The organism is Pararhodobacter sp. (assembly GCF_034676075.1).
Lineage (GTDB): Bacteria > Pseudomonadota > Alphaproteobacteria > Rhodobacterales > Rhodobacteraceae > Pararhodobacter.
In genome coordinates this window covers 1-45,564 of record NZ_JAUCCQ010000019.1, presented here as the reverse complement: position 1 = coordinate 45,564, position 45,564 = coordinate 1, and the positions used below count along the sequence as shown (strand labels likewise).

Annotated in this window: 43 protein-coding genes; 21 read left to right on the top strand and 22 right to left on the bottom strand. The window is 67.9% G+C overall.

Annotated features, from left to right (window positions below; all coding sequences use genetic code 11):
• Positions 1-581 precede the first annotated feature (581 nt).
• From parE to VDQ18_RS08565, 10 genes are all read right to left on the bottom strand, one after another.
• The gene (gene parE / locus VDQ18_RS08610) at positions 582-2,534 is read right to left on the bottom strand and encodes a DNA topoisomerase IV subunit B (protein ID WP_323020540.1); all 1,953 of its coding nucleotides are present in this window, start codon (positions 2,532-2,534) and stop codon (positions 582-584) included.
• Positions 2,535-2,788: 254 nt separating this feature from the next.
• The gene (locus VDQ18_RS08605; protein ID WP_323020539.1) at positions 2,789-3,448 is read right to left on the bottom strand and encodes a glutathione S-transferase family protein; all 660 of its coding nucleotides are present in this window, start codon (positions 3,446-3,448) and stop codon (positions 2,789-2,791) included.
• A 140-nt stretch (positions 3,449-3,588) separates the two neighbouring features.
• Positions 3,589-3,903, bottom strand: a complete 315-nt coding sequence (locus VDQ18_RS08600) for a hypothetical protein (RefSeq protein WP_323020538.1) — start codon at positions 3,901-3,903, stop codon at positions 3,589-3,591.
• Between the two features lie 135 nt (positions 3,904-4,038).
• Entirely contained in the window at positions 4,039-4,470 is a 432-nt protein-coding gene (locus VDQ18_RS08595) for a Na+/H+ antiporter subunit G (protein ID WP_323020537.1), read from the bottom strand.
• A 12-nt stretch (positions 4,471-4,482) separates the two neighbouring features.
• Positions 4,483-4,752, bottom strand: coding sequence for a K+/H+ antiporter subunit F (locus VDQ18_RS08590; RefSeq protein WP_323020536.1), 270 nt, complete (start codon positions 4,750-4,752; stop codon positions 4,483-4,485).
• Complete coding sequence (locus VDQ18_RS08585) at positions 4,749-5,240, bottom strand: Na+/H+ antiporter subunit E (RefSeq protein ID WP_323020535.1); 492 nt, start codon at positions 5,238-5,240, stop codon at positions 4,749-4,751. The genes VDQ18_RS08590 and VDQ18_RS08585 overlap by 4 nt, the downstream gene beginning before the upstream one ends.
• Position 5,241: 1 nt before the next feature.
• A complete protein-coding gene (locus VDQ18_RS08580) occupies positions 5,242-6,876 on the bottom strand; it encodes a monovalent cation/H+ antiporter subunit D (RefSeq protein ID WP_323020534.1) in 1,635 nt (544 codons plus the stop codon).
• A gap of 10 nt (positions 6,877-6,886) precedes the next feature.
• Complete coding sequence (locus VDQ18_RS08575) at positions 6,887-7,234, bottom strand: Na+/H+ antiporter subunit C (RefSeq protein ID WP_107750790.1); 348 nt, start codon at positions 7,232-7,234, stop codon at positions 6,887-6,889.
• A 1-nt stretch (position 7,235) separates the two neighbouring features.
• Positions 7,236-10,082 carry a monovalent cation/H+ antiporter subunit A gene (locus VDQ18_RS08570; protein WP_323020533.1) on the bottom strand — a complete coding sequence of 949 codons (2,847 nt, stop codon included), beginning with the start codon at positions 10,080-10,082 and terminating at the stop codon, positions 7,236-7,238.
• A gap of 206 nt (positions 10,083-10,288) precedes the next feature.
• Entirely contained in the window at positions 10,289-10,495 is a 207-nt protein-coding gene (locus tag VDQ18_RS08565; protein ID WP_323020532.1) for a cold-shock protein, read from the bottom strand.
• Between the two features lie 311 nt (positions 10,496-10,806).
• Here VDQ18_RS08565 and VDQ18_RS08560 point away from each other — a divergent pair, with 311 nt between their 5' ends.
• The 5 genes from VDQ18_RS08560 to VDQ18_RS08540 are packed head-to-tail and all read left to right on the top strand — an operon-like array spanning position 10,807 to position 15,797.
• Positions 10,807-11,466: a transglycosylase SLT domain-containing protein gene (locus tag VDQ18_RS08560; protein WP_323020531.1), complete on the top strand. Its 660-nt coding sequence runs from the start codon at positions 10,807-10,809 to the stop codon at positions 11,464-11,466.
• Positions 11,463-13,541: a flagellar biosynthesis protein FlhA gene (gene flhA / locus VDQ18_RS08555; protein WP_323020530.1), complete on the top strand. Its 2,079-nt coding sequence runs from the start codon at positions 11,463-11,465 to the stop codon at positions 13,539-13,541. Before VDQ18_RS08560 ends, flhA begins: the two co-directional genes overlap by 4 nt.
• Positions 13,538-14,323, top strand: coding sequence for a flagellar biosynthetic protein FliR (locus VDQ18_RS08550; RefSeq protein WP_416235096.1), 786 nt, complete (start codon positions 13,538-13,540; stop codon positions 14,321-14,323). Before flhA ends, VDQ18_RS08550 begins: the two co-directional genes overlap by 4 nt.
• Positions 14,320-15,414, top strand: coding sequence for a flagellar type III secretion system protein FlhB (locus VDQ18_RS08545; RefSeq protein WP_323020529.1), 1,095 nt, complete (start codon positions 14,320-14,322; stop codon positions 15,412-15,414). Before VDQ18_RS08550 ends, VDQ18_RS08545 begins: the two co-directional genes overlap by 4 nt.
• Positions 15,414-15,797 (top strand): hypothetical protein, encoded by a 384-nt coding sequence (locus tag VDQ18_RS08540; RefSeq protein WP_323020528.1) that lies wholly within the window; start codon positions 15,414-15,416, stop codon positions 15,795-15,797. Before VDQ18_RS08545 ends, VDQ18_RS08540 begins: the two co-directional genes overlap by 1 nt.
• 79 nt (positions 15,798-15,876) lie before the next feature.
• On the opposite strand, the gene VDQ18_RS08535 is transcribed toward VDQ18_RS08540, so the two are convergent.
• On the bottom strand, positions 15,877-17,253 hold the full coding sequence (locus tag VDQ18_RS08535; protein ID WP_323020527.1) for an FAD-binding oxidoreductase: 1,377 nt from the start codon (positions 17,251-17,253) through the stop codon (positions 15,877-15,879).
• Positions 17,250-18,905, bottom strand: coding sequence for a thiamine pyrophosphate-requiring protein (locus tag VDQ18_RS08530; RefSeq protein ID WP_323020526.1), 1,656 nt, complete (start codon positions 18,903-18,905; stop codon positions 17,250-17,252). Before VDQ18_RS08530 ends, VDQ18_RS08535 begins: the two co-directional genes overlap by 4 nt.
• A gap of 428 nt (positions 18,906-19,333) precedes the next feature.
• Here VDQ18_RS08530 and VDQ18_RS08525 point away from each other — a divergent pair, with 428 nt between their 5' ends.
• The 4 genes from VDQ18_RS08525 (at position 19,334) to VDQ18_RS08510 (ending at position 22,694) form a co-directional block, all read left to right on the top strand.
• The gene (locus VDQ18_RS08525; protein ID WP_323020525.1) at positions 19,334-20,362 is read left to right on the top strand and encodes a TRAP transporter substrate-binding protein; all 1,029 of its coding nucleotides are present in this window, start codon (positions 19,334-19,336) and stop codon (positions 20,360-20,362) included.
• 73 nt (positions 20,363-20,435) lie between these two features.
• Positions 20,436-20,948, top strand: a complete 513-nt coding sequence (locus VDQ18_RS08520; protein WP_323020524.1) for a TRAP transporter small permease — start codon at positions 20,436-20,438, stop codon at positions 20,946-20,948.
• Between the two features lies 1 nt (position 20,949).
• Positions 20,950-22,242 carry a TRAP transporter large permease gene (locus VDQ18_RS08515; protein WP_323020523.1) on the top strand — a complete coding sequence of 431 codons (1,293 nt, stop codon included), beginning with the start codon at positions 20,950-20,952 and terminating at the stop codon, positions 22,240-22,242.
• Positions 22,242-22,694 (top strand): DUF3237 domain-containing protein, encoded by a 453-nt coding sequence (locus VDQ18_RS08510; protein WP_323020522.1) that lies wholly within the window; start codon positions 22,242-22,244, stop codon positions 22,692-22,694. Before VDQ18_RS08515 ends, VDQ18_RS08510 begins: the two co-directional genes overlap by 1 nt.
• 84 nt (positions 22,695-22,778) lie before the next feature.
• On the opposite strand, the gene mdlC is transcribed toward VDQ18_RS08510, so the two are convergent.
• Positions 22,779-25,907, bottom strand: coding sequence for a benzoylformate decarboxylase (gene mdlC / locus VDQ18_RS08505; protein ID WP_323020521.1), 3,129 nt, complete (start codon positions 25,905-25,907; stop codon positions 22,779-22,781).
• A 104-nt stretch (positions 25,908-26,011) separates the two neighbouring features.
• Between mdlC and VDQ18_RS08500 the strand changes: the two genes are divergently transcribed.
• Positions 26,012-26,908: a LysR family transcriptional regulator gene (locus tag VDQ18_RS08500; protein WP_323020520.1), complete on the top strand. Its 897-nt coding sequence runs from the start codon at positions 26,012-26,014 to the stop codon at positions 26,906-26,908.
• 3 nt (positions 26,909-26,911) lie between these two features.
• Here the strand turns inward: VDQ18_RS08500 and VDQ18_RS08495 are convergent, their stop codons facing one another.
• The gene (locus VDQ18_RS08495) at positions 26,912-27,661 is read right to left on the bottom strand and encodes an RlmE family RNA methyltransferase (RefSeq protein WP_323020519.1); all 750 of its coding nucleotides are present in this window, start codon (positions 27,659-27,661) and stop codon (positions 26,912-26,914) included.
• A 25-nt stretch (positions 27,662-27,686) separates the two neighbouring features.
• Positions 27,687-28,844, bottom strand: coding sequence for a Ppx/GppA phosphatase family protein (locus VDQ18_RS08490; protein ID WP_323020518.1), 1,158 nt, complete (start codon positions 28,842-28,844; stop codon positions 27,687-27,689).
• 247 nt (positions 28,845-29,091) lie between these two features.
• Between VDQ18_RS08490 and VDQ18_RS08485 the strand changes: the two genes are divergently transcribed.
• The 8 genes from VDQ18_RS08485 to VDQ18_RS08450 all read left to right on the top strand — a co-directional run bounded on the left by VDQ18_RS08485 (position 29,092) and on the right by VDQ18_RS08450 (position 34,562).
• A complete protein-coding gene (locus VDQ18_RS08485) occupies positions 29,092-29,793 on the top strand; it encodes an outer membrane protein (RefSeq protein WP_323020517.1) in 702 nt (233 codons plus the stop codon).
• A gap of 222 nt (positions 29,794-30,015) precedes the next feature.
• Positions 30,016-30,663, top strand: coding sequence for an outer membrane protein (locus VDQ18_RS08480; protein WP_323020516.1), 648 nt, complete (start codon positions 30,016-30,018; stop codon positions 30,661-30,663).
• A 224-nt stretch (positions 30,664-30,887) separates the two neighbouring features.
• Positions 30,888-31,220: a virulence factor gene (locus tag VDQ18_RS08475; RefSeq protein WP_323020515.1), complete on the top strand. Its 333-nt coding sequence runs from the start codon at positions 30,888-30,890 to the stop codon at positions 31,218-31,220.
• A 10-nt stretch (positions 31,221-31,230) separates the two neighbouring features.
• Positions 31,231-32,136, top strand: a complete 906-nt coding sequence (locus VDQ18_RS08470) for a methylenetetrahydrofolate reductase (protein WP_323020514.1) — start codon at positions 31,231-31,233, stop codon at positions 32,134-32,136.
• A 92-nt stretch (positions 32,137-32,228) separates the two neighbouring features.
• Positions 32,229-32,651 (top strand): hypothetical protein, encoded by a 423-nt coding sequence (locus tag VDQ18_RS08465; protein WP_323020513.1) that lies wholly within the window; start codon positions 32,229-32,231, stop codon positions 32,649-32,651.
• A gap of 25 nt (positions 32,652-32,676) precedes the next feature.
• Positions 32,677-33,351, top strand: coding sequence for an HAD family phosphatase (locus VDQ18_RS08460; protein WP_323020512.1), 675 nt, complete (start codon positions 32,677-32,679; stop codon positions 33,349-33,351).
• Positions 33,348-34,328 carry a methyltetrahydrofolate cobalamin methyltransferase gene (locus VDQ18_RS08455; RefSeq protein WP_323020511.1) on the top strand — a complete coding sequence of 327 codons (981 nt, stop codon included), beginning with the start codon at positions 33,348-33,350 and terminating at the stop codon, positions 34,326-34,328. Before VDQ18_RS08460 ends, VDQ18_RS08455 begins: the two co-directional genes overlap by 4 nt.
• 90 nt (positions 34,329-34,418) lie before the next feature.
• The gene (locus tag VDQ18_RS08450) at positions 34,419-34,562 is read left to right on the top strand and encodes a hypothetical protein (protein ID WP_323020510.1); all 144 of its coding nucleotides are present in this window, start codon (positions 34,419-34,421) and stop codon (positions 34,560-34,562) included.
• 7 nt (positions 34,563-34,569) lie between these two features.
• Here VDQ18_RS08450 and VDQ18_RS08445 read toward each other — a convergent pair whose 3' ends face one another.
• The 3 genes from VDQ18_RS08445 to VDQ18_RS08435 all read right to left on the bottom strand — a co-directional run bounded on the left by VDQ18_RS08445 (position 34,570) and on the right by VDQ18_RS08435 (position 35,723).
• The gene (locus VDQ18_RS08445) at positions 34,570-34,737 is read right to left on the bottom strand and encodes a hypothetical protein (RefSeq protein WP_323020509.1); all 168 of its coding nucleotides are present in this window, start codon (positions 34,735-34,737) and stop codon (positions 34,570-34,572) included.
• Positions 34,738-34,743: 6 nt separating this feature from the next.
• Complete coding sequence (locus VDQ18_RS08440) at positions 34,744-35,022, bottom strand: hypothetical protein (RefSeq protein WP_323020508.1); 279 nt, start codon at positions 35,020-35,022, stop codon at positions 34,744-34,746.
• An 86-nt stretch (positions 35,023-35,108) separates the two neighbouring features.
• The gene (locus tag VDQ18_RS08435; protein WP_323020507.1) at positions 35,109-35,723 is read right to left on the bottom strand and encodes a LysE family translocator; all 615 of its coding nucleotides are present in this window, start codon (positions 35,721-35,723) and stop codon (positions 35,109-35,111) included.
• Positions 35,724-35,795: 72 nt separating this feature from the next.
• On the opposite strand from VDQ18_RS08435, the gene VDQ18_RS08430 reads away from it, so the two are divergent.
• Together VDQ18_RS08430 and VDQ18_RS08425 are read left to right on the top strand one after the other, a co-directional pair.
• Positions 35,796-36,407, top strand: a complete 612-nt coding sequence (locus VDQ18_RS08430; protein WP_323020506.1) for a Pr6Pr family membrane protein — start codon at positions 35,796-35,798, stop codon at positions 36,405-36,407.
• A 65-nt stretch (positions 36,408-36,472) separates the two neighbouring features.
• Entirely contained in the window at positions 36,473-36,883 is a 411-nt protein-coding gene (locus VDQ18_RS08425; RefSeq protein WP_107750815.1) for a universal stress protein, read from the top strand.
• A 3-nt stretch (positions 36,884-36,886) separates the two neighbouring features.
• On the opposite strand, the gene VDQ18_RS08420 is transcribed toward VDQ18_RS08425, so the two are convergent.
• From VDQ18_RS08420 to VDQ18_RS08405, 4 genes are all read right to left on the bottom strand, one after another.
• Positions 36,887-38,434, bottom strand: coding sequence for a trimethylamine methyltransferase family protein (locus VDQ18_RS08420; protein WP_323020505.1), 1,548 nt, complete (start codon positions 38,432-38,434; stop codon positions 36,887-36,889).
• Between the two features lie 131 nt (positions 38,435-38,565).
• Complete coding sequence (locus VDQ18_RS08415) at positions 38,566-40,986, bottom strand: FAD-dependent oxidoreductase (RefSeq protein ID WP_323020504.1); 2,421 nt, start codon at positions 40,984-40,986, stop codon at positions 38,566-38,568.
• 9 nt (positions 40,987-40,995) lie between these two features.
• Entirely contained in the window at positions 40,996-41,934 is a 939-nt protein-coding gene (locus tag VDQ18_RS08410) for a homocysteine S-methyltransferase family protein (protein WP_323020503.1), read from the bottom strand.
• Between the two features lie 41 nt (positions 41,935-41,975).
• A complete protein-coding gene (locus VDQ18_RS08405) occupies positions 41,976-44,396 on the bottom strand; it encodes an FAD-dependent oxidoreductase (RefSeq protein WP_323020502.1) in 2,421 nt (806 codons plus the stop codon).
• A 174-nt stretch (positions 44,397-44,570) separates the two neighbouring features.
• Between VDQ18_RS08405 and VDQ18_RS08400 the strand changes: the two genes are divergently transcribed.
• Positions 44,571-45,479, top strand: a complete 909-nt coding sequence (locus tag VDQ18_RS08400) for a metal ABC transporter solute-binding protein, Zn/Mn family (protein ID WP_323020501.1) — start codon at positions 44,571-44,573, stop codon at positions 45,477-45,479.
• The last annotated feature ends 85 nt before the right edge of the window (positions 45,480-45,564 follow it).

The window sequence follows — 45,564 nt, the reverse complement described above, 5'->3', positions numbered from 1 at the left end:
CACATCGAAACAGGATCAGGCTGCCGGAAGACGCCCCATGACGCAACCTTTTATGACCCGGGGGCTTGGCGCCGCAAAGTCTGCGGCCGTTTCGGCGGTGAGTTAGAAAGCTTTCGGATGACATCAAGGCGTGGCCTTGCATCAACGTCAGTGTTGCAGACAGAAGCTGAGAATGAGGGCTCGTGTGCTCTCCGGGACCGCCTCACCCGGGGCCATCGACCCCATCCGCGAGCGCCCGCCGGGTGGGGATCTACCCCATCTTAGCCGGACCTTGGCACGGCGCTGTCCGGATCATTCGGGCGGTGTATGAGGCGGGGTCTCCTTTTCGGGGGGAGTAGACCCCGCCGAAGCGCCAGCCCGAGGGGACCGACCAGCGCTTGCCCGGCGCCTTCGGCTTGGTTCCGGGCGGGGGGCGCAGGGTGCGCATTCATTGCGCACCAAGAACCGTTGCGGTCGGTGCGCAATGAATGCGCACCCTACGGCTTGCTACGACAACCGGGATGCGAGCATCGAAATGCTACACGCTTTGCAAGTTAAGCCGTTGTCGCCGCGCTGAAATCGCCTCTCATGGCGAAGTGATCTCACACATCCACATCCTCAACAAACCGCGCATTCTCGCTGATATACTGGAACCGCAGCTCCGGCTTTTTCCCCATCAGCCGCTCGACCAGATCGCCCGTCTCGCCCGGGATGTCCTCGTCGATCGACACCCGGATCAGCTTGCGCGAGGACACGTCCATCGTCGTTTCCTTCAGATCCTTGGCGTCCATCTCGCCCAGGCCCTTGAAGCGCGACACGTCGATCTTTCCCTTGCCGCCCAGACCCTTGGCCAGCCACAGTTCCTTCTCGGCCTCGTCGAGGCAATAGACCCGCTTCGCCCCCTGCGTCAGACGGAAGAGCGGCGGACAGGCGAGATAGAGGTGCCCGTGGTCGATCATCGGCCGCATCTGGGTGAAGAAGAAGGTCATCAGCAGGGACGCGATATGCGCGCCGTCGACATCGGCGTCGGTCATGATGATGACCTTGTCGTACCGCAGGTCGTCGACGCGGAACTTCGACCCCATCTGTACGCCCAGAGCCTGGCAGAGGTCGTTGATCTCCTGGTTCTGGCCCAGCTTGCCCGAGGCCGCGCCCAGCACGTTCAGGATCTTGCCGCGCAGGGGCAGCAGGGCCTGGGTGCGCCGGTCGCGGGCCATCTTGGCCGAGCCGCCGGCCGAGTCACCCTCGACGATGAACAGCTCCGTCCCCTCGCGGTTGGTGGCCGAACAATCGACGAGCTTGCCGGGCAGGCGCAGCTTCTTGGTGGCGGTCTTGCGCTGGGTCTCTTTCTCCTGGCGGCGGCGCAGGCGTTCCTCGGCCCTGAGCACCAGGAAATCGAGGATCGCGCCCGCGGCCTTGGGGTCGCCCGCCAGCCAGTTGTCGAAATGGTCGCGCACTGCGCCCTCGACCAGCCGCGCGGCTTCGGTCGTGGCCAGCCGGTCCTTGGTCTGGCCGACGAATTCCGGCTCGCGGATGAAGCACGAGACCAGCGCGCAGCCCCCCGTCAGCATGTCGTCGCGGGTGATCTGCTCGGCCTTGCGGTTCTTGGTCAGCTCGCCATAGGCGCGGATGCCCTTGAGGATCGCCGCCCAGAAGCCTGCCTCATGCGTGCCGCCCTCGGGCGTGGGCACCGTGTTGCAATAGCTCTGCACGAAACCGTCGCGCATCGGCGTCCAGTTGATCGCCCATTCGACCGAGCCGGGGACGCCGAACTTCTCCTGGAAATGGACCTTTCCGGCGAAGGGCTTGTCGGCATAGGTGGAATCCTTGCCCAGCTGTTCGTTCAGGTAATCGGCCAGGCCGCCGGGGAAGTGGAACACGGCCTCCTGCGGGGTGTCGCCGTCGGGGATCGCCGATTTCCAGCGGATCTCGACCCCCGAGAAGAGATAGGCCTTCGAGCGCACCATCTTGAAGACCCGCGCCGGGCGGAAGCGGTGGCTGCCGAAGATCTGTTCGTCGGCGTGGAAGGTGGTCGTCGTGCCGCGCCGGTTGGGGGCGGCGCCGAGTTCCACGACCGGGCCCAGCGGGATGCCGCGCGAGAAGCGTTGCTCGACCAGTTTGCGGTCGCGGGCGACCTGCACGACCATGCTGTCGCTCAGCGCGTTCACCACCGAGGCGCCGACCCCGTGCAGACCGCCCGAGGTCTCATAGGCCTTGCCCGAGAACTTGCCACCCGCGTGCAGGGTGCACAGGATCACCTCCAGCGCCGATTTGCCGGGGAATTTCGGGTGCGGATCGAAGGGCATGCCGCGGCCGTTGTCGCGGATCGTGACCGAGTAATCGGCGTGGATCTCGACCTCGATGCGGTTGGCATGGCCCGCGACGGCCTCGTCCATCGAGTTGTCGAGGATCTCGGCGACGAGATGGTGCAGCGCCCGTTCGTCGGTGCCGCCGATATACATGCCGGGGCGTTTGCGGACGGGTTCCAGCCCTTCGAGCACCTCGATGGAGGAGGCGTCATAGGTTTCGGGCTGGCCGGCGAGGAAATCGGTCATGCTGCTCTGCGACTCTGGGTTCGTGATTGGCCCCTAATAGACCACCGGGGCGGGTCAGGCGCAAGGATTGGGGGGTGACCGAGGCTCGGATCGCCAGATAGCGTGGCGGGAATACACGGCAGGGCGGCCGGGGGACCGGCGGGCAGCGGATGTTCAGGACCGCGTGGGGGTCCCGTGGGACGCAGGAAGGGATCGGGGCGGTGGGCTGAAACCCCACCCTACAGGGGCCGTGGAAGGGGGCAGGCCCCCTCCCCTCACGCCGGTTCGGCGTTGCGTTCGGCCATCATCTGCTGGAAGGCCGGGCGGGCATGGCAGCGGGCGATCCAGTCGCGGATCCGGGGATAGGCGGCCAGCGCCGGGGCGTGGGGCTGCACGTAGCGCACGCATTCGGCCATCAGGATGTCGGCGACGGTGAAGCGTCCGCCCATCAGCCAGTCCGTCCCTTGAAGATGCGCCTCGATCCGGCCCAGGGGACGCGCCAGCGCGGCGGTCTTCTCGGCGAGCTTGGCCTGACCCTCGGGCGTCTCCTGCCCCTTGGCGGCATAGGTATAGAGGATGTCGAGCGCCGGGCCCTCGATCCCGGTGATGGCAGCAAAGCCCCATTGCATCGCCTCGCCCTCCTCCGCCAGCGTCGCGGGGGCCAGCGGGCCGCCGAACTTGCGCGCCAGATAGAGCGGGATCGCCATGGATTCCGTCAGCACCAGATCGCCGTCCACCATGACCGGGATCTGGCTGGCCGGGTTGAGCGCCAGGAACTCGGGCGAGGCGGTGTGGAACGGCGCATCGGCCGCTCCCGGATCGGCCAGGCGATAGGCCTGGATCACCGGCACATGGCGGAACTCGACCCCCATCTCGCGTAGCAGCCAGAAGGGCCGCGTGGCCCGCGATCTGAGAACGCCGTAAAGGGTGATCATGTCCTGCTCCCTGCCCCCGTTGTGCCGCCACTCTAGCGGGCCGGATCGGGCAGGCAAGGGGCCGTGGCACGGGGCGGATTGAGGCGGCCCCGGCACGGAAACACCGGGCCAGTGAGCCGGACGCGTCCCGCCCTGCCCGCTTACCCCTGCACCGCCCCGAACACCTCATCCCCCCGGCGCCAAAGGGACACCAGATCGGCGATGCTGGCGCCGCCCTCGCCCCCCTTCAGGACCAGCACATCGGTGCCGATCAGCGCCGCCACCCGCCAGGCGTCGAGCGCGGCGACGCGCGCGGCGGGAGCGGCGCCCAGCATTTCCTCGATGGTGGCGGCGGCCAGGCTAAAGGGCAAGGCCAGCGCCAGCGCCGGAAGGTCGGGACGGTCCACGGCAAGACGCGCGGCAAGCTCGATGGCCACCGCGCGCGCCTCTGCCGCCTCGACCAGGAGCCGCGTCATCACGGTCTCGGTCAAGCCGTCGATTGCTTCCGCCTCCCACACCGCCGGGGATCCCAGATCAGACAGCCCCCAAGCATGGGGCTGCCCCCCGTCATAGCGCAACGCGACCGGCACGGATACGCCCGCGGGCCGGACTCAAGCGGTTTTGTCCGGGGCGCCCGGCTCGACCGGCTGCATGTCCCGCACGCCGCGCGCCGGGCCGTCGGCGGTGAAGCTGGCCCAGCCCGAGGCATCGCGCGGCTCGGGCAGGGTCTCGGGCTTCTCGCGCATGTGGATATGCACCTTGGCGATGAAGAGGGCGGTGATGGGCGAGGTGATCACCAGGAAAAGGGTGATGAGCAGCTCGTGCATCGACACCCGGCCCTCGGCCGCGAAGATGTAGATCATCGAGGCGATCAGCACGCCCCCCACCCCCAGCGTCGTGGCCTTGGTCGGCGCGTGCAGCCGGGTCATCGGGTCGGGCAGTTTCAGCAACCCGTAGGAGCCGACGAGGCCGAAAAGCCCCCCCACGACCAGGAAGACGGTAACGGCGATCTCGGCCCAGAGCGGCAGGTCAGCGATTGGCATGGATCGGGGTCCTCACTCGATGATGTCGCCGCGCAGCAGGAAGCGGCAATAGCTGACGGTGGAGACGAAGCCCACGAGGGCGAAGAGCATCGCCACCTCGAAGAAGATCGGCGAACCGAGCGCGAAGCCCAGCAGGATCAGAAGCGCGATGGCGTTGATGGTCATCGTGTCCAGCGCCAGGATCCGGTCCGAGATGCGCGGCCCCCTGACCACGCGCCACAGGTTCAGAAGCAGGCCCAGCGTGAAGCTGCCGATGCAGAAGATCAGGGCATAGGTGATCATTCGAAGATCTCCTTCAGGCGGCGTTCATAGCGCGATTTGATGTCGTCGCGGATCGCGTCGGGGTCGGGCGCGTGCAGCGCATGGACCAGAATGGCCCGCCCATCGGCCGAGAGGTCGCAGGACACGGTCCCCGGCGTCAGGGTGATGGTGCTGGCCAGTGCCGTGATCGCCTCGGGCGAGCGGACGTCGAGCGGCACGCAGATCCAGGCCGGGCGGATGTCGCGCGCCGGTTTGAACAGCACGATCAGCGCCACGTCGATATTGGCCTTCACGATGTCATAGAGCACGACGAAGGCATATTCGATGGCCCTGAGCGGGCTGCGCAGCCGCGGCATGTCGGGCCAATAGGCCCGGGTCAGCATCGGGATCACCAGACCCAGGATCACCGCGAAGACGATGGAATTGAGCTTCAGCGAATTGACCAGCAGAAGCCAGGTCGCCACCAGCGTCAGCGACAGAAGCGGATGGGGCAGAAAGCGCGACAGCATATCAGTGTCCCTCCGAAGTGGCGGGGGCGTCGCTGTGTGCGGGGGCCCCGTGATCGGCGCCGTGCAGGTCGTCGGCGCGTTCTTCCTCGGCCGCGAGGCGCGCGGCGCGTTCCTCGGGCGTGCCGAGCACGGCGTAGATATAGCCCTGCGGCGCGTAGAGCTGCGCTGCGGTGGCCTGGGTATAGCCAGTGACCGGCCCCGCGGCGACCGTGAGCGCCGCGATCAGCGCCAAGAGCGTGCCCAGCGCCGCCATCCCCCAGCCCGAGAGGCTGCCGGGGGCGATCTGGAACTCGTCGCCGGCGGCGGGCGTCATCTTGTCATGCGGCCGCCAGAAGAGGACCGAACCGGCCCGGGCAAAGCCCACCACGGCGATGAGCGAGGTGACCAGGATGAAGGCCCAGCCCCAGACCCACCAATCGGCCGCGCGGATCGCCTCCAGCACCATCAGCTTGCCGAGGAAGCCCGACAGCGGCGGCATCCCCGCCATGGCGATGGCCGCGGCGAAGAAGAAGGCGGCGACGAGGCCCGAGCGGACCAGCGGCGCCTGCGGCACCAGCGCCGAATTGCCCCGCCGCGCGCGGACCTGATCGACGACCAGGAACAGCGCCGCCGTCGCCAGCGTCGAATGGATCAGGTAATAGAGCGCCGCGCCGGTGGCCAGTTCACTGAAGGTGCCGATGGCCAGGAACAGCGTCCCCATCGAGCCGATGGCAGCGAAGGACACCGTGCGGGCCAGCGTACCGCCGCCCAGAACACCGATCATGCCGATGGCCAGCGTGACCAGCGCCGCGGGCACCACGACATCGGCCACGAGCCCCCCCATCGGCGCCAGTGTCACCGGGAAGATCAGGGTGAAGACGCGGATCACGGAATAGGCGCCGACCTTGGTCATCACCGCGAACAGCGCGGCAACCGGCGCAGGCGCCAGCGCATAGGTGTTGGGCAGCCAGAAATGCATCGGCAGCAGCGCGCCCTTCAGCACGAAGACCAAGAGCAGCAGCACCGCGGTGACGCGCAGCAGCGCCCCGTCGCCCGCGGGCAGTTCCGCCGCGCGCTCGGCCAGATCCGCCATGTTGAGCGTGCCGAAGACCGCATAAAGCGTGCCCAGCGCGAAGAGGAACAGCGTCGAGCCGGCCAGGTTGTAGATGACGTATTGCACGCCGCCCCGCAGCCGCATCCGCCCGCCGCCGTGGGTCATCAGACCGTAGGAGGCGATGAGCAGGATCTCGAAGAACACGAAGAGGTTGAAGATATCCCCGGTCAGCATGGCGCCGAACAGGCCCATCAGCTGGAACTGGTAGAGCGCGTGGAAATTGCGCCCCCGCTGGTCCCAGTTGGTGGCGATGGCATAGGCCAGCACGACAAGGCCCAGCACGGCGGTCAGCGTGACCATCAGCGCGCTCAGCCGGTCCAGCACCAGCACGATGCCGAAGGGCGCGGGCCAGGAGCCCAGCTCGTAGCTTTCGATATTGCCGCCCGCGGCCGAAACCAGCAGCGCGCCGGTCAGCCCGACCAGGAGCACGGCCGAGACCAGCGAGGCCACGCGTTGCAGCGTCACGTCATGGCGCATGGCCAGGGTGATGAAGGGGCCCATCAGAGCGGGCAGGATGATCGGGGCGATGATCCAGTGTTGCATGATCAGGGCCTCAGTTGTCGGCGTCGGGCTGCTCGCCCGGCCGCTCGATGTCGATCTGGTCGGTGCCCGCGTTGAGGTAGGACCCCAGCGCCAGAATGACCGTCAGCGCCGTCATCCCGAACGAGATGACGATGGCGGTCAGCACCAGAGCCTGCGGCAGCGGGTCGGTCATGGTGGGCGCCGCGCCGAGGATCGGCGGCGCGCCCGCCACGAGGCGACCCGAGGCGAAGATGAAGACGTTCACCGCATAGGTGAGCATCGACAGGCCGAGGACGACCGGGAAGGTCCGAAGGCGCAGCATCAGATAGACCCCGGATGCGGTCATCGCGCCGATGGCGATGGCGACAAGCGCTTCCATGTCAGGTCTCCTCCGGATTGATGGGCTGGCGCTCGGCCTGCGGGTCCACGTCCATGGGCGTCAGGTTGATCCCCTCGCCCGCCCGCACGCCGATCCGGCTGAGGCTGGCCAGCGCCAGCATCACCGCGCCGACCACGGTCAGGAACACGCCCAGATCGAACGAGGCGGCGCTGGCCAGGTGGATGCGGTCCAGCGGCCAGATCTGCACGTATTCGCTGGTCGAGGTGAGGAAGTTCCACCCCAGGATGACGCTGGCGATGCCGGTGAAGACGGCGATCAGCACGCCCGCCGAGATCAGCCCGTGATAGGCCACCTTCTGCCGCGCCTGGCTCCAGGCAAAGCCCGAGGCCATGTATTGCATGAGGAGCGCGATGGCGACGACCAGACCGGCGATGAAGCCCCCGCCCGGCTCGTTATGGCCGCGCAGGAAGATATAGACACCGACCGTCAGGGCGATGGGCAGCGCCAGACGCGTGGCCACGACCATCATCAGCGGGTGGCGGTCGCGGGCCTGCGCCATCTCGGGCACCCAGTTCTGCAACCGGCGCGAGGCGGGGCCGTGCAGCATCACCTCGACCAGCGCGTAGATCACGAGGCCAGCGATGCCCAGAACGGCGATCTCGCCCATGGTATCGAAACCGCGGAAGTCGACGAGGATCACATTGACCACGTTGTTGCCGCCGCCGCCGGTATAGGAATTGGCGACGTGGTAATCGGAGATCGTCGGCAGCGACATGTCGCGGGTCAGGATGGCGAAGGCCAGCGCCCCCACCCCGCCACCGGCGGCGAGCGCGATCACCCCGTCCCGGAAGCGACGCGCCGGACGGGATTCGGCCGGGGTCTCCTTCGGCAGGTAGTTCAGCGCCAGCAGCAGCAGGATGACCGTCACCACCTCGACCGTGAGCTGGGTCAGGGCCAGATCGGGGGCCGAGAATTGCACGAAGGTCATCGACACCACGAGCCCGCAGATCGAGATGACGATCAGCGACAGGAAGCGCATCCGGTGCAGCAGGGTCACCCCGGCGACCGCGACCATCAGGATGGCGAAGAACACCAGCTCTACCGGGCCGATCGGCAGCATGGCGCGCGCGCCGGGGGTGAATTCGCCGCCCCAGAAGGCCCAGCCCGCATAGGCGACGATCACCGCCGTCAGGATGCCGAGATAGCGCGAGATGGCCCCGTCATGCAGCGCATCGGTCAGGCTGATGGCGCCCTTGGCCGCGTTGTTGACGATGGCGTCGAAGATCGCCTTCGCCTCGGGCCGCGGCGCGCGATCCCAGAGCGGCGCGAGCCCGCGCTGGAACGACAGCAGCACGATGCCCACCGCCACGGCGATGCCCGACATGATCAGCGCGGGCGTGACCCCGTGCCAGAGCGCCAGATGGACATGGACCTCGGTCCCGGTCACGGCGCTGGCCACGGTATCGACGAAATGACCCACCGTCTGGTCGGGGAAGAGGCCGATCGCCAGCACCAGCACGCAGAGGAAGGCGGGCGAGATCCACATGCCGAAGCCCGGGTCATGCGGGTGGTGGGGGTAATCGTCCCTCACCGGCCCCATGAAGGTGTGGAAGATGAAGCGGAAGGAATAGGCGACCGAGAAGATGGCGCCAATCGTGGCGACGACGCCGAACCAGGTGCCCGCGTCATGCGTGGCCTCCAGCATCATCTCTTTCGACAGGAAGCCGTTGAAGAACGGGATTCCGGCCATCGACAGCGCGGCGATCGTGCCGATGGTGAAGGTGACGGGCATCAGTTTGCGCAACCCGCCCAAGAGGCGGATGTTGCGGGTATGCGCCTCGTGATCGACAATCCCCGCGGTCATGAAGAGCGCGGCCTTGAAGGTGGCGTGGTTGATGATGTGGAAGACGGCGGCGGCGGCGGCATACTCGGTGCCGAGGCCCAGCAGCATGGTGATCAGGCCCAGATGCGACACGGTCGAGAAGGCCAGCAGCGCCTTCAGATCGTCCTTGAAGAGCGCGATCACAGCGCCCAGCACCATGGTGATCAGCCCTGCCCCGCCGACGATCCAGAACCATTCCGGCGTGCCCGACAGCACCGGCCAGAGCCGCGCCATCAGGAAGAGCCCCGCCTTCACCATGGTCGCCGAATGCAGATAGGCCGAGACCGGGGTCGGCGCGGCCATGGCGTGCGGCAGCCAGAAGTGGAACGGGAATTGCGCCGATTTGGTGAAGGCGCCCAGCAAGATCAGCAAGAGCGCCGGCAGGTAATACTCTGAGGACTGGATCAGATCCTTCTGCTCGAGGATCACGCTCAGGTCGTAGCTGCCCGCGATCTGGCCCAGGATCAGCATGCCGCCGATCATCGCCAGGCCCCCCATGCCGGTCACCGCCAGCGCCATGCGAGCGCCCTGACGGCCCTCGGGCAGGTGCTTCCAATAGCCGATCAGCAGGAAGGAGGAGAGCGAGGTCAGCTCCCAGAAAATGAGCAAAAGCAAGATGTTATCCGACAGGACAATCCCCACCATCGCGCCCTGGAACAAGAGCAGATAGGTGTAGAAATTGCCCATCGGGTCATTCTTCGACAGGTAGAACCGCGCGTAGAGGATGATCAGCAGGCCGATGCCCAGGATCATCGTCGCGAACAGGAACCCCAGCCCGTCGAGCATGAAATTCACGTTAAGGCCGAGTTGCGGCAGCCATTCATAGCCTTCAGTCACCACCCCTCCGGCGCCGATGACGGCGGGGGCGTGCAGCATGAGGCCGATGAAGGCGAGGCCGGTGGTGGCGAAGGTCACGCTGGCGCAGGTGTTGCGACCCGAGCGGATCAGGAGGCCGGGCAGAAGCGCGCCAAGGAAGGGCAGCGCCGCGATCAGGGCAAGGGACATGTCGGTTCCTTTGTCCGAGGGCGGCCCGCCCGGGATCGGACGGAAGGGCCGGTGTGCGAAACGGGCCTCACGGCCCGCGGCCCTAAAATTGAAAATGACGCCGTGAAGTCAAGCGAAACCGGACGCGGAAATGCCGGATTCGACCGCCGCAACGAAAACGGGCGACCCCTGGGTCGCCCGTCAGAATTTCACTGTGGCAAATCGCCTCAGGCCAGAACGAGATTCGAGGCCGATTCACGGCCGTCGCGGCTGGTCTGCAGGTCGAAGGTAACCTTCTGGCCGTCCTTCAGGCTCTGCAGGCCCGAACGCTCGACGGCGCTGATGTGAACGAAAACGTCCTTGGAACCGCCATCGGGCTGGATGAAGCCATAGCCCTTGGTGGCGTTGAACCATTTCACGGTGCCGGTAGCCATCGTGAACACTCCTGTCGTGGCGCTGCCCACACTATGCGGCAGCCTGGCTCAGTCAAATCGGGATCGAGCGCAGAGTGCCTTTGCGGGCCGAACAGGTCGATAGAGATAACGTCGCGTTGTTTTTCATGCCTGATTCCATGCCATCGCGCAAGACGCTTGAAGGGCCGGAAATCGCGCTTTTGTTGAGGTTTCGACGCATGGGGGCGCTACCGGCGCGGGCCTCGGGGCGCAGGTAGCGTCAACGGTTCATCAACCTTGTGCGCGCTAGGCTCGGCTCTCCTTTCCGGTGGAACCGGCTGCCCGCGATGAAGATGTCCCGCCCCCTCCTGCCCCTGGCCTTTCTGGGTCTCGCGCTGCTCGCCGCGCCCGCTTCGGCACGGCCGGAACTCTGCGAATCCGCCGCTGTCACGGCCGCGCGGGAAACCGGCGTGCCGCTTGATGTGCTGCTGGCCATCGCCCTGACCGAGACGGGGCGCAGCCAGCAGGGCAGCACCCGCCCCTGGCCCTGGACCGCCAATGCCGAAGGCCGCGGCCATTGGTTCGCCACGCGGGAGGAGGCCGCGCGCTTTGCCCGCGCGCTGCTGGCCCGGGGGCAGGATCTGTTCGACCTCGGCTGTTTCCAGATTAACTGGCATTGGCACGGGCAGCAGTTCCGCCAGCCCGAGGATCTGCTCGACCCCCTGACCGCCGCCCGCTATGCCGCGCGCCTCCTGGCCTCCCTGCACGAGGAATTCGGCTCGTGGGAGGGGGCGGCGGGCGCCTATCACTCGCGCAACCCCACCCATGCCGAGCGTTATCGCGCCCGCTTCCGCAGCCTGCGCGCCGGGCTCGACCCCACACCGCCGCTGATCGCCGCCCCACGGGCCGAGCGGGTCAATACCTTCCCGCTTCTGGCCGGAACCCCCGCCGGTGCCTCGCTGGTGCCGCTCGGCCTGCCCTCCTCCCGCCCGCTGTTCGAGGCCCTGCCGTGAAACTGACTGCCGCCCGCATCTTCCAGCCGACCGTCCTGCTGGCCATGGCCCTGATGGCGGTCATCGTCATGATGATCCTGCCGATGCCGTCCTGGATGCTGGACATCGGCCTGGCCGGTTCCTTCGCGCTGGCGATCCTGATGTTCACCATCACGCTTTTCATCGAGCGGCCGCTCGATTTCTCGATCTTCCCCACCGTGCTGCTGGCGTCGCTGATGCTGCGGCTCTCGCTCAACGTCTCGTCCACCCGGCTGATCATCGGCGAGGGGCATACCGGGCCGCAGGCGGCGGGCTCGGTCATCCAGGGCTTCGCCAGCTTCATCATGGGCGGCAGCGTGTTTCTGGGCGTCGTGGTCTTCTGCGTCCTGCTGATCGTCAATTTCATCGTCATCACCAAGGGCGCGGGCCGCATGGCCGAAGTGGGCGCGCGCTTCGCCCTCGACGGCATGCCCGGCAAGCAGATGGCCATCGACGCCGACATGTCCGCAGGCGCGATCAGCCACGCCGAAGCCAAGGCCCGGCGCGAGCGCGAACAGGCGGAAACCACCTTCTTCGGCTCGCTCGACGGCGCGTCGAAATTCGTCAAGGGCGACGCGGTGGCGGGGCTGCTGATCACGCTTCTGAACATCGTCGTCGGCCTGCTGATGGGGACGCTGGTCCACGGCCTCTCCCTGGGCGAGGCGTTCGAGACCTATGCGATCCTCACGGTGGGTGACGGCCTGGTCAGCCAGATCCCCGCCGTCATCATCTCCATCGCCGCGGCGCTGCTGCTGGCGCGTGGCGGGGCCAATGGCGCGACCGACAGCGCGCTGATGGCACAGCTTGGCCGCTATCCGGCGGCGCTGGCCACGGTCGCGGCGCTGATGCTGGTCTTCGCGCTGGTGCCGGGCCTGCCCTTCCTGCCCTTCGTCGCCGGGGCCTGCCTGCTGGCCGCCGCCGCCTGGCTCGCGCTGAGGGCCGCGAAGGCCCGCGACAAGGCCGCCGCGCCGCAGCCCGAGGCGGTGCGGCCCACCTCGCTGGGCGATGTCCTCGACCTTGATGAGGTGCATGTGACCTTCGCCCCCGATCTGGTGCCGATGGTGCTGGACCCCGCCACAGGGCTCGATGCGCGGATCATGAACATGCGCAACCACGTCGCCCGCAACTGGGGCCTGATCCTGCCCGAGATCCGGCTGACCGACGATCCGGCGCTGAACCCCGGCGAATACGCGATCCTCATCCAGGGCGTCGAACAGGGCCGCGACCGGCTGCGCCCCGACCGGCGCCTGGCGCTGCTGCCCGACGGTGCCAGCGCCGGCGCCCCCTCGGGCATCGACGTGAAGGAGCCGGTCTATGCCGCCCCCGCCCGCTGGATCGCCCCCGAGGACGAGGAGGAGGCAGCGCTGGGCGGGTTGACCGTCGTCGGCCCGGCCGAGGTTCTGGCCACCCATCTGCTGGAGGTGCTGAAGGTCAATTTTGCCCGCCTGCTGACGCTGCGCGGCCTGCGCCGGATGCTGGACGAGATGACCAACCTCTCGGACAGCCGCCGGGCCGAGGCCAACCGCCGCCTGATCGACGAACTGATCCCCGACAAGGTGCCGGTCGACACGCTGCTCGCCGTGCTGCGACTTCTGCTGGACGAAAGGGTCTCGATCCGCAACCTGCCGATGATCCTGGAAGCCATCGCCGAACTGCGCGTGCAGCATTTCACGCCCGAGGCGATCTGCGAACACGTGCGCCAGCGGATGGGCTTCCAGCTGGTCGCCGGGCTGAAGCGCCAGGACGGGACGCTGCCCTTGGTGCAGCTGGCCCCCGAATGGGAAGACGTCTTCACCCGCTACCAGATCGAGGGCGAGAGGGGCGGCACCGACATCGCCCTGCCGCCCGCCGATTTCGGCAAGCTGGCCAATGCCTTGGCCCAGACCTTTTTGTCGCTGTCCGAACACGGGACGCAAGCCGCATTGGTCTCGCCCGCCCGGCGACGGCGGTTTCTCAGGACGGTGATGGCGGCGCGCGACGTGTCCGCGCCGGTCCTGTCCTTCGAGGAGATCGGCATGGAGGCCCGCCCCGCCCTCGTCGGCCAGATCGCCGCATGACGCCCGAGATGATCGCCGCGCTGACCGCGCTGGCCGCCCAGGTGCAGGCCTGGATGGCGGGCGGCGGGCTGGTCTTCGCCCGGATCGGCCCGGTCTTCGCGCTGGTCCCGGTGCTGGGCGAGCGCAGCGTGCCCGCCCGCATCCGGCTGGTGGCGGCGCTGGCCATGACGCTGGTCGTGGCCCCGGCGGTCGCCCCCCGGATCCCCCTGCCCGACCCCAACCCCATCGGGCTGGTGCTGTTCGTCGGCGGCGAAACCCTGATCGGGCTGATCCTGGGCCTCAGCCTCAGGCTGATGATCCTGGCGCTGATGATGGCCGGGACCAAGGCGGCGCAGGCGACCTCGCTGGCGCAGGCCTTCGGCGGCGCGGGCGTCGATCCGCAACCGGCGATGGCGCAGCTGCTGGTCATGGGGGGGCTCTGCGTCGCGGCGATGAGCGGCATCCCGGAGCGTCTGGCGCAACTCCTGGTCCTGTCCTACGACCTGTTCCCGGCCGGGATCTGGCCCTCGCCCGAGGGTGTCGCGCAATGGGGGGTGGCGCGCGTCGCCCATGCCTTCGCGCTCAGCTTCTCGCTGGCCGCGCCCTTCGTCATCGGCGCCGGGCTCTATAATCTGGCGCTCGGCGCGATCAACCGGGCCATGCCGCAACTGATGGTGGCCTTCGTCGGCGCCCCGGCCCTGACGCTGGGCGGGCTCGTGCTGCTGATGCTCTCGGCGCCAGTGATGCTGGCGATCTGGGCGCCCGCCTTCCTGTCAATCCTCGACAACCCGGTCGCGCCATGAGCGCGCAGGGCCAGGACGACGGCGCCGACCGCCCGCACGAGGCGACACCGCGCAAGCTGGACGAGGCGCGCAAGAAGGGCGACCTGCCGCGCAGTGCCGATGTCACGGCGGCGGCGGCGACGGCGGGGTTTCTGGTGCTGGCCCTCCTCCCCGGCGGCTGGGTGCCGCCCCGGCTGGGCGAATTGGGCCGGACGCTGCTCGACCGGGCCGAGGATCTGGGGCCCGAGATGCTGGGCGGCGGCACGGCGATGACCGGGGCGCTGTTGCAGGGCGTGGTGCTCGCCATAGCCCCGGCGCTGGCCATCCCCGGCCTGCTGGCGCTGACGGTGCTGATCGCGCTGCGCGGCATCGTCTTCGCGCCCGAGAAACTGTCACCCAAACTCTCGCGCCTCTCGCCCATCTCGAACGCCAGGAACAAGTTCGGCCTCTCGGGTCTGGTCGAATTCGGCAAGTCGGCGCTGAAACTCACGCTCTATGCCGGGCTGCTCTGGGTCTATCTGCTGTCGCGCCTGCCCGAACTCATGGACACGATCGGCCAGAGCCCCGGCCAGGCGACGCTGGCGCTGTTACATCTGACGGTCGAATTCATGGCCATCGTCGTGCTGATCATGCTGGTGCTGGGGGGGCTCGACTACCTCTGGCAGGTCTTCGACCACCGGCGGCGCCAGCGGATGAGCCATCAGGAATTGCGCGAGGATCACAAGCAATCCGAGGGCGATCCGCATATGAAGAGCGCCCGGCGCCAGCGCGCCCAGGCCTATGCCACCAGCCAGATGATGGCCGATGTGCCGAAAGCGGCGGTGGTGATCGTGAACCCCACCCATTACGCCGTGGCGCTGAAATGGGCGCCGGGGGCCGAGGGGGCGCCGGTCTGCGTGGCCAAGGGCGTGGACGAGGTGGCGGCGCGGATCCGCGAGGCGGCCGCGGAAGCGGGCGTGCCGATCCATTCGGACCCGCCGACGGCGCGGGCCCTCTATGCCTCGGTCAAGCTGGGCGCCGAGATCGCACCCGAGCATTACGCCGCCGTCGCCGCCGCCATCCGCTTCGCCGAGGCGATGCGGCTGCGCGCCCGCCAGCAGGGGCGGCGCTGATGGACCGCAAGCGGGCCGAGGCTCTGGCGCGGCTCGCGGCCCTCGCGGCGCTGAAGCGCGAGGCGGAGCTGGCGAAACTGGCCGCCGTGGCGCAATCCCGCGCCCGGTTGCAGGGCGCGCTGCAGGCGCTGAAGGCGGTCGAGGCGCCGCTCGATCCGGGCGAAGCGGTCAGCGACCCGGCGCTGGTCGGCGCCCGGCTCGCCCATCGCCGCTGGTCCGAGGCGCAGAGCCGGCGGCTGAACCAGCAGCTGGCCATGGTGACCGTCGACTGGATGCGGCAGAAACCGGCCGCGGCCAAGGCCTTCGGCCGGGCGGCGGTGCTGGAGGGACTGGCCGGCAAGGCCGAGGCAGCGCGGAAGGCGGAAACGGCAAAGCGGGAGTGAGCGGGGCCGGGGGGCCAGCCCCCCGGCCCCCCGCTCAAGGGGACCCTCGGGCCCCCTTGAGAAACCCCTGCGCCCCGCCCTAGCCTGCCTGGCCGAGCTTGCCGGGGTTCAGGATGCCCTTGGGATCCATCGCCCGCTTCAAGGTCTTCATCAGCTCGACCGCCGCGTCGCCATGTTCGGCCCGCAGGTATTTCAGCTTGGCCAGCCCGATCCCATGCTCGCCGCTCGCCGTCCCGCCGACCTGCAAGGCCCGCTCGACCAGCCTTTCGGCGAGCCGCGCGGCTTCGGCCATTTCCTCGGGACTGTCGCGCATCACCAGATAGCCCGCGTGGTAATTGCCGTCACCGACATGGCCGATGATCTGCCCTTCCAGGAAACTCGCCTCGATATCGGCGCGCGCCGCCTCGATCTGGCCCGCCAGTTCCGAGATCGGCACGCAGATGTCGCCGGTGTAAAGCTCGCACCCCGGGCGCCGCGCCTTGGTCGCCCAATAGAGGTCGTGGCGCGCCTGCCAGAGGCGGGTGCGTTCCTCGGCATCCGCGGTCCAGACGAAATCCGACCCGCCATGGCCCTCCGCCAGGCTTTCGACGATCTGCGCCTGTTCGGCCGCCCAGGCCTCGGTCCCGTGGAACTCGAACAGGAGCGTCGGCGCGACCCTGAGCGTGAGGCCGGAATAGGCGTTGACGTTCGACACCGCCACCTCGTCCAGGAACTCGACCCGGGCCATCGGCAGGCCGTATTGCACCGCCTCGATCACGCAGGCCACGGCGCTTTGCGCGTCGGGAAAGGCGCAGATGGCCGACGACACCGCCTCGGGGATCGGATGCAGCCGCACCGTCAATTCGGTGATGACGCCCAGCGTCCCCTCGGCGCCGACGAAGAGATGCGTGAGGTCGTAGCCGGTCGAGGATTTCCGCGCCCGGCTGCCGGTCTTGACCACCTGCCCGTCCGCCGTCACCACCCTGAGCGCCAGCACATTGTCGCGCATCGTGCCATAGCGATACGCCATGGTCCCCGAGCCCCGGGTCGAGGCCATGCCGCCCAGCGAGGCATCGGCCCCGGGATCGACCGAGAACATGAGGCCGGTGGCCCTGAGTTCGGTGTTGAGCTGCTTGCGGGTGACGCCCGCCTGCACCACGGCGAGACCGTCCTCGGGCCGGATCTCCAGCACCTTGTTCATGTCGCGCATGTCGATGGTGACGCCGCCGCGGGTCGGGATCGTATGCCCCTCCATCGACGAGCCCGCGCCGAAGGGCACCACCGCCACGTCATGCTCGGCGCAGAGGCGGACGATTGCCTGCACCTCGGCCTCGGTCCGCGGGAAGGCCACGGCATCCGGCAGCGCCGCCGGATGCCAGGAACTGTCATGGCTGTGGTGGTCGCGCACCGCGTTCGAGGTGGCGAGGCGGTCCCCCAGAAGGGACCGCAGGCCGGTGATCACATCGTCCAGGCTCACGGGTAGAGGTTCCCCGAGCCGCGCGGATATTTGGAGGATTCGATCTCCTGACAGGTGATGAACTCCAGAAGCGCCGGTTGCCCCGCCTCGGTCGCGGCGATGCCGCGCTTGATGGCGGGGATGATCTCAGACACTTCAGTGATCCGCTCGCCATAGCCGCCCATCGCCTTGGCGAAGGCCGCGTAATCGCCGCCGATGTCAGTCGAGCGGTATTTCTCGGTCGAAACGGGCATGATCGGCAATTCCATGGCCATGGAATGGTTGTTCAAGAGGATCGACAGGATCGGGATGCGTTCGCGCACCGCGGTTTCGAAATCCATGCCGGTAAAGCCGATCGCCGCATCGCCCCAGACGTTGATGCACAGCTTGTCCGGGCAGGCGAGCTTGGCGCCCATCGCCAGCCCCAGGCCATAGCCCAGCTGCGTGGACTTGCCCCAGCCGATGTAGCTGAGCGGCGTGGTCGAGACCCAGAAGGGCGAGAGCTGATCGCGGGGCGAGCCCGCATCATGGGTGATGATGGTGTTCGCCACATCGACCGTCTGCTGCAGGTCCCAGAGCACGCGGTAGGGCCGGAACGGCGCCTCGTCCGAGCGCAGCTTGACCATCCATTTCTTCATCCATTGCGCGCGGATGCGCTGGATCTCGTCGGCCACGGATTGCGGATCGGGCTTCGGCAGCCGTCGCCCCTCGATCTCGGCCAGAACCGCGTCCAGCGTCAGGGCGGCGTCGCCGATCAGCGCCACCTCGGCCTCAAGGTCCTTGTTGACGTGATCGGGGTCCAGCGTGGCGTGGATCACCCGCTTGCCCAGCGGCATCTCCACCCCGAAGGCGGTTTCGGTGAAGGAGCAGCCGATGCCGAAGATGACGTCGGCGTTGTCGAGGAAATGCCGCACCGTCAGCGGCAGCGCCGCGCCGCCCGAGCCCAGCGCCAGCTTGTGATCCTCGGGGAAGGCGCTTTTGCCTTCCAGCGAGGTGCAGACCGGGATCGACAGCCGCTCGGCCAGCGCCTTCAGCTGCGGCCAGGCCTTGGCGTAATGCACCCCCTGCCCGGCGTAAATCACCGGCCGCTTGGCCCCGGCCAGCAGCGAGACCGCCTCGACCACCGCCGCCGGATCGGGGCCGAATTTGGAGCGCAGGACGGGCTTGTAGTTGAGGGGCTCGGGCACCTCGTCACCCCAGATGTCATTGGGGATCTCGACCAGGACCGGGCCGCCGCGGCCGTTCTTCAGACGCGAGAAGGCGCGGCGCATGATGTTCGGGATCTCGCGCGCGTCGTTGATCGGCTCGGCCGATTTGGTGATGTCGCGCATCGAGATGGTGGAATTGTAATTGGGCGAGACATGCGCAAGCCGCCGGTGATAGCCGCCGGGCATCACCAAAAGCGGCACCGATTCCGCATAGGCCTGGGCGATGGCGCCATAGGTATTCTCGGCGCCGGGCCCCGATTGCATGACGAAGACGCCGATCTTCTCGCCGCTGGTCATGCGGCTGATGGCGTCGGCCATGTGGGCGCCGGTGCGCTCCTGCCGGACGATGATCGGCCGGATATTGGCGATGGCGGCATATTCCAGCACATGGTTGACCGGGTAACCGATCACCATCTCGACGCCTTCGCGCCGCAGGATCTCGGCGATTGCATCCCCGACTTTCATGGCCACCCCTCCCTGGATGTATACATTGATTGCGAGACTGCCCGACCCTTCCGGGCAGTGCAACGGGCGAGTGCGACCCTGCGGGGCCTTCGCGGCGGAAATCGGGCGCAAAGGCGGCATGTTCGGCACCCTGACATGAAAAGCACCCCGGCCGCCGGGAAAAACCGGGACGGAAGCGGCCTTGATATCCCGTCAAAAAAGCGGGCGACGCCGGGCGATTCGGCCGGAAGGGGCGCGGATCAATGCGGCGCCGGACACGCGCGCGGAATGCCGCGCCGCAGCAGAAGCCGGGGCGGCACCGCCATCCAATGTCGTTTGATAATCCAGAAATTGCTTGTCCGAATCCCCTTGGCATGTACACATATTTGCAGAAGCCCTGCCCCTGCGGATTCCGCGGCGGCAGTCAGGACTTCACAGGGAGGAGAAGAATGACCGTCAGAACCTTGGCAGCCGCCACGGCCGTTGCCCTGTGCCTTGGGCACACCGCCGGCGCGCAGGAATACAACCTCAGCCTCGCCCATTGGGTGCCCGCCACGCACCCGCTGCAAGTCCTGGGGATGGAGCCCTGGATGCAGTCGATCACCGAGGAATCGGGGGGCCGCATCACCTTTACCGTCTATCCCGCCCAGCAGCTGGGCGCCGCGGCCGACCATTACGACATGGCCCGCGACGGGATCGCCGATATCGCCTTCATCAACCCGGGCTATCAGCCGGGCCGCTTCCCGATCCTGGCCGCCGCGGAACTGCCGTTCCTCTTTGCCAATGCCACCGGCGCGGTGCGCGGGCTGACCGAATGGTATCAGCAGGGCGGCTACGACGACATGGAAATGAGCGACGTCTATTTCTGCATGGCGCTGACCCATGACCCGGGCACGATGCACGGCAAGGAGCCGATCCTGGTGCCCGAGGATGTGCGCGGACGCACCGTGCGCCCCGCGAACGCCACCGAAGCGCGCTTCGTCAACCTTCTGGGCGGGGCCTCGGTGCAGGTGCCGGCGCCCGCGATGCGCGAGGTGCTGTCGAACGGCACCGCCGACATCACCCAGTCGCCCTGGCAGTCGCTCTATATCTTCGGCGCCGACACGCTGGTCACGCATCACCTCGACATGCCCTTCTATGCCTCGATCAACGGTTTCGTCATGAACCGGGCGATGATCGACGGCATGCCCGAGGATCTGCGCACCATCATGATGAACCACTGCTCGCCCGAGGCGGCCGAGGAGATGTCGACCGGCTGGGCCGGGGCCGAGGCCGCTGGCCGCGCCTCGATCGCCGCCGATCCCGCGCATACGATGCACACGCCCGACGCCGAGCAAGTGGCGCTGTGGCAGGCCGCAGCCGAACCGCTGACCGCGGAATGGCTGGCGCTGATGGCCTCGCAGGGCCGCGACGGCGAGGCGATGCTGCAGGGGCTGCGCGATGCGCTGGCCCGCTATGACGGGCTCTATGGCCAGTAACCGGCCCTGATCCCCTTTCGGCACCGGGCGGCTGGACCGCCCGGGCCTTCCTTCTGACAGACGGACCCTCGCCTTGGTCAAGATCCTGGAACGTTTCTGCCAGATCGTGGAAATGCTGGCCGGGCTGCTGCTCGGCCTGTGCACGATCCTCATCGTCGTCTCGGCCATCGGCCGCTATGCGCTGACCACCCCCGTCCCCGACAGTTTCGACGTCTCGCGCCTGCTGATCGGCGCCTGCATCATGTGGGGCTTCGCCTCGGTCGGCTATCGCGGCGGCCATATCACCGTCGACCTCTTCGTCGAGATGATGCCCGAACGCGCCCGCCGCTGGGTCGAGTTCCTGGCCTGGGCGGTGCTTCTGCTCTTCGTCGTGCTGCTGGCCTGGAAGATGTTCGGCCGCGTCGACAGTGCCATGCGCTCGAACGAGTCGACCTTCGATCTGCGGCTGCCGGTCTGGCCCCTGATGGCGCTGATCTGGGCCGGGACCGCGATCAGCATCCTCACCGTCACCGTGCGCCTGTTCCTGCTGGCCAGCGGCAAGGCGAACCCCGAATTCGAGCGCGAAGCCGCGCAGAAGCTGGACTGACATGACGACCCCTGACCTTATCGCCCTGCTCGGCTTCCTGGCGCTTTTCGGCATGATGGCGCTCAGGGTGCCGATCGGCATCGCCATGGGCCTGGTCGGCGTCTTCGGTTTCGCCGCGATCCGCGGCATCAACCCGGCGCTGAACCTGCTCGCCACCTCGCCCATCCGGGTGATCACCGACTTCAACCTGACGCTGGTCAGCTTTTTCATCCTGATGGGGATTTTCGCCACGAATTCAGGCATCAGCAAGGAGTTGTTCAAGGCGGGCAACGCCTGGCTCGGCCCCTTCAAGGGAGGCCTTGGCCTGTCGACCATCGCAGCCTGCGGCGGCTTCGCGGCGATCTGCGGATCCTCTGTCGCCACCGCCGCGACCATGACCAAGATCGCCCTGCCCGAAATGCGCCGCTATGGCTACCGCGAGGATGCGGCGACCGGCGTCATCGCCGCGGGCGGCACGCTGGGCATCCTGATCCCGCCCTCGGTGGTGATGGTCGTCTATGCCTACATCACCGAAACCGACGTCGGCAAACTCTTCATCGCCGGGATCGTGCCGGGGCTGCTGGCCATCGCCATGTATATGGCCGCGCTCCTGATCGGGCACCGGAAGTCTCTGCCCCCGGGCACGCCCTTCAGCCTGCGCGAGGCAATGCGCTCGCTGGCCGGGATCTGGGCGGTGGTGCTGCTCTTCGTCATGGTGATCGGCTCGATCTACTGGGGCGTCGCCACGCCGACCGAGGCCTCGGCCATCGGCGCCACGCTGACCATGGTGGTGGGCATCGTCCGCGGGCGGCTCAACTTCCGCCAGATCGTCGACAGCCTGACCGAGGCGCTCCGGACCTCGGTCTCGGTCTATACCGTGCTGATCGGGGCGATGCTGTTCGGCTATTTCCTCGCCATCACGCAATCGCCGCAGAAGCTGACCGCCTGGCTGGTGGCGCTGGACTTCGGGCCGATGGGGACGCTGGCGCTGATCCTTCTGGTCTTCATCATCGCGGGCTGCATCCTCGATTCCATGGCGATGATCATCCTCATGGTGCCGATCGTCTATCCGGTGATCGTGCATCTGGGCTTTGACCCGATCTGGTTCGGCATCATCATCGTGATGACGGCGGAACTGGGGCTGATCACGCCGCCTGTGGGGATAAACGTCTATGTGATCAACATGATAGCCAAGGAAGTGAAGCTGCCGGTGATCTTCCGCGGCGTGCTGCCCTTCATTGCCGCCGATGTGCTGCGGCTGGGCATTCTGGTGGCTTTCCCGGCCATCGTGCTCTGGCTGCCGAGGACGATGTGATGCAGACCCCCGCGCTCCGCCCCGTGTGCGAGATCCGCTGCGACCTGGCCCCGCCTCTGGAAAAGGGCGCGGCCGACGGGCTGACCTGGCGGATCATTCCGATCATCGGCGGCACCGTGACCGGGCGGATCGAGGGACGGGTGCTGAACCTCGGCGCCGATTGGCAGACGATCTACCCGGGCCATGCCGAGTTGGACACCCGCTATGCCATCGAGACCCATGACGGCGCCCTGATCGACATCCGCAACTTCGGCTACCGCCATGGCCCGGCCGAGGTTCTGGCCCGGGTAGCGAAGGGCGAGGCCGTTGACCCGGCGGAATACTACATGCGCACCCAGCCCCGGATGCACACCGGCGATCCGCGCTATGCCTGGGTCAACCGCACCATCTTTGTCGGCACCGGCGCCCGCTTTGCCAATTCGGTCGAGATCGGGATCTGGGAGGTCGCCTGACCCCGTGCCCCCTCTCCTGCCCCTGAAACAGAAACGGCCCGGGCGAACCCCGGGCCGTTTCGTCCTCCGCTCCCAACCCGCGGATTACCCCATGTGGATGGACTTGGTTTCGAGGTAGTTCTCCAACCCCTCGATCCCGCCCTCGCGCCCCTGCCCCGATTGCTTGAAGCCGCCGAAGGGCATGGTGATATCGACGATCATCGAATTGACCGACATGTTGCCCGCCCGCATCCGCCGGGCGAAAGCATAGGCCTTTTCCGGGTCCTGCGAGAAGACGGCGCCCGCCAGCCCATAGACCGAGTCATTGGCCTTGCGCGCCGCGTCATCCTCGTCCCGGTAGCCGATGACCGAGACGACCGGGCCGAAGATTTCCTCCTGAAAGATCTTCATGCCGGGGGTCACGTCGGTAAAGACCGTGGGCTCGATGAAGAAGCCCTTGTCCAGCCCCGCGGGACGCTTGCCGCCGCAGAGCACCCGCGCCCCGCCCTCGATCCCGGCCTTGATGTAGCCCTCGACCCGCTCGCGCTGGCGGGCCATGGTCAGGGGGCCCATCTGGGTCGCGGGATCCGAGGGATCGCCCAGCTTGATCGACTGGACGGCCGGGACGAACAGGTCCAGGAATTCCTGTTTCCGCGTCTCGGGCACCAGGATCCGCGTCAGCGAGAAGCAGACCTGCCCGGTGATCGGCATGGAATAGATCAAGAGCGGCATCAGCGCCTTCTGGAAATCGGCATCCGGCAGCAGCACGGCGGCCGATTTGCCGCCCAGCTCCAGCGACACCCGCGCCAGGCGCTCGGAACAGACCGCGGCGATATGCTTGCCCGCGGCGGTCGAGCCGGTGAAGGCCACTTTGTCGATGTCCGGGCGACGGATCAGGTAATCGCCGACGTCGCGCCCGGCAGGCACCAGGTTGAAGACACCCGCAGGCAGGCCGGCCTTCTCGATGCATTCGGCCATGATATAGGCTTCCAGCGGCGTCTCGGGCGAGGGTTTGGCGACGAAGGTGCAGCCCGCCGCGAGGCCCGCAGCGATCTTGTAGGTCAGCAGCACCATCGGCGCGTTCCAGGGCGAGATGGCGGCGGTGACGCCGACCGGCTCCTTCACCACGCGGGTGGTGCCGCCATCGGCGCGCTTGCGGGCGTCGATGAACGGATAGCTCTCGATCATGTCGGCGTAGAAATCGAAGAGCTGCGCGTTCTGCGGCGCCAGCTTCTTGGCCAGCATCACCGGCACGCCGACCTGCGCCACCCAGGCCTGAACGATATCGTCCATCCGGTCTTCGATGTTGCGGGCGATCTTGCGCAGGTAGCGCGCGCGCTCGGTGGGCGAAAGGCGCGGCCAGGGGCCTTCGTCGAAGGCATGGCGGGCGGCGGCGACGGCGCGGTCGATGTCGGCGGTCCCGGCCTCGGGGTAGCGCAGGATCACCTCCTCGGTCATCGGCGAGACGACTTCGAGGCTGGCGCGCGACAGGGGCTCGACCCATTCGCCGTTGATGAAGAATTTCTCGGGCGCCTTCAGGCGCCCCCCCTGGGTGGCGCTGACCGCCGGGGCGGTGTTGGTCATCACGTTCATGGGCTCTTCCTCCCGTTGAGCTGTCTCGGTCTCGGGCTGCGGCCCGATCATCACTTCCAGAAGACGCGGACCTTTCCGCGCCAGCATCTCGCGGATCGCGCCGGGCAGCGCGGCCGGATCGGCGCAGCGCTCGGCGGGCACGCCCTGTGCCCGGGCGATCTGCACGAAATCGAGGTGGTTGATCGCCACCCCGGCCACGTTCCGCGCCTGCGTCTTCTCGGCGATGCCCTTCAGCGCGGCATAGCCACCGTTGTTGAGGATCAGGATGCAGAGGTCGGCGTCATGTTCCGCCGCCGACCAGAGCGCCTGAATGGAATAGAGGCTGGAGCCGTCGCCCATGATGGCGATGACCGGCCGGTCCTGCCCGGTCAGCGCGGCACCGACCGCCGCCGGCAGGCCAAAGCCCAGCCCGCCCGAGGCGGTGGCGAAGAAGCCGCCGGGCCGGTCGATGGGGAAGTAATCGTGCAGCGCGTCGCGGGCGCTGGGGGCTTCCTCGACCACGATGCTGTCAGGGTCTCTCAGGTCGCTCAGCACCTGCATGAACCATTCGTTGGTGATCGTGGCGGGTTGCGGCACGCCCGGGATGTCGCGCATCGGCCGGGACGGCAGGTCGCGGGCGGTGCAGCGGCCGGTCAGGAACTCCGCCGCCGTGCCGCAATCGGCGACCAGCGACAGGCCGATGGCCGCGCCCGCCGCCTGCGCCGGGTCGTCGGTGATCTGGTAAAGGCCGGTGCCGGGGCGCAGATGCTCGGGCATCCCCGGGAAATGATAGGTGAAGACCGGCGCGCCGAGGACCAGCACCGCATCGGCCGGCGCCAGACGGTCCGAGATGGCGGGCTGCACGGCGGGCAGGAAACCCGCAAACAGCGGATGGGTTTCGGGGAAGGAACAGCGCGGCGACATCGGGCTGACCCAGACCGGCGCCGCCAGCCTCTCGGCCAAGGCGATGACTGGATCCCAGGCCCCGTCGCGGTCGACGCCGGGGCCGACGACGAGGGCCACCTGCCGCGCCGCTTCAAGCCCCTCGGCCACCCGCTCCAGCGCCGCCAGATCGGCGCCGAGCCTCAGCGAGACCTCGCGCGGCTCGATGGGCGCGGCGGGGCGGGACCAATCGTCCAAGGGCACCGAGACCAGCACCGGCCCCCGAGGCGCCTGCATCGCCCGCCAATAGGCCTGTTCCAGCGCACGCGGCACATCCTCGGCCCGGGCGGGCTGGATCGCCCATTTGACGCAAGGGCCGGGCATCGTCTCGGGTGCCTCGTTGCCCAGAAACGGCTCGCCCGGCAGCAGGGCGCGGGTCTGCTGGCCGGTGGTGACAATGAGCGGCGTGCGGTTCTTCATCGCCGTGTAAAGGTTGCCCATCGCGTGCCCCAGCCCCGCGGCGGAATGCAGGTTCACGAAAGCCGCGTTGCCGGTGATCTGGGCATGAGCATCGGCCATCCCCACCGCCACGGATTCCTGCAGGCCCAGCACATAGGTGAAATCCTCGGGCAGGTTCACGAACATCGGCAGTTCGGTCGAGCCCGGGTTGCCGAAGATCTTGTCGATCCCGTGCCGCCGGAGCAGCGCGAAGCTGGCCTCGGCCACGGTTTCGACAGCGCTGCGGACGCCCTGCGGTGCCGGACGCGATTGGTCGTTCATCAAAGCCTCCCTCGCGGATCCGGGGACCGCGGAAAGGTCAATCTGGCACGATTCGCCCCTGCGACAGAATTGCCAAGTTTGTTAAAAAGTCATACCCATCAGGTATGGCTTTTGATGTCCGCGACGCCCGTATCCTGCTTGCCTGCGCGCAGAGCCGCTCCATCGGCCGGGCGGCGAGGGCGCTGAACATGGCGCAGCCCGCCGTGACCCGGGCGCTGAACCGGCTGGAGGCGCAGCTCGACGCCCCCCTCTTCGAGCGCACGACACGGGGGGTGGAGCCCACGCCCTATGGCGCGGCGCTGCTGCCCTATGCCGAACTGATGGTCTCGGAATCCGCCCAGGCCGAGGAGCTGATCCGCCAGATGCGCGGCGCCGGGCGCGGGCTGGTCAGGATCGGTGGCGTCGGCTCGGTCGCGGGGGGGCTTCTGGTCGAGGCGCTGACGCTGCTGCGCGAAAGTCATCCCGAAGTCACCTTCAGCGTGACCGAGGAGCTGGAGGACCGGCTGGTCGAGGGGCTGAAGACCGGCGCCGTGGATCTGGCGGTGCTGCCGGATTCGGCGCTGGATGACGAGATCCGACTGGCGGCGGAAGAGAGTTTCCACGACGAGGTGCGGGTCTATGTCCGCGCCGGGCATCCGGCGGCGGGGCGCGATCTGACGCTGGCCGAGGCCGCGCGGCTCGACTGGGCGATGCCACCGCAGGCCACGCCCATCACCCGCGAATGGATGCGCCGCTTTCACGATCAGCGGCTGGAGCCGGGCCTGCCGGTGCTGCAATCGCGCTCGACAGCGGTGATCCGGGCGGCGGTGCTGGCCGGGGATCTGGCCTGCTGGATGCCCGAGCCGGTGCTGCTGGGCGATCTGGCGCAGGGACAGGTGGCGCCGGTCCGGGTGCCCGACCTCGACTGGCGGCGCAGCTTCAAGATCTACCGCCGCCGCCGGGGCCTGCTGCCGCCCAGCGCCGATCTGCTGCTGGGCGCGCTGCGGCGGCTGGCGGGGTAGCGGTTACGCGTCGTCCTCGTCCGTGGCCTGTTCCTCGGGCGCGCCGCGATAGCCCAGGGCGACCACGTATTTCTCCGAGGAATCCGAACGGCTTGCGGGCGGTTTCACGTTATGGACCTTGGTGAAGCGCTGCTTGAGCAGACCCTGCAGATCGCCCTCGGCCCCGCCGGCCAGCACCTTGGCCACGAAGGTACCGCCCGGCGCCAGAACGTCGAAGGCGAACCAGGCGGCATGCTCGCAGAGCGCCATGATCCTGAGGTGGTCGGTCTGCTTGTGGCCGGACGAGGCGGCGGCCATGTCGGACATGACCACATCCGCCTGCCCGCCCAGCCAGGCCTTGACCTGATCGTCCGCGCCATCGGCCATGAAATCGAGGACATAGGCATCGGCCCCGGCCAGCGGCTCGACCTCCTGCAGGTCGACGCCCAGCACGGTGCCCTTGCGCTTGCCCGATTTGGCGCCCAGCGCGTTGACGCGGTCCACCGCCACCTGCAGCCAGCCGCCCGGCGCGCAGCCCAGATCGACCACCCGGGCGCCCGGCACCAGGAAGCGGAACTTGTCGTCCAGCTCCACGATCTTGAAGGCCGCGCGGCCCCGGAACCCCTCGCGCCGCGCGCGGGCGACATAGGGGTCGTTCAGCTGCCGTTCCAGCCAGCGCGTGGACGAGAGTTTCCGCCCCTTCGCCGTCTTGACCTTGACCTTGAGCTCGCGCTGACCGCGGCCCGAGGTGTTCTTGCCGCCCTCGTTCGCCATGTTGAAACCTTTCAGAGAAGCCCGTTTATAATCCGGCTAGCACGCCGTCGTGGGTCATCTGCGCATAGAGCAGCCCCTCGCGCAACCCGCGGTCGGCGACCGACATCACGTCGGTGGGCCAGACGCGCATCAGCGCCTGCAGGATCGCCGCGCCCGACATGATGAGCCCGTGACGCTCGCGCCCGATGCGGGGATCGGTGCGCCGCCCCTCCGGCCCCAGCGCCAGGTAATCGCGGATCACCTTGTCGATCTGGGCCGAGGTCATGGTCAGCCCGTCGACCTTGTTGCGGTCATAGCGTTTGAGGCCGAGATACGAGGCCGCGACGGTGGTCACGGTGCCCGAGGTGCCGATGATCTGGAACCCGTCGCGCGGGGCCGGGTTCTGGTAGGGAGAGAAATCGTGGAGCTGTTCCTCGAAATGCCAGGACATCAGCGCGAAACGGGCGGCGTCATCCTCGACATCGTTGAATTGCTCGCGGAGCGTCGCGACCCCCAGCGGCACGCTGATCCAGTCGACCACCCGCGCCTGACCCGGCAGCTGCGGCGCCTGCACCTGGCTGCGCAGCCCCAGCTTGACGGCCAGGATGGCGCGGCGGCGTTCCTCAGGGGTGACGGCGGCGAGGTCGATCCAGACCAGTTCCGTGGAGCCCCCGCCGATGTCGATGACCAGAAGCTGCTCGGTCTCGGGCGCGACCAGCGGCGCGCAGGAGATCATGGCGAGCCGCGCCTCCTCCTCGGCCGGGATGATCTCCAGCCTGAGGCCGGTCTCGCGCTGGATCTTGCGGATGAACTCGGCCGAATTGCGCGCGCGGCGGCAGGCCTCGGTCGCCACCAGCCGCATGCGGATCACTGCGTGGTCGTCCAGCTTGCGGCGGCAGATCCTGAGCGCCTGCACGGTGCGGGCCATCGGCACATGACCCAACCGGCCCGTGCTTTCAAGCCCGGTCCCCAGCTCGACGGCGCGGGAAAAACTGTCAACGACTTCGAATTGCGCGCCGTTGGGACGCGCAATCAGCATGCGACAGGAATTTGTCCCCAGGTCGAGGGCAGCATAAAGCCCCCCGTCCTCGGGACCTGACTGGCGCTTCGGCTCTTTTCCGGCCGGAGTCCGACCCCGTTTGGGTGGCCTCGACGATTTCGGAGTCGGATGCGCCGCCGCGCCTGCGGGACGCTCGGGCGTCATGGCCGCCCTCCATTTCGTGTTGCCCTTTACCCTAAAGATCGGCCGCTGCGCGCGCAAGCGCGTTCCGGCCCGGGGCAGGTGCGCGGACCTCGCGGAAATCCGCCGGTCGGGCCCGGGTCACCGAAATAACGCGGGCTTGTGAATTGAACCTCCCGACCAGGAGCCCAAAATAACGGCAGACCGAGCAGGAATTCCCCCGGGGACCCTTGAAGAGCGGGCGCAAGACGCCCGGAGACTGGAGACGACGATGAACAGATCTGGCATTGCCGCGCTTGCCGCAGCGCTTGCCCTGACCGGTTCGGCGGCCCTTGCCACGGGGCCTGTCGCGCCTCAGGCCAACATTCCGACGGGCAGCGTGATCGCGCCCTACAGCAGCTATAACTGGACCGGCGGCTATGCCGGGGTCCGGCTGGGCACGCCCCTGGGCGAAAACAACTGGGCCGAACGCGGCCTCGGCGCCGAATCGATCCCCGGCAACTGGGACGGCACCACCTGGGGCCTGACCGGCGGCTACGATGTGCAGAGCGGCGCGCTCGTCTATGGCGGGGCGCTGGATTACACCGGCGGCGAGATCATGGCCAGCTCGCCCCAGAGCCTGGGCTTCGGCTGCCCCGGCGGCAGCTGCGAAACCTATGTCGAGAACGCGATGGCGCTTCGCGGCCGCATCGGCTGGGCCATGGACCGGACGCTGTTCTACGCCACCGCGGGCCTCGCGACCGGCGAGGCGCGGGCCAATTTCACCGGCGGCGCCACGCTGGGGTCGGACCGGCTGAACGGCTGGACCGCGGGCCTCGGCGTCGAACATGCGGTGACGGATTCCTTCTCGCTCAGCGCCGAATACCTGTTCACCGACCTCGGCCGGCTCGAGATCCCCGCCAGTTGCGGGACCGATTGCTACACCGATGTCTCGTATGGCCGGATCCGCCTGGGGGCGAATTTCCGGTTCTGAGGATGTAACCGAGGACCCTTCCCGTGACCCCCAGATAACCCGGGGGAGTGGTGAAACTTTGGCGGTCCTCCTCCGTATCTTGATCGAGCGTGACCATGGAAACACGCGTTCGTCAGGGAAACGTCCGAAGCCAGTCGGAACCATTCGCGGCCTCGGACGTTGACAAGCAGGATCCCGGCTCAAGTCGGGACAAACAGTGGAAACGACTTCGTGGAGACCACAATGAAAACCATCATCGCCGCCGCCGCCCTTGGCCTCGTCGCGACCAGCGCGCTCGCCTCGGGCCCCGTCGCCCCGCAACCCTATGTCCCCCCGGTCACCGTTCCGGTCGCCTCGGGCTATGACTGGAGCGGCGCCTACGCCGGTCTCGGCGTCACCTATGGCCGCATGCAGTTCGACACGAACGGTGCCATCCCCTCCTACCCGGACGCCACCGGCTGGGGCCTGAGCGGGATCGCCGGTTACAACTGGCAGAACGGCAACCTCGTCTATGGTGGTGAAGTCGTCGCCGACTTCTCGAACCGTGAAGGTGCCAACGATTGCGGCGCGCCGGGCAACACCTGCACCAGCGCTGTCGAGAATCAGCTCTCGATCCGCGGCCGTGTGGGCTATGCCATGGACCGCTCGCTGATGTTCATGACCGTGGGTTACGGCCGTGACGAGCGTGGCGCCGCGGGCACCCTGGGTGGCGGTTCGGCCGTCTACTCGGGCGCGATGCTGGGCGTCGGCTACGAGCAGGCCATCGGCAGCGGCGCCTGGACCATGCGCGGCGATCTGGAGCACTATTTCTACGGTGACGAGCAGATCAACGGCATCGCCACCAACGGCGACAGCTCGATCCTGCGCCTCTCGGTCATCCGCCGCTTCTGATCGGCGCCTGATCTAGCCCATCGACCCGCCCCCTCACCGGGGCGGGTTTTCCTTTGCGCCTCACCATGTTGGTGAGGATTTTTCATGTCCGGGCGGCTGGCCGCGCCCCGGCCCCGCCTGTTATCAAGGCCGCGTCGCATCCTGGCGCGGCGCGGTCGGAAACGGCACGGCGACAGGCCCGGTTAGCGGCGAGGAATGAGGGGTCCAGCCCCCGAGGAGCCCCCATGTCTGACCCCATCTCCGGCACGACGCCGCAGCCCGTCACCATCGTCTTCTGGCGCGACATCCCCGCCCAGGTCATCGTCGGCAAGGGCCGCCGCGGCGCCAAGGTGCAATTGCCCGAACGCTTCGAACAGGCGATCGACCGCTGCGCCATGAAGATTGGCGCCCGGGACAGCGATTCCTACCTGTCGGAATGGCGCAAAGCCGACCCCTATGATGTCGCTGGCGAACAGGAACAGGTCGCCCGCGCCGAGGCCCAGCGCCTGGAAGCGGAATACGACACCGACAGGATCAAGGCGCTGATCGCCAATGACGGTTGGGACCGGCGCGCATAGGGAGATTTCCATGGCCCTCTTCCCCTTCGCCCGCAAATCCGGTGCCACCGGCTCGGCCGCGGTCGCCGCGTTCCTCGATGGGTTCTCCATCGAGGTGATGCCCCGCACCGCCGAGAAGATCGAGGATTTCCGCACCCTCCTGCCCCAGGGCACGCGGGTTTATATCGCCCATATCGACGGCACGCCGATCGAGGACATGGTCGCCACCGCCAAGCGCCTGCGCGCCGAGGGCTATGAGCCGATGCCGCATTTCCCGGCGCGGATCATCGCCGACAAGGCGATGCTGACGGATTGGGTCGCGCGTTATCAGGGCGAGGCCGGGGTGAAACAGGGCCTGATCCTGGCCGGCAACCCGCAACAGCAGAAGGGCGAGTTCCACTCCTCCATGCAGCTGCTGGAATCGGGCGCTTTCGACGGGTTCGAACGGCTGCATGTCGCCGGCCACCCCGAGGGCAACAAGGACATCGACCCCGACGGCTCGGACCGGATGGTGATGGAAGCGGCGCTCTGGAAACAGGCGTTCTCCGAGCGCACCGATGCGAAAATGGCCATGGCCACGCAATTCTGCTTCGAAGCGAAGCCGGTCATCGACTGGGTGAACAACCTGAAGGCCAACGGCATCGACCTGCCGGTGCATATCGGCGTCGCCGGTCCCGCGAAGCTGCAGACGCTGATCAAATTCGCCATCGCCTGCGGCGTCGGCCCCTCGCTCAAGGTGCTGCAGAAACGCGCCATGGACGTGACCAAACTGTTGCTGCCCTACGAGCCCGACGAGTTCGTCACCGAACTGGCCGAGCACAAGGCCGCGAACCCCGATTTCGGCATCGAGGCCGTGCATTTCTTCCCGCTGGGCGGGATCAAGACCAACGCCGACTGGACCCAGCGCAACGGCCAGCGCCCGGCGCAGGCAGCCTGAGACCATGCAGCGCATCGCGGATCGTGATTTGTCGAAGGCGGGAGGCAGCGGTTACGCTGCCGTCCTTGCCTTTTCGATCAGAGAGTTTCGCGATGCTCCGTTTTCTGTTGCCGGCCGCGCTGGCGCTCATTCCGTCCCTTGCCTCTGCGCAGGCCCAGTACATTCCCGGGCGCTGGCGCTGCATCCTCAACTCGGTCCCCGCCACCGTCGACGTGATCGTCGACATGGCGCCCGATTTCACCGCCTATGCCGAGGGGACGTGGATCCTCAACCAGGGTCCCGGCATGAACGGTCCGCAGATCCGCGAGATCCGGGCGCCCGGGCGCTGGGCTTTCGGCCCCCTGCCGGGCATGCCCTCGCAGCAGGGTCTGCATTTGCAGCTCGTGCCGAACAACGTGCCCTCGTTCACGCTCTACCCGGCCTGGATCGGCGATCCCGGCGCGCTTCGGACCTATGTGCCGGATGGCGCCTATCCGGGCGCGATGCTGGAATACGCCTGCCAGCGCCTGCGCTGAGCCCGCAATCCTGCGGGGGCCGCGCATGAGGCCCTCGCCCCGCGCCGCGCTGCTGTTCGATCTGGACGGCACGATGCTGCACACCGATCCGATCCATTTCGCCATCTACCGCGACCTGATGGCCGCGCGGGGAATCGCGATTGATCAGGCCTTCTACGACCGGCATGTGCTGGGGCGGCTCAACACCGATGTGTTCCGCGACTTCCTGCCGGACGAGGCCGATCCGCAGGGCCTGTCCGACGCCAAGGAAGCGGAGTTTCGCCGCCGCCTGCCCCGCCCCTTCCCCGCGACCCCGGGTCTGGGGCGGCTGCTGGACCGCGCCGAACACGCCGGGCTCGGCCTTGCCGTGGTGACCAACGCCAACCCGCTCAACGCCGAGGCGATGCTGGCGGCCATCGGCCTGCGGGACCGTTTCGCCGTGGTGATCAGCGGCGAGACCTGCGCGCGGGGCAAGCCCTTCCCCGATCCCTATCTGACCGCCATGGACCGTCTGGGCGTCGCGCCCCGCGATTGCATCGCCTTCGAGGACAGCCCCTCGGGCATCCGCGCCGCCACCGACGCCGGGGCCTTCGTCATCGGCCTGCGCTCGACGCTGGACGATGCGGCGCTCCGGGCCGCGGGCGCCCACCTCACCCTTGCCGATTTCACCGATCCCGCGCTCGAGGAATCCCTCACGCGCCTAGAAGGAGTTTCCTCATGACCCGTACCGTCCTCGAATCTGCCACCAAGACCGTGATCATCGGCTTTGACGAACCCTTCTGCGTGATCGGCGAGCGCATCAACCCGACCGGCCGCAAGAAACTGGCGGCCGAGCTGGAGATGGGCGATTTCTCGACCGTCGAGCGGGACGCGCTGGAGCAGGTGATCTGCGGCGCCACGGTGCTGGACGTGAACTCGGGCGCCGTCTTCACCAACAAGATGGCCGAAGACCCGCGTTACGCCGACAACAACTTCGTCGAACCGCCGCTGATGAAGGCGCTGATCGAGCGGATCCAGGCGATCACCGATGTGCCGCTGTGCATCGACTCGTCGGTCCCCGGCGCGCTGGAAGAGGGGCTGAAAGCCGCGCAGGGTCGCCCGCTCTTGAACTCGGTCACGGGCGAGGAAGAGCGTCTGGAACTGGTCCTGCCGCTGGTCAAGAAATACAACGTCCCGGTGGTCGCCATCTCGAACGACGACACCGGCATCTCGCAGGACCCCGACGTCCGCTTCGCCGTGGCCAAGAAGATCGTCGAGCGCGCCGCCGATTTCGGTATCCCGGCGCATGACATCGTGGTCGACCCGCTGGTGATGCCGGTCGGTGCCATGGCCTCGGCCGGGCGGCAGGTCTTCGCGCTGGTCAAGCGCCTGCGCGACGAGCTGGGTGTGAACACGACCTGCGGCGCCTCGAACATCTCGTTCGGGCTGCCCAACCGGCACGGCATCAACGGCGCCTTCCTGCCCATGGCCATCGGCGCCGGCATGACCTCGGCGATCATGAACCCGGTCCGCCATCAGGAGATGGAGGCGATCCGCGCCGCCAACCTGCTGATGGACCACGATTCGAACGGCGGCGAATGGATCCGTCTGGCCAAGGTGCTGGAAGCCATGCAGGCGGGCGCCACCTTCGCCGAAGCCTCGGCCGCGGCCTCGGCCGCCTCCTCGGGCCGCCGGGGCGGCCGCCGCGCACGGGGCTGAACCACTCTCACCCGAAACAGCGAAGGGCGGCCCGCGACGGCCGCCCTTTTTCATGGCAGGATGCGCCCAGCTTCCAGCATCGGGTGCCCCATGTCGCAAAACGTGACGATCTGGCTGATCGTCCTGGCCGTCGCCACCGCCTTCCTGGCCCTCGCCTATGTCAGCCCGGAATTCGCCCGGCTTCTGGGCCAGCTGGCGCGGATCTTCGGCCTGATCGGCCGCGCCTTCGGCTGAGCGCCGCTCAATCGATGGCGGGCAAGCGGATCCGCTCGACCAGCGCCGCGTCGGCGATCTCGATGTAATCGGGGAACCAGGTCCAGGCGATGGGCTGGCAATCGGCGGAATAGAGCGGCGTGGCCAGCGTCTGCCCGGTGCCAAGGTCGATGACCGCGTTGCGCACCATCGTCACCAGCGCCTAGGTCCCCGGATCGCCCGAGAAATATTGCAGCAGCGCCACCCGCCCGCCGTAGCGGTCGAGCCGCACGAAATCCAGCACCTCGGGGATGACCGGCGCATCCATGGTCAGATCGACCGTGAGACCGGGAAAGGCCGGGTTTTCAGCGGTGAAGGCGAAATCCTCGCCCTCGATCACCTGCCAGCCGCTGGCCGGGGCGCTGGGTTCGGGCAGCGCGCATTCGGCCAGCGCCGCGCCGCCCAGCCCCGCCCCGATGATGGCCGCCGCGATAAGCCGCATCGGCGATTCCCCTTTGGTCCCTGTCAGCGCCACCATAGAAAGCCGCCGCCCGGCCGATCAACCATCGGGGTGGAAAATCGGCGGTATCACGCCTTTGCGGCAATCGCTGCCGCCGCGCCGCCCATGACCAGGGCACTCAGCCGCTGGGACAGGCGAATCGCGCGCGGCGTCCTGAGGAGCCTGCGGGCATGCTGCGCCAGCAGGATCCAGCCCAGATCCGCCACCGCCAGCACCGCCAGCGTGACCAGCGCCAGCAGCCCGGCCTCGCCCCAGCCCAGGCTCCGCGTGTCCAGCAGCGTCGGCAGCAGCGCCAGATAGAAGAGCATGATCTTCGGATTGCCCAGCGTCACCGCCATCCCCGCCCCGAACATCGACCAGGCCGATCCCCGGCGCGGCAATTCCGCCGCGCCACCCTCCCCCGGCGCGCGCCACATGCTCCAGGCAAGCCAGACCAGATAGGCCACGCCCAGCCATTTCAGCCCGGCAAACAGCCAGTGGAAGGTCTGCGCCAGCGTCGCCAGCCCCGCCAGCGCCGTCAGCAGCCAGATGAGTTCACCCAGCCACATCGCCAGCACGAAAGGCATCACCTCACGCCAGCCGCGCGACAGCACGCGTGCCACCAACGCCGCGATCGAGGGGCCGGGCGTGCCCGCCGCCAACAGAAGCGCCAGCGCGAAAACCGAAACCGACAGAATGTCCATGCCCGAGCCCCCGCCAAGCCGCGTGACATCTTTCGCGGCGCTTGTATCCTGCCCTTTCAACCCGGAGGTGTCATGTCCCGAAATCTCGCCGCCCTCGTCGCCCTGGCCGCCCTGTGCGGGCTGGTCCTGCAATTCCTCGCCAGCGGCGCGACCGAAGGGCTGGCCGACCCGCTGCTGCGCCTCTGGGCGCTGGGACGGTTCTTCACCATCCTGACCAATGCGCTGGTCTTCGTCAGCTTCGCCCTCTTCGCATCGGGCCGGAACCCGGGCGACGGCTGGATGGCGGGGGTCGTGCTGTCGATCGGCATGGTCGGCCTCGTCTTCCATCTGCTGCTGGCGCCCGAGGCGCCGCTGACCGGGCTGACCTTCTGGGCCGATCTCTGGCTGCACACGCTGACGCCGCTCTTCGCCGTGCTCTGGTGGCTGGGCTGGGGCGGGCGGGCCCTGACGCTGGCCGATGTGCCGCGCTGGCTGATCTGGCCCGCAGGCTATTGCCTCTATGCGCTGCTCAGGGGCCAGATCGACGGGATCTATCCCTATTTCTTCCTCGATGTCGGCCGGTTCGGTGCCACGCGCATCGCGCTGAACATCGCCGGGCTCTGCCTCGGCTTCGCGCTGGCCGGACTGGTGCTTCTGGGGATCGCCCGTGCCCTAGCCCGGGGCGCAAGACTGGCAAGACCTTGACCCAGATCATGTCCGGGGGCGATCCTCGGCCCTATCTTCACCCTACGCGAACTGGAGAGAAGACCATGTACAAACACATCATCGTCGCCGTCGACCTCAGCCATGGCGAAGCCGGCAAGGCCCTGATCGACAAGGCCGTTCAACTGCTGGATGCCGGCGGCGTGATCCGGCTGCTGCACGTCCTGGAGGATGTGCCGAGCTATATCGCCGCCGAACTGCCGCGCGACCTGAACGACCGCCGCCAGGCCGAGGCAAGGGTCGAGCTGGGCCTTCTGGCCGATGGCGTCAGCGCCGATGTCCAGTCCGAGATCCGCACCGGCGCCCCGGCCAGCCAGATCCTGCAATGCGCCGACGACACCGGCGCCGATCTGATCATGATCGCCTCGCACCGCCCGGGGCTCAGCGATTATTTCATCGGCTCGACCGCCGCCCGCGTGGTGCGCCACGCGCAATGCTCGGTGCTGATCTCGCGCTGAGCCTCAGCGGAAGTGAATGTTGAACCGGCTGCGGATCGCCAGATCCGTGGCCGGGTCGATCTGGCAGGGCGCGCGGGCCAGGATCTCGGCCACCCGCTTCTGCGCCTCGTCCAGCAGCAGCGGCCGCCCGGCCTCGTTCCATTCCTTGGGGCTCATCCGGTTTCCCAGCACTGGGTAGATGTATTCGGTCTGCATCAGCTTCAGCGTCTGATCCGAGCCGAGGTAATGGCCCGGCCCGCCCAGACAAACCTGTTTCATGACATCGAGGCTGACCGCATCCTCGGTCACGTCGATCCCCCGCACGCAGCGCAGCGCCTGCCCCAGCAGGTCATCGCCCAGCACCAGCGATTCGAAGCTGAAGCCCAGCAGCGAGGCATGCATGCCGACCGCCTCATAAACCATGTTCAGCCCCGACAGCCCGGCCAGCGTGTTGGAAATCGCCTGCTCCCAGCCCGCCTGCATATCGGGCAGCTTGCTGTCGGCGATCCCCGCCGCCGCGCCGCCCGGCAACCCGTAGAAGCGGTGCATCTGCGCGCAGCCCGCGGTCAGCAGGGCCTGTTCGGCGCTGCCCCCCGACATGGCCCCGGTCCTCAGGTCGCTGACGAAAGGCCAGGTGCCGAAGATTGCCGGATGGCCGGGGGCGATGGCGTTGACATAGACCACCCCCGCGAGGCATTCCGCCACCGCCTGCACGATCGAGGCGGCGATCGGCGCCGGGCTGGTCGCCCCCGCCTGCCCTGCGCTGAGCAGCAGGACCGGCATGCCCGCGCGGATGCAGGCCTCCATGGTGATGCAGCTTTCCTCGGCGAATTTCATCGGCGGCACGACGAAGCAATTGGAATTGCTCACGAAGGGCCGGGCGCGCCAGGCCTCCTCGCCCCCCGCCACCAGGTGCAGCAGCTCGAAACAGCCCGTCACATGCGACGGGTCGCTGAACGAGGTGCCCACATGCTTGGTCGTCCCCGCCAAAGCGCCATAGAGCGTGTTGATATCCATGTCGAAATTGTCGGTCACATCGCGACAGACGCAGATCCGCTGGAAGAAATGCACATTGTCCAGATGCTGCACGATCCGCGCCGCGTCATGCAGGTCCTGCGCGGTGGACTCGCGGTAGTCGAGCGTCGCCAGATCGACCACATGCACCGCCGCCCCCGCCGTGCCGTAATGGACCCGCGTCCCCTCCAGATGCAGATCGTGCCGCGGGTCGCGGCCATGCAGCGTGATCCCGCGCGCCGCCTTGGCCAGCATGTCCTCGACCAGCGCCCGCGGATAGCGGAGCCGCCCGTCATCGCCCAGCACCGCGCCCGCCCGCGTCATGACCTCGACGCCCGAGGCCGGGGCATTGGCCAGCCCCACCACCTCCAAGGCCTCCAGCGCAGCCTGATGGATGCGCAGCACAGCGGCCTCGCTCAGGGGGGAATACTGCCCCCCCGGCAGGCCCGCCCTGACCGGGCGCTTCCCCTCCTCCAAGGGTGCCGCGCGCAGGGCGACCCGCGCCCCCCGCCCCCCGCTGCGCCGCGCCTTCACCGGAGCACAGACTTCTTCGCCCATCTTTGTTCTCCAAATATCCACGGGGGGTTTCCAAAGGGGGGAGCGTGCTCCCCCCTTTGGGCAGGGGGTGCGGGGGGCGGCAGCCCCCCGCCTTCTTACGTTCTCTGGGGGCGGCAGCCCCCCGGCCTTCGTCACATCCGAACGCGCAAGGCTTTCGGGTCATAGAGCGGGCTCAGCGAGGCCCTGGCCGGCACCCGCCGCCCGGCGATGTCGATCTCGAACACGCCGTCGAAACCGCCTTCCACCGGCACATAGCCCAGGGCGACCGAGCCCCCGAGGGCATGCCCGTAATTGCCCGAGGTGACGGTGCCGACGATCCGGCCATCCCGCCAGATCGGCTCGTTGTGGTAGGCCATGGCGTCGGGGTCCTGCAGCAGGAACTGCACCATCCGCCGCTCCAGCCCCGCCTCCTGTTTGCGCAGCACCGCCTCGCGGCCGATGAACGCGCCCTTGGCCGGCTTCACGGCGAAGCCGAGGCCCGCTTCCAGCACATGATCCTCGTCGGTGATGTCATGGCCCCAATGACGGAAGGCCTTCTCGATCCGGCAGCTGTCCAGCGTATGCAGACCGCAAAGCGTGATCTCCGGCGCGGCCTCCATCAGGCTCTCGAAGACATGCGCGGCCTGATCGGTGGGCACATAAAGCTCCCAACCGAGTTCGCCCACATAGCTCACCCGATGCGCCCGGCCGAGGCCCATGCCCAGCTCGATCTCCTGCGCCGTACCATAGGGGAAAGCAGCACTATCCAGGGCGGCGGGGGTCACGCGCGCCAGCACGTCCCGCGCCTGCGGCCCCATCAAGCACAGCACCGCCTCGCCCGCCGTGACATCGGTGATGACGGCGAAGGCCTCTCCGACATGGCGCCTGAGCCACGCCAGATCCCGTTGCAGCGTCGCCCCCGGCACCACCAGCAGGAAGGCGGTCTCCGTGAGCCGCGTCACCGTCAGATCGCTCTCGATCCCGCCCTTCTCGTTCAGCATCTGCGTATAGACGATCCGCCCCGGCGGCACGTCCATGTCATTGGCGCAGACGCCCTGCAGGAAGGCGCAGGCATCCCGCCCCTCGACCCGGATCTTGCCGAACGAGGTCATGTCGAAGAGGCCCACGCCATTGCGGACCGCCAGATGCTCGGCCTTCTGGTTCTCGAACCAGTTCTGCCGACCCCAGGCGTAGCGGTATTCCCGCTCTTGACCCGGCCGCGCGAACCAATTGGCGCGTTCCCACCCCGCAACTTCCCCGAACACCGCGCCCCGCGCCTTCAGCGCCTCGTGCAGGGGCGAGCGGCGGACGCCGCGGGCGGTCTCCACCTGCCGGAAGGGGAAGTGATCGGCATAGAGCAGGCCCAGCGTTTCCGTCACCCGCTCTTTCAGGTAGCGGCGGTTCTTCTGGAAGGGCTGGGCGCGGCGGATATCCACCTCCCAGAGGTCGAAGGGCGCCTCGCCCTCATTCATCCAGCTGGCCAGCGCCATCCCGGCCCCGCCCGAGGACACGATCCCCACCGAATTATACCCCGCCGCCACCCAGTAATTCCCCAGCTCCGGCGCCGGGCCGAGGTAATAGCGGTCGTCGGGGGTGAAACTTTCCGGCCCGTTGAAGAAGGTATGGATGCCGGCCGTCTGGAACAGCGGCATCCGGTTCATGGCCATGCCGAGGATCGGCTCGAAATGCTCGAAATCCTCGGGCAGGCTGTCGAAGCAGAAATCCTCGGGGATGCCACCCATGCCCCAGGGCTTGGCCTTGGGCTCGAAGGCGCCGAGCATCATCTTGCCCGCGTCCTCCTTGTAGTACGCGCATTCGTCGGGGACGCGCAGCACCGGCAGGCGGCCCAGCCCCTCGATCGGTTCGGTTACCAGATAGAAGTGTTCGGCCGCGTGCAGGGGCAGCGTGACGCCGGATTGCGCGGCGAGGTCGCGGCCCCACATGCCGCCGCAATTCACCACATGCTCGCAGGCGATGGTGCCCGGCCCCTCCGGCCCCTCATAGGCGACGCCGGTGACCTTGGCGCCATCGTCCAGCACCTTCGTTACCTTGACGCCTTCCTGAATCACCGCGCCGCGCATCCGCGCGCCCTTGGCCAGCGCCATGGCGATGTTCGCGGGGTCGCATTGGCCATCGAGCGGCAGATGCACGGCCCCCACCACATCGCCCACGTTCAGATGCGGGTACATCGCCTTGACCTCGGCCGGGCTGATCTCGGTTACGTCGACGTCGAAGGCCCGGGCCAGCGCCGCCTGACGGTAGAGTTCCTCCCGCCGGGCCTCGGTCAGCGCCACGGAGATGGAGCCGGTCTGGCGCATCCCCGTGGCGATCCCGGTCTCGGCCTCCAGCTTCACGTAAAGATCCGCCGAATAGCGCGCGAGCCGCGTCATGTTCCGCGACCCGCGCAATTGCCCGATCAGCCCCGCCGCATGCCAGGTGGTGCCCGAGGTCAGCTGCTTGCGCTCCAGGAGCACGATGTCGGTCCAGCCCGCTTTCGCCAGATGATAGGCGACCGAGCAACCCGAGACGCCCCCACCGATGATGACGACACGGGCATGGGTGGGGAGCGTCATGGCAAGGCCTCAGCGGATGGTGTGACCGGCCGCGCGCAGGCGGCGGGCGAGTTCGGCGATATGGGCAGGTCCGGTCTCGCAGCAGCCACCGACCAGCGTCGCCCCCTGCCCGACCCAGCCCAGGGCGAAATCGGCATAGCGTTCGGGCGTCAGTTCCGGGCGGTTGGTCAGCGCATCGACCGTGGCATTGTCCTTGAGGAAATCCGAGGTGATCAGCTGGAAACCGTTGGCATAGGCGCCGAAGGGGCGGCCGAAGGATCCGAGCACCGGCATCGCCTGATCCATCGCCTCGGGCGCCGAGCAATTGGCCAGCACCGCGTCGACGCCCTCCAGAAGCGGCGCGAGATCGGCGAGCGTCTCGCCCGAGCGCAGCAGGGTGCCGTCGCGATCCTCGACCGTGACCGAGAGCCAGAGCGGTGTGTCCGGCGCGCCTTGCTTCGCGCCCTCGATCAGCGCCCTGGCATGGGCGAGCGAGGCGACGGTTTCCCCGATCAGCAGGTCCACCCGCGGCGCCATGATGGCCGCGACCTCGGCGTATTTCGCCACCGCCTCGGCATGGGGCGGCAGGGTCTCGGGCCGGTAGGAGGCAACGAGCGGCCCCATCGACCCGGCGAGCAGCCCCCGCCCATGCTTCGCCCGCGCCGCCTCGGCCTCGGAAAGCGCGGCCTCGTAGAAATCGAGAAAGCGGTGGTCGAGGCCGAATTTCAGGAACCGGTCGTGGTGCAGGGCATAGGTATTGGTCGTCGCCAGGCTGGCACCGGCGGCGAAGTAATCGTCATGCACCGCCTGCACCATGCCGGGATGGTCGATCATCACCCGCGTGGCCCAGAGCGGCGTCGGCTGATCCCCGGCGCGGTGGATGAGTTCCTGACCCATGCCGCCGTCGAGGAGGGTGATCGGGGGGGCTGCTCGCCCCCCCGGGCCCCCCTCGCCAAAGGGGGAGTACACTCCCCCTTTGGAAACCCCCGTGCGTATTTGCGGCAAAGTGATCATGAGCGGAGCCTTTCATTCCCTGCGTCCCAGAGCGGACCGGCCCCTTCTACCAGCGCCTTGTGGCGGCTGCCGTAGATTTCGACCTCAAGGGCGGTGCCCGGCGTCGTGTGCTGGCTCGCGATCATCGCCAGCGCCACGCAGGCGCCGGTCCGGTAGCCCCAGGCGGCCGAGGTCACTTCGCCCACGATCCGCTCGCCCGCCCAGACATTGGCCACGTAGGGTGGGTCGAAGTCAGGGGCGTCGACGGTGAGGATGGTGAAGCGTTTCGCCGGGCCCTGCTGGCGTTCGCGCTCCAGCGCCGCCTTGCCCGGGAATTCCTTCGACCAATCGATGAAGCGCTCGAGCCCGCCCTCCAGCAGCGAGTAATCGGTGGAAAGGTCCCCCTTCCAGGCGCGATAGCCCTTCTCAATCCTCAGCGAATTCAGGGCTTTCATGCCGAAGGGGACGGCGCCCTGCGCAAGGATCGCGTCATAGATGGCGGGCGCATCGGCGCGGTCGCAATGCACCTCCCACCCCAGTTCACCGGCGAAGGAGACGCGAACCAGCGCCACGTCCTTGCCCGCGACCTTGGCCTGATACTGGACCGAGAGCCAGGGCAGCGTCAGATCGCCTTCGGTGATCGGGGCGAGGATGTCGCGGGCTTTCGGGCCGGTGACGATGAAGCAATGGATCAGGTCCGAGAAATCCTCCAGCACCACGCCCTCGGGCAGGTCCTTGCGCAGGAGGTCGGCGTCGTGGCTCTGGGCGACGGCGGCGGTGATCACGCCGATCTCCTCGTCGCTGAAGGGCAGGACACTCATTTCGGTGACGATCCGCCCGCGCGCATCGGCGAAATAGATAAGCCCGATGCGCCCCGGCGCCGGGATGCGCGAGGCGGTCAGGCTGTCGAGATGGGCGCGCGCGCCGGGGCCCTTGAGCCGCAGACGGGTGAAACCCGGCAGGTCCAGCACGCCGCAGCCGTCGCGCACCGCCTCGCATTCGGCCTGAATGCGCGCCGCCCAGGGGCCGTCGCGGCGGAAGGTCTGCGTGGCTTCCCACGAGGTATCATCGCCCGGCGCCGCGAAATATTCCGCCCGTTCCCAGCCGTTATAGGGCGCGAATTGCGCGCCCAGAGCCTTCAGCCGCTCATGGACCGGCGAGAGTTTGCGGTCGGGCGCGGCGGGCCAGCGCGCCATGGGGAAATGGATGCCGTATTCGTGGCCATAAATCTCCTTGCCCTTGGCGAGGCAATAGGCGTCATCCTCCCAGCCGGTGAAGCGGCGGGGATCGCAGGACCACATATCCCATTCGGTGCCGCCCTCGGTCACCCATTCGGCCAGCACCTTGCCCGCGCCCCCCGCCTGACAGATGCCGAAGGTGAAGACGCAGGCCTCGAAGGCATTCGGCACGCCCGGCATCGGGCCGATCAGCGGATTGCCATCGGGCGTATAGGGGATCGGGCCGTTGATGACCTTCTGGAGGTTGGCCTTCTCCAGCAAAGGCACCCGGGCCATGGCGTCGTTGATATGCCATTCCAGCCGTTCCAGATCGTCGGGATAGAGCTGGAAACTGAAATCCTCGGGCATCGGATCGTCGGGGCTGGCCCAATGGGCACGGCAGGGATCCTCGTAGGGGCCGAGGTTGAAGCCCATCTTCTCCTGCCTCAGGTAATAGGAACTGTCGACATCGCGCAGCAGCGGCAGCTTGTGGCCGGTATCGCGGGTCCATTGCTCCAGCTCGGGGATCGTGTCGAACAGCAGGTACTGGTGGCTCATCACCATCATCGGCACCCGGCGGCCGAACATCGCGCCGACGCGGCCCGCGTAATAGCCGCCCGCGTTCACCACGTACTCGCAACGCACCTCGCCCTTCGGCGTCTCCAGCACCCATTCGCCGTTGTCGCGCCGGACGCCGGTGACGGGCCGGAACCGCTCGATCCGCGCACCCAGCTGCCGGGCCCCGGCCGCCAGCGCCTGCGTCAGCTGTGCCGGGTCGATATCGCCGTCATAGGGATCGTAGAGCGCGCCCTTGAGGTCGTGCGTTTCGAGGAACGGGTATTTCGCGCGGATCTCGTCCGGCCCGAGGGTTGCGAGATCCATCCCCTGATACCGGCCCATGCCGACCACCTTCTGGAACTCGCGCATCCGCTCGTCGCTGTGGCCAAGGCGGACGGAGCCGGTGACATGGTAGTTCATCGGGTAATCGACCGCCGCGCCGAGGCCCCGGTAAAGCCCCGCCGAATACCGCTGCATGTTCATGATCGACCAGGAGGAGGAGAAAGTCGGCACATTCCCCGCCGCATGCCAGGTCGAGCCCGCGGTCAATTCATTGCGCTCCAGCAGCAGGCAATCGGTCCAGCCCTTCAGCGCCAGATGGTAAAGCGCCGAGGCTCCGACCGCCCCGCCCCCGATGATGACCACACGCGCTGTTTCGACCATGACCTGCCTCCGCTTGCCCGCCATTTGAGCGCAGCGGCGGGCCGAGAGCAATTCGCCTCTCCGCGCCCATTTGATCGGGATTTCCGATCAGTGAGCTTGGCACGCCGCTCATTTGTAGAAGTTGACACAGAGTGTAGCCTTGACTACATTTCTCCAACAACAACGGAGCCCCCCATGCGCACTGGCCTTGCTGCCCTCACCCTTGCCCTCGGCCTCGCCACCCCCGCGGCGGCCGAGCCGGTGCTGCTGGCGACGATCGGCATGATCGGCGACCCGGCGCAGCGGATGGCGGGCGAGTGCGTCAGGGTCGAGGTGCTGATCGGCCCCGGCCTCGACCCGCATCTCTATCAGGCGCGGCCCTCCGACATCGCCAGATTGCGCGAGGCCGACCGGATCGTCGCGCTGGGGCTGGGGCTGGAGGGGCGGCTCGGCTCGGTCCTGGAACGGGTGGGGGCGGCGGTCCTGGGCGCCAGCGTCCCGGCGGACAGGCTCCTCACCCATGGCGAGGCGCCCGATCCGCATATCTGGATGGATCCTTCGCTCTGGGCCACGACCTTTCCGGCGCTGGCCGAGGTGCTGACCGGGATGGCGCCCGACTGCGCCGAGGCCATTGCCCGGGGCCGCGACGCCGAGATGGCGCGGGCGGCGGCGCTCGATGCCTGGGCAGCCGAGGCGCTGGACTCGATCCCGGCCGAACAGCGGATCCTGCTGACCGCGCATGACGCCTTCCAGTATTTCTCGCACCGCTACGGGCTGGAGAATGCGGCGATCCAGGGGATTTCCACCGAAAGCGAACCCTCGATCGCCGATATCGACGCGACCGCCGACCTCGCCGCCGCCCGGCGCGTGCCCGCCGCCTTCATCGAGACCACGCTCAACCCCCGCGCCGTCCGCGCCCTGGTCGAAGCCGCAGCCTCGAAGGGCCATACACTCGAAATCGGCGGCTCGCTCTATTCCGACGCTCTGGGCGAGGTCGGATCGGGGGCCGAGACCTGGCCGGGGATGATCGTCGCCAATGTGACCACCATCACCCGGGCGCTGGGGGGAACGGTGCCGCCCGTGCCGGGCGAGGTATTGCCGTAGGCCGAACCGGGGGGCTACTCGCCCCCCGGACCCCCTCGCCAAAGGGGGGCACGCCCCCCTTTGGAAACCCCGTGGATATTTGCAG

Bases quoted from the DNA above. Each gene is read 5' to 3' on its own strand.
- parE (WP_323020540.1), bottom strand. From the start codon at position 2,534: ATGACCGATTTCCTCGCCGGCCAGCCCGAAACCTATGACGCCTCCTCC.
- VDQ18_RS08605 (WP_323020539.1), bottom strand. From the start codon at position 3,448: ATGATCACCCTTTACGGCGTTCTCAGATCGCGGGCCACGCGGCCCTTC.
- VDQ18_RS08600 (WP_323020538.1), bottom strand. From the start codon at position 3,903: ATGACGCGGCTCCTGGTCGAGGCGGCAGAGGCGCGCGCGGTGGCCATC.
- VDQ18_RS08595 (WP_323020537.1), bottom strand. From the start codon at position 4,470: ATGCCAATCGCTGACCTGCCGCTCTGGGCCGAGATCGCCGTTACCGTC.
- VDQ18_RS08590 (WP_323020536.1), bottom strand. From the start codon at position 4,752: ATGATCACCTATGCCCTGATCTTCTGCATCGGCAGCTTCACGCTGGGC.
- VDQ18_RS08585 (WP_323020535.1), bottom strand. From the start codon at position 5,240: ATGCTGTCGCGCTTTCTGCCCCATCCGCTTCTGTCGCTGACGCTGGTG.
- VDQ18_RS08580 (WP_323020534.1), bottom strand. From the start codon at position 6,876: ATGCAACACTGGATCATCGCCCCGATCATCCTGCCCGCTCTGATGGGC.
- VDQ18_RS08575 (WP_107750790.1), bottom strand. From the start codon at position 7,234: ATGGAAGCGCTTGTCGCCATCGCCATCGGCGCGATGACCGCATCCGGG.
- VDQ18_RS08570 (WP_323020533.1), bottom strand. From the start codon at position 10,082: ATGTCCCTTGCCCTGATCGCGGCGCTGCCCTTCCTTGGCGCGCTTCTG.
- VDQ18_RS08565 (WP_323020532.1), bottom strand. From the start codon at position 10,495: ATGGCTACCGGCACCGTGAAATGGTTCAACGCCACCAAGGGCTATGGC.
- VDQ18_RS08560 (WP_323020531.1), top strand. From the start codon at position 10,807: ATGTCCCGCCCCCTCCTGCCCCTGGCCTTTCTGGGTCTCGCGCTGCTC.
- VDQ18_RS08550 (WP_416235096.1), top strand. From the start codon at position 13,538: ATGACGCCCGAGATGATCGCCGCGCTGACCGCGCTGGCCGCCCAGGTG.
- VDQ18_RS08545 (WP_323020529.1), top strand. From the start codon at position 14,320: ATGAGCGCGCAGGGCCAGGACGACGGCGCCGACCGCCCGCACGAGGCG.
- VDQ18_RS08540 (WP_323020528.1), top strand. From the start codon at position 15,414: ATGGACCGCAAGCGGGCCGAGGCTCTGGCGCGGCTCGCGGCCCTCGCG.
- VDQ18_RS08530 (WP_323020526.1), bottom strand. From the start codon at position 18,905: ATGAAAGTCGGGGATGCAATCGCCGAGATCCTGCGGCGCGAAGGCGTC.
- VDQ18_RS08525 (WP_323020525.1), top strand. From the start codon at position 19,334: ATGACCGTCAGAACCTTGGCAGCCGCCACGGCCGTTGCCCTGTGCCTT.
- VDQ18_RS08515 (WP_323020523.1), top strand. From the start codon at position 20,950: ATGACGACCCCTGACCTTATCGCCCTGCTCGGCTTCCTGGCGCTTTTC.
- VDQ18_RS08510 (WP_323020522.1), top strand. From the start codon at position 22,242: ATGCAGACCCCCGCGCTCCGCCCCGTGTGCGAGATCCGCTGCGACCTG.
- mdlC (WP_323020521.1), bottom strand. From the start codon at position 25,907: ATGAACGACCAATCGCGTCCGGCACCGCAGGGCGTCCGCAGCGCTGTC.
- VDQ18_RS08500 (WP_323020520.1), top strand. From the start codon at position 26,012: ATGGCTTTTGATGTCCGCGACGCCCGTATCCTGCTTGCCTGCGCGCAG.
- VDQ18_RS08495 (WP_323020519.1), bottom strand. From the start codon at position 27,661: ATGGCGAACGAGGGCGGCAAGAACACCTCGGGCCGCGGTCAGCGCGAG.
- VDQ18_RS08490 (WP_323020518.1), bottom strand. From the start codon at position 28,844: ATGACGCCCGAGCGTCCCGCAGGCGCGGCGGCGCATCCGACTCCGAAA.
- VDQ18_RS08485 (WP_323020517.1), top strand. From the start codon at position 29,092: ATGAACAGATCTGGCATTGCCGCGCTTGCCGCAGCGCTTGCCCTGACC.
- VDQ18_RS08480 (WP_323020516.1), top strand. From the start codon at position 30,016: ATGAAAACCATCATCGCCGCCGCCGCCCTTGGCCTCGTCGCGACCAGC.
- VDQ18_RS08475 (WP_323020515.1), top strand. From the start codon at position 30,888: ATGTCTGACCCCATCTCCGGCACGACGCCGCAGCCCGTCACCATCGTC.
- VDQ18_RS08470 (WP_323020514.1), top strand. From the start codon at position 31,231: ATGGCCCTCTTCCCCTTCGCCCGCAAATCCGGTGCCACCGGCTCGGCC.
- VDQ18_RS08465 (WP_323020513.1), top strand. From the start codon at position 32,229: ATGCTCCGTTTTCTGTTGCCGGCCGCGCTGGCGCTCATTCCGTCCCTT.
- VDQ18_RS08460 (WP_323020512.1), top strand. From the start codon at position 32,677: ATGAGGCCCTCGCCCCGCGCCGCGCTGCTGTTCGATCTGGACGGCACG.
- VDQ18_RS08455 (WP_323020511.1), top strand. From the start codon at position 33,348: ATGACCCGTACCGTCCTCGAATCTGCCACCAAGACCGTGATCATCGGC.
- VDQ18_RS08450 (WP_323020510.1), top strand. From the start codon at position 34,419: ATGTCGCAAAACGTGACGATCTGGCTGATCGTCCTGGCCGTCGCCACC.
- VDQ18_RS08440 (WP_323020508.1), bottom strand. From the start codon at position 35,022: ATGCGGCTTATCGCGGCGGCCATCATCGGGGCGGGGCTGGGCGGCGCG.
- VDQ18_RS08435 (WP_323020507.1), bottom strand. From the start codon at position 35,723: ATGGACATTCTGTCGGTTTCGGTTTTCGCGCTGGCGCTTCTGTTGGCG.
- VDQ18_RS08430 (WP_323020506.1), top strand. From the start codon at position 35,796: ATGTCCCGAAATCTCGCCGCCCTCGTCGCCCTGGCCGCCCTGTGCGGG.
- VDQ18_RS08425 (WP_107750815.1), top strand. From the start codon at position 36,473: ATGTACAAACACATCATCGTCGCCGTCGACCTCAGCCATGGCGAAGCC.
- VDQ18_RS08420 (WP_323020505.1), bottom strand. From the start codon at position 38,434: ATGGGCGAAGAAGTCTGTGCTCCGGTGAAGGCGCGGCGCAGCGGGGGG.
- VDQ18_RS08415 (WP_323020504.1), bottom strand. From the start codon at position 40,986: ATGACGCTCCCCACCCATGCCCGTGTCGTCATCATCGGTGGGGGCGTC.
- VDQ18_RS08405 (WP_323020502.1), bottom strand. From the start codon at position 44,396: ATGGTCGAAACAGCGCGTGTGGTCATCATCGGGGGCGGGGCGGTCGGA.
- VDQ18_RS08400 (WP_323020501.1), top strand. From the start codon at position 44,571: ATGCGCACTGGCCTTGCTGCCCTCACCCTTGCCCTCGGCCTCGCCACC.